The sequence below is a fragment of the Enhygromyxa salina genome, assembly GCF_002994635.1.
Classification (GTDB): Bacteria; Myxococcota_A; Polyangia; order Nannocystales; family Nannocystaceae; genus Plesiocystis; species Plesiocystis salina_B.
The window spans coordinates 57672-115342 of the sequence record NZ_PVNL01000100.1 but is presented as its reverse complement, the minus strand read 5'-3'; the positions used below and the strand labels follow the sequence as shown (position 1 = coordinate 115342).

Below are 57671 nucleotides of genomic sequence, written 5' to 3'. Positions count from 1 at the left end.
CAGCCGAGCCGGCCGAGCTCGCGCCGCTGCCCGCGGGCACGATCCGGTTTGGTGCGGGCAGCAAGGGCGGCGGCTTCTCGCAGACCGGCGACGCGCTCGCCGACGCGCTCGCGCAGGTCGACGTCAGCACGCGGATCCACGTCGAGAACACCGGGGGCTCATGCGACAACGTCCGCAAGCTCGCGCGCGGTGAGGTCGACGCGGCGCTGGTCCAGTACGACGTCGCCGCCGAGGCGTTCGCCGCCTCGGCGGTCGGGGATCATGCGCTCGAAGACGGGGCCCAGAGCGGGTGGATGTGCGAGCTCTCGTCCGCCGAGCTCGCGGGCGTCGAGCTGCAGCTGGTCGCGGCGATCGACGACTCGGCGGTCCACGTGATCGTCCGTCGACCGGTCCGCCTCGACGACTTCAGCTCCGTCGGCGATCGCCCGATCTTCGTCGGGCAGCTGGGCTCGGGCAGCATGGAGACCTCGAAGGTGATCCTTGGCGCCGCCGGGCTCACGCTCGACGACGTCAACTCGCTGCCGATCAAGAACAAGGCCGCGATGGCGGCGATGCAAAACGGCGAGCTCCTGATGATGCTACGCACGACCGAGATCGGCGACGACGCGATCGCGGGCTTGCTGGCCTCGGGCATGGCCGGGCTCAACGCGCTGCCCAGCTCGGTGATCGAGCGCCTGATCGACGGCTTCCCCTACTATCGAATCTGCCAGATCGACGCCCATAGCTATCCGGGGCTCGAGTTTGGGGTGCCCAGCGTGTGCGTGAGCACGGTCGTGCTCACGGCCCGCCGCGACGGCGTCGACGCGCTGAGCGACGCCCAGGTCCAGGACCTGATCGCCGGGCTGCGCTGGATCGAGCACAACCCGGTCGAGGGCCTGCCGCCGGTGGCGGTGCGCTGGCGCGACTTCGCCGAGCGCGAGCCGGTCCCCTTGCACCCTGGCGCGGGCCTGACCGAGCGCCGCGACTTTGCGATCTACTGGGCCAAGGTGTTCGCCGCGCTCGCGCTGGCCGCCGGGCTGCTGGTGTTGCTGCGCCGATTCCTGCGTCGCAAGGGCCTGCTGGGCAACCCGCTCAGCGGCAACCTCGAGGGCCAGCTGTCCAACCCGCTCGTGCCCTTCGCCGGGTTCTTGCTGATCGTCGTGGCCGCGACGATCGTGGTCTGGAACCTCGAGCACGACAGCAACGCCCGAGTTCGCACCCTCAACGACTCGTTCTGGGAGATGAACATGTTCGCGACGGGCAACTTCGACAGCGAGTCGCTCAAGACCTCGACCGCGCGGGTGATCGGCGCGGCCGCGACGATCGCTGGCTTGGGCTTGCTGGCGTGGTTCACCGCGGCGCTGACCAGCATCTTGTCGCGCGACCAGATGCGCCTGTTTCGGCGGCTGCGCAATCACATCGTGATCCTGAATTTCCGCGAAGAGATGCTGCAGCTGGTCCGAGTCCTGCGCAGCCCCGGCCCGCTGCGCCAGCGCTCGATCCACGTGGTCGTGTCCGACACGCTGCCGCCCCGAGTCCGCCAGCAGCTCACCAAGGTCCGCGGCCTGACGATCTACCAACAAAACCCCGAGGTCCCGGAAGACCTCGTCGATCTGCGCCTGCCCCGGGCCGCGCGGGTGATCGTGCTGCAGGGTGGCTATCACCCGCTGCGGATCGCTCGCGCCGTTCACCACGCGTGCGTGCGCCTGGATCCCGGCGCCCGGCTCGAGGCCAGCAAGCACGCGGCGCTGGGCGTCTCACCCTCGGTCCACTCGCCCGCGCTCGCTGGCGACGACGCCCGCGGGGCCCGGGCGACGGTGCCCGTGACCCTGGTCGAGGCGACCAACGGCGACGCCGCCGACGGCCTGTTCGATCCCTTCTCGCGCTGGCTGGTCCCGGTCCCGGCCCGCCAGCTCGCCGACGCGTGGCTGGCCACCGCGTGCGTGGATCCAACCTTTGGCGAGCTGTTCAACGACATCGTCAGCTTCCGCGACGACAACTCCGAGCTGTACACCGTGGAGCTGTCGGAGAGCTTTCACGGCAAGACCTGGCGAGAGCTTCGCAAGCTGTTGTTCACCGCTCAGGGCCGGGCCGGGATCGTGCCGATCGGGCTGTACCGTGGGCACCAGGGCCGGCTCGCGTACGAGGCGTCGGACGTGCAAGACAGCAGCCCGCAGGCCGCGATCGCCCGGCGCCTGCGGGTCAACCCGCCGCTCCACACCGTGCTCAGCGCGGGGGATCGGGTGCTGGCGTTCGCCGAGGACGAGGCGGACCTGCGCAAGGTCTTGAACCGACGATCCAAGTAGCGCGGACGCTCGATCAGTCAGCTGGTCCACAGCTCGAGCGCGGCGGTCCGCACGTCGAGGTCAGGGTCTTCGCGCAGCCGGGCCAGACGAGCGGTGAAGGGGGCGCTCCAGCCCGAGCGCGGGCCGAGCTCGCGCAGCAGCGGCAGCGCGAGGATCCGGGCGTTGGCCTCGCTGGTGATCAGCTGATCGATCAGCGCGGTCACCTCGTCGTCGGTCCACGCGCGGGCGCTGGTCCGCGCGGCCTCGCCGACGGGGCCGTCGAGCAGCAGCGCAGCCCGAGCCGTCGGGGCCGCCGCGACCAGCTCGAGCAGCGTCGAGCCGAGCGCGCCGTTGGCCGCGGCCGCGAGCTTCAGCCGAGCCCCGAGCAACCACCAACGCGGGCGCGCGAGCAGGGGAGCCGCGAGCCGCTCGAGCAGCTGCAGGCTGGTCGGATGGCGGTCGATGATCAGGGCGTCCAGCAGGCCGCGCAGGCGCTGGTGAGCGGCCTGGTCGAGCTCGCCCGCAGGCGCGACGTCCAGCTCTGCAGCCGCGATCAGCCGGTCGAGCAGCGCGGCGCAGGTCGAGTGGGTCTCGGGTGAGCGGGCGCCCTGGGCGACGACCTGCGCGGCCTGACGCCATGGATCCGTTGGACCGGCCGAGTCGAGGGGATCGATCCGGCCGACCACTCGCGCGCCCAGCTCGGTCGCGCGCGCTGGCGCGACGCTGGACCAGCCGCCGTACAGCGCCGTGAACAAGCCCGCGCGGGCGATCGGGCTGGCATGATCGGCGACCGCCCCCATCACCTCGAGGTAGCGCGGGCGATAGACCGCGGGCACGCTGGCCAGCGCGACCTCGACCACGGCGCGCGCGATGTCTGGCTCTGGATCCCGGGCCGCGTCGTTCAGGATCGCCCACGCGTCGGCCTGACTGGGCACGGCGCGGGCGGCATGCAGGGCGGCGATCCGCACGTCCCGGTGCAGCGGCTGGGCCCAGCTGGCTCGAAGCAGCGCGAGCGCGGGCCCGGTCGCGAGCTGGCCCAGCAGCCGCAGGGCCTCCTTGTGAACGGTGACCTTCAGCCGCGGCCGCGCCAGCAGCTGGCCGATCGCGTCGACGAAGCGATCGCGCGGAACCAGCCGGGCCAGGCGTGGCATCGCGTACATGGCGACCCGGGCCCGGTCGCCGTCGAGGTGCTCGAGCAGGATCGGCAGCGCGGGCGCGGCGTCGTCGAGCCAGACCAGGGCCCCGAGCGCGGCCTCCTGCAGGTTGACATCGGTCGACGCGAGCGCGGCCTGAAGATCGTCGACGCGGGTCAGCGGCACGCGTGCGCGCATGGCCACCAGCGCCGCGCGGGTCTGGGAAAATTGTTTGGGCGAGGCCTCGGCCGCGTCGATCAGATCCAGATACTGACGTTGCAGCGCCGTCGTCCACCTGCCGAACAGGCGCTCGTCCGAGATCATGGGGACGACGACGACCTTGCCGTCGTGGAAGCGCCCGCGCGGCGCCGGGCTAGCCAGGCGATCCACCAGCAGGGCCTGGCGTCGGCGCAGGCAGTGCTCGAGCACGGCGTGCAGGTACAGCGCCGAGCGATCGCGCTTGACCAGCTCGCGGACCCGGACGTCGCGGGTCTCGGGATCCTCGATCCAGCGCTGCGCCGCGTGGCCAGCGTTGCGCTTGTGCCCGTGCCAGATCAGCTCGCCGAGCGCGGCGCCGAGTTCGGGGACTCGCCAGGCCCGCTTGCCCAGCGCCGTCCACAGCCGAACCAGGTGGGTCTCCTGCTCGCGCTTGGCGGCGGCTTCGATCCACGGCATCAGCACCGCGACGATCGCCCGCTCGGCGCCGCGCGGGAGGTTGTGGTCGAGGCGCGGCAGATCCAGCGTGCCGCCGTGCCCGGCCAGCCGCTCGAGGATGCTCACGCCCAGCGAGAACAGCGGCGACCCGGGCTCGGTCGCGTGGGCGCACAGCAGCCGCTGGGCCACGCGCGCGGCCTTTTGGCGGGTCGCCCACGAGGTGTCGCGGGCCTCGAAGATCGGCGCGAGCACGGCGTCGAGCGCCGCCGGGTCGTCGAACCGGGTCGCCGGGATCTCGGCCAGACCGGACAGCACCGCCAGCCGGACCGGGTCTTGCTCGTTTCGGGTCCGCTGCAGCCACGCGAGCGTCTGCGGCATGCCCTCGCGCGAGCCGGCGCTGCTGTGGATCAGCGCGAGATGGGCCTCGGCCCGCTCGCTCGCCTGCGCCGAGCGGCCCTCGAGCTCGAGCAGCGGCCGCGCGAGCTCGATCCAGCGCAGGCCGAGCAGGGTTCGGCGCCAGCTCCCGTCGGTCTGCGCGCGACGAAGCTCGAGCATGCGCGCGGCCTCACGATCGCGCAGCGACAGCGGCAGCAGGGCGAGCAGCGTGGTCGGCCACTCGATCCGCGCGAGCTCCAGCGGCGCGACGGCCAGCTCGAACAGCCGACCGCGGCGGACATGCGGCATCCCGGACACCAGCTCGCCCAGCCGCGCCGGAGCCGTGGCCGCGAGTCCCTGACACAGCGGCACCAAGGTCGCGTCATCGAGCCGAACGGCGCGCTTGGTCAGCCCGCGGGGCAGCCCGTTCGCGCAGGTCCAGGCGATCCGCGAGCTCAGCCACGCGACCACGCGCTCGGGCGACCAACAGACCAGCCACGGCAGCGCGGCGTGCAGCGCTGGCGGCAGCGAGTCGGCGTCGGCGAAGCGGTCGACCCAATCGGCCAGCGTCGCTGGTTGCGCGCGCGCGAGCTCGCGCCACACCCCGGCGTCGAACTCTCGCCAGATCAGATCCGGGCGGGCGACGTCGGTCGTGAACCGCTCCTCGATCCGCGCGGCCAACAGCGCCGGGTGATAGCGGGCGACCCGACACCACACACCGTCGGGCCAGGGGTGGTCGAGGCGCGCGGCCACGGCTTCGGTCGAGCACACGCACAGCAGCCGCGTGGCCTCGATGAAGCGCTCGCGCGCGATCAGGCCGTCGACCAAGACCTCGGCGAGCTCGGCTCGACCATGCCGCGCCACCTGCATGTACACCCGGCCGAGCGTCAGCGTGTCGAGGGTGTCGAGCAGCGTCACCGGGATCGTCTGGGCCAGCCGACCGATGAGCTTGGCCGCGCACCCTCGCAGCGATCGCGCAGGATCCTCGAGCGCGCGCCAGATCAGCTGCATGTCGTCGCACTGCTCGGCGACCACCAGCGCGAGCATGCGTTGATGACCATCGCCCGACCACAGCTCGCGGGCCAGCGCCTGCGCCTGCTCGGTCGGCAGCTCCCGCGCGTGAGCGACCAAGGTTGCGACGCGCTCGCTGTGATCGAGACGCGCGAGCTGGCGAAGGAGCACCTCGGTGCGCATGCGCGCCAGTGTAGCTGGGCGTCACGCCGCTCGGGCGGCGCCGAGTTGGGTTCGAGCAAACAATTTTCCGCGCGCCCGTCAGACTCGGGGCCGCGCGCCGCAAGGGGAGGTCGAGCCCGAAAGGCACAGCACCCGCATGTTCAAGCCCATCTCCCTGTTCACCGTCTCCCTGCTCTGCATCTCGACTCTCGCCGGCTGCGGCCTCGACGAGCTCGACGACACCACCACCAGCCAAGGCTTCCGCTCGGTCGTCGTCTCCGACAGCTGGGACATCCACGAGGACGTGGCTTTCCCCGAGGTCAACTCCTGCTTCGACTACTGGAACGACCGCTGCGTCGATCTCACGCCGAGCCAGTGCACGGTCGCCAAGAACCGCTACACCTGCACCGAGAGTGACGAGGGCCTGAAGATCTCGGACACCTACGGCGCGCGGGTCGAGGCGCTCGAGTGGGTCGGGTACAGCGTCGGCGACGAGCAACCGGTGACCACCACCAAGTCACCGTCGGAGCTGTGCGAGCAGCTCCACGGGGTCAAGATGCAGCGGTGCCTCGGCCTCGGGTTCGCGGCCTCGCTCGCGGCCGAGCGGGCCCCCGATCTGATCGAAGCGTTCCCCAACGGTGGGTTCGCCACGCTCGCGGTCCGCGAGGACAAGCTCGTGCTCGAGCCGCTCGTCGACGCCGAGGACGACACGGTCTACGCGACCGCCGAGGCGCTCGGATGGCGGGCGCCGCTGATCGACGGCGAGTTCACGCTCGGCGAGGCGCCCGAGGTCACGCTGGTCCCCAACACCGTGATCACGATTCGACCCAACGGCACGGTCGGCGTCTCGACCGACCGCGTGACCCTGCTTCAACGCCCCAAGCCGCTGCCGCAGCCCCCGTCGAGCTTCCTGTTTGGCTACTCGATGAGCGCGCCCGGGGCCAACTATTACCAGCAGAACGTCGAAGTGGTCGGCGGCTGGTCCCGCTACGCCGCGCTGTGGAAGTCGTTCATCGACGCCAACGTCGGCTCGGTCCACGTCGCCCATTGCTACGGCGGCAACAACCTGCGCCCGCTGCTCGGGGCCGAGCAGAGCCTCGAGTCCCACGAGGCCAACTTCTTCACGGACATCTGGGGCGATCCCTACGACCCCAACGGCACCTGGATGAGCGCCGACATCAACGACCCGCTGACCGGGCTCGCCTTCGCCGCGATCGTGATGCACTACTGGCAGAGCCCGGTGTTTTTCACGGGTGATTGGGCCCCGCCGCTGTCGATCGCGCCCAGCGGCTCGTGGTACTCGGACATCGCCCTCGAGTCGATTCGGTTCCGCAGCAACACCCACTCCAGCCTCCACGCCGCCTGCGGGATCAGCTCTACGGTCTCGGCGTCGACGGCCCTGAGCCAGATTCAAGGCTGCTCGTTCGCCGGCCTGTCCGTCGAGGACGCCGTCGTCACGGCGTGGCTCGGCGACTACTCGCCCTCGAACGCGCCCGTGCTCCTGCACCACCAGAGCATCAACGCTGGCGATCTGCTGGGTGCCTACGCGCGGGGCTTCTCGTACAGCCACGGGAACTCGAGCGGCCGGGTCGGCGAGCTGGTGTTCGACCCGCCGCCCGAGGCCGACCCCGAGGAGGTCGCGGCGGTCTACGCCCTCGCCGAGTTCATCGCGGCGGAGATCGAGGCCCAGGCGCCGATCGAGTAGCGAGGCGTCTCCGCACCCGCCCACGCGCAGAGGAGCCGAGCATATTGCTCGGCTCCTCTGTCTTCGTACTCGAGGCGACCCCGCTCAGGGGACGTCGTTGGGATCGGCGGGATCACTGCACGCGATCAGCTCGTCCCCGTCGCGGTGGCCGTCGGCGTCGCGGTCGACCCCCAGCCGGAACCCAGACCCGGGCGCGACGCACGAGAAGGTCACGGGCGAGGCCTTGGCGAGGGCAGCCACGTGGAAGCTGCTCAGCTCCGGCAGGTTCTCGAAGCTGGTCGTGTACCCCCAGCCCGTGTAGTAGAGCCCGAGCTCGACCAAGCCGAGCTGGACCTTGGCGATCAGCTCGCACTCGCCCGCGTCGGCGCGCTGACGCAGCAACGCGATCCGCGGGTACACCTCGGCGCCGTTTTGCTTGGACAGCGTGACCTGCTGGCCGACGATCGGCCTGAAGTTGGAGTCCATCGCGAAGATGAACTCCGCGACCTGGCGCATGGTGTCGGCGTCCTGAAACCCCTCGGGGGTCTGGGTGAAGAAGTTGAAGAAGCGCATCGGCGTGTCGATCGAGCCGTCGTGGATGAACCCGAACGACCGAATCTGATCGCCCTGGTGTGACCCGTCGTAGAACGGCACGTCGGGGTTGTTGAACACCGGGTTCTCGTCAGCGAAGCCGAAGGTCCCGACCTTGGTGTAGAGGTTGCGCAGCTGCGGTATCTTGAACGTCTGCGAGAACTCAGCGAGCGCCAGGCGACCGTCGGAGCCAAAGAAGCCGGGGTGGTCGACGTCGTACTCGGCGTTCCCGAGCCGATCGATCTGATGACAGGTCGCGCAGGTGAAGGTGCTGCCGTCGCCCGGGTTGGCGAGCGAGATGTTGGTCGTGAAGAAGTCCTCGCCCGCTTGTTGATCCGCGTTGAGGGTGTTGTCGAGGGCGCGGATCGGGTTGGGCGGGTACATCACCTGCAACGCGAAGTCCGTGAACGCCTGCATCTGCGCGTGGCTCAGCTCCTCGTCGCGGCCCAGCAGGCCCGGGAACGCGACGTTGAACGCGTTGAAGGCCTCGACCTCGCTGAACGCCCCGCCGTCTGGCTGCGCGGTCGGGCTCAGGCCCTCGCCGTTGCGATCGCCGCGCCAGTGCAGAGGCCCGTGGTTGTCGAGCCCGCGCAGGCTCTGGGTCGTCATCGGCCCCTTCATGGGGTGATAGTCGACGTCGCCCACGCCAAAGTTGGTGATCGCGTTGCTGGCCGCCGGGGTGACGTCACCGTCGGGGTCACCGAGATCCCACGCGAGCTCGTCTTTGTCGCCGAACACGTGACACGACGCGCAGGACTGGTCGCCGTGGCTCGAGGTCAGCGCGGCGTCGTACAGGAACCGGCGCCCGGCCACCAGTGACGCCGGCTCGGGGTTGTGCATCGTCAGGTGGTCGATCTCTTCGTGGGTGTCCGTGTCGATGATCGAGATGCCGTTGTCGAACCGCGTCAGCACGTACAGGCGGTCGTTGGCCTCGTCGAGGACCACGCCGGTTGGCCCGCCGCCGCTGACCGGGATCTGGTCGCCGGCGTCCGGGTAGAATTCGTCGTCCTCGAGCTCGGCCGTGTAGTGGAGCGTGACCTTGTCGTTGCCGAGCACGGCCGTGTAGAGCAGCTCCCCGTCGCTGGTGATCGCCATGCCCAGCGGCTGCGACACGCTGAGGCTGGTCTCGTCGTTGGGGATCGGGTCGCAGCAGCGCTCGTAGTCGATGTGCTTGTTCAGCAGTCGGGGGTGGACGCCATCTTGGTCGAGCACGGTGATCCGGTTGTCGACGGTGTGGCCGCGCACGGTCGTGTTGGCGAACAGCCCCGGGCCCTCGAACCGGACGTGGTTGAGCGCCTCGGTGTTGGTGACGTAGACCTTCCCGCTGACCGGGTTGACGATCATGTTGAACAGCGTGGTCCCGACGCCCGCGAAGAAGCCGTCTTCGCCAGGCACGAGCTCGGGGGTCGGCGCGTTGGCGTCGATCACGAACACGTCCTTGTCTGGCAGGTTGAACTTGATCTGGTCGTCCCACTCGCGCCCGAGCTCGTCGACCCAGTGCGCGCCGTCGAACTTGACGATCAGGCTCACGGCGGGCTCGGGGACGCCGCCGTGGTTGACGTTGGGGAGCGGGATTCCGCCGTCGGCCTCACCGGTGGGCGGGATCGCTAGCAGGTTCACGACCGCGGTCTGATTGCCCGAGTTGAACGCCGCCGCGTAGACCCGCGAGCCGCTCGCGTCGACCGCGAGGGCCCTGGGCACATCACTAAAGAGGTTGATGATCGACAGCGGCGTCCCGCCCAGATCGTCGCCGAGGTCGTTCGCGTCGAACACCCACACATCGGCTCGACCGACGCTGGGCGTGGTCAGCTCGGGGGCGAATGGGGCATTTTGCCCTCGATGCGCGGCGGTAATGAACGCGCGAGAACCACCCGGACCCGCGAACACCACGTCGCGGGGTTCGTCGCCGACGAGCAGGGTCTGGGTCACCTGCGAGGCGAGTCCATTGACTCGGACGACGCTCACACTGTCGGACAGGTGGTTGACGACCCAGACCTCACGGTTGCTCCGGGCCGCGACCGCGACTGGCTCGAGCCCAACCGGGACCGACGCCTCGTGAACCAGCCCTTGCCCGTACTCGAGGACCCGATAGATCTCGAGCCGATTGTCAGGGGTGTTGACGACGAACAGCCGCTTGCCATTGGGCGAGAGCGCCATTGGGCGGACCTGCCCGCTCTCGAAGGCTGGGTACGGCTCCGCGGCTTGGGCCGTGGCAGTCAGCCCACAAACTAGTAAGGCGGCAGTCAGGATGGGAGACCAAATCTTGCGCAGTGCCATCAATGGCTAATCGTAACTCTCGTCGTTCGAAATGCCAGCGGGTAATTGGTCTTTCGGACAAAAAAACTGCACTTCGTCGAATGCGGTCAATTCGCGTCCACTGATTCTCAATTGTGCATATTCGGGCCTGTGGCGGCTCAGTGGGTGCTGGGAGGGGTTCTGCTGGGGTTGTAGCCCGCACGACGTGCGTAAAAATTACAGTCAGCCATCAATTGAGCGCAAGCGTCCAGGCAGGTGTCGGTTAGGGTGTGTGTATCGGTCTGAACGCGCAATTGGTGCTCTGGCGCGTGTATATGTGGATTGATTACAGGCAGGCTGTACGGCGACTGTGGCATTTTGCCGTTCGCAACACCTGCGTGACGCTGCATTCCAATAGCGGCCAGCCGGCCGGCTTAGCATTGCTTGCATTCTCGCTGTTCCCGGGCTGACGTGGGTGCCACAGCCCACCGTACTGAATCCGGCCGGCCAGCCGGATTCAGTACTGTGGGTAATTGCCGAGCGCGAGCTCGCCTACCACTGAGTCTGACCGGCCGCCGGGCCGACGCCAACCACCACACGTCACCAGCTTGTCGTCGGCTCAGCCCAGCACGGAGCGAAGCAGCTCGCTGGTCTCGGGCTGGCTCGCCAGCTCCGACAGCTTGTCGTCGGCCCAGCCACCAACGGGCGCGTCGCGAGCCGCGTAGGTCAGCCCAATGAACATCCGCAGCGCGTCCTCGGTCGTCGGCGGGATCGCGTGCCAGGTGCACTCATCCACGGCCACCAGGCTGCCCGCGGGGAGCCGCAGCTCGACCTGTCCCGGCCAGCTGCGGGCGTCGGGATCGTGGGGCGGCGCGATCGGATCGCCGACCTTGCGCGGGTAGATCAGCATCGGTCCGTTGTGCTCGCCGAGATCCTGCAGGTAGGTCAGCGTCATCACGCGCTGGGTCGTGCTGACGCTGGGCCACACGCCCGTGCGCCGGTACACCCCATCGTCGACGCCGCCGACGTGGGTGTGCCAGGCGAAGAACGGCCGCGACGTATCGGACACCACGCAGCCCGCGATCTCGAGCGTCATGTCCTGACCAAGCGCCCCGCGCAGCGCCGCGACCACCTCTGGCTTGACGATGTCGTTGGCCCAGCGCGGCCGCACGTGCAGCAGCCGGCGGACGGCCATGCCCGCGGCGCACAGGTACACGTCGTCGGCCAGGGCCTCGTTGCCAGCGGCGTGACAGCGAGGCCGACCGTGCTCGGCGTGGATGCCATCGATGTCGGCACGGATCGCCGCGACCCACTCGGGATCGTAGGCGCGCTCGAACACGGTGTAGCCGCGCTCGATCAGCGCTGTCGTGTGATCTGCGGGGTCCATCCGTGCTGCTCGGCCACACTATCAGCGCGCAGGTGCGCCCGAAAGCTCGTTGCTCGCGCGTGCGCAGCAACTTGTTTAGAATTGGTGATCCGTGCTCGACGCGTCGCTCAGCCCTCGGCACCTGTTTGAGTTGCTGAGTCCGCATCTGAAGCTGGACGACCTCGTGGTCGCGGACTATCGGCTGTCGGACTGCTATCGCCTCGACGAGGGATCCCCGCTGTGTGTCGAGCTACGCACCAGCAGCGGCGATCGCATCGCGGTTGATATCGCGCCGGTCCCCGCGGCCGGGGAGCCCGCTCACGAGCTGCCCCAGAAGGTTGCTGGGCTGGGTCTGAGCTACCGCAGGCCCACGTCGAGCGAGCTGGGGTTCGCGGCCTGTGCAGCCCTGGCCGCGCCGCTGGGCGCGAGTCTCGGCGACGCGCCGCGGCGCTGGACGCTGGAGGCGCCGTCGATCGGCGAGCTCGCCCCGTCGATCCTCGCCGAGGTCAGCAGCGAGCCGGCGACCCTCGACACCGAGCCCGATCGCGCCCTGCTGCTGCGCGACTTCGATCACTACGAGCGGCTCTACGGCGTGCGCCCGCAGGTCCGGCGGGTCCACGTCAGCGCCGAGCCGGCCGCGGGCGTCTCGGTCCACTATCCCGCCGCCCGGAATGGGCGCGTGCCCAACTCCGCGGCGGTGTACGTCGCGTCAACCCGGATCTCGCATCGCCGTCGCATGCGTCGCTACTTCGCCGCGCTCGGAGCCAGCTTTGACGTCGAGGGGGTCCCGCGCACGGTCCCGACCGCGAGCACCTACGCCCGCGCGCTGGCCGGGCGCGAGGGCGTGGCGACGATCCGACCGCGGATGATCGCGGGGGTCGGCGCCTCGATGCGGCCGATCCACTGGGGTGTGCTCGTGCGTCGGGGCCTGCTGCCGATCACCGTCGCGCCGACCTGGGCCGTCGAGCTGCATCGGCGCACGCGAGATATCCAGCTGCTCGCCAATATCCCGTGTGACGTCGGCATGACCGTGCACGACATGGGTCTGCACGCGCTGGCGCTCCACGCTGTCCCGGCGCGAGCGTGGGACGAGCTGGTCGAGCTCGCGTTCGAGCGGGTGCGCGCGCGTCCGCTGAGCTTGCTCGCGGGCCCGTGGGGCGTGCTCGCCCGGCTCGCTGCGTTCTTCGAGGGCCCCGTGACCACGCGCTGCTGGAACGCGTGGCGCGACGCCGATGAGCCCGAGCAGTTCGAGCGCACGTTTGAACCCCAGCTCGAGGCGCTGCGCGAGCAACTTCGGGACCTGTGAGCTCGAGGTGGTAGAGTCCGCGCGATCATGTCCAAGCCGGCCAAGCCCCTCTGCGCGCTGTCTCTCGTCACTTCACTCATGCTGCTGGCCTGCGGCACGCAGTCACCTGCGCCTGCGCCCGCGGCTCAGGCCGAGGTCCAGGCCAACGCCGACGCGAGCACGGACACCGACACGGGCGCGGCCGAGCAGCAGGGGGCGCCCAAGATCGCGTCGGACGAGGCGACCTACGACTTCGGCGCGATCAAGCCGGTCGACTCGATCGAGCACGTGTTCAAGATCAAGAATGAGGGCACCGCCGATCTCCACATCGAGCGCGTCCAAAAGACGTGAGGCTGTACGGCAGCCGCCTTGTCGGCGGATGCGATTCCCCCGGGTGGGGAAGGGGAGATCAAAGTCACCTTGCGGCCGAGGGGCAGCCACGCGCAGATCATCAAGCGGATCGTCGTGCACACCGACGATCCCGTGCAGCCCGCGTTCACGCTGACCATGATGGGCGAGCTGCTCGTCGACGTCGAGGCCGCGCCAGCGTCGGTCAACCTGCGCGAGATCAGGGTTGGCAGCCGCGGCACCGGCACCTTCGATCTGAAGCTGAGCGAGACCACCGACGCGAAGATCGTCTCGGTCACGCTCGAGGACACCAAGAACTTCGCGCTGCGGCGCACCGCTGGCGAGCTCGAGGGCGACTCGAGCTACGAGGTCGAGTTCCGCGGCGCCAGGCAGGTCGGCACGGTCTCGACCACGATCGAGGTGGTCACGACCGGCGAGATCACGCCCAAGCTCTCGATCCGCGTCAGCGCCACCGCGGTCTTGAACCTGCGCTACCAGAAGAACATCCGATTCACGCGGCGCGCGGGCCAGCTGCAAAGTCGCGTGCTGCGGATCTCGTCGCGCGAGGGTGAGGCGCCGAAGATCAAGAAGGTGCAGGATCCCGACGGGCTGCTCGAGATCGAGGTCCTCGATCCGCAGGGCGCGATGGCCAGCATTCGGGCTGCCGTCAACGAGGCCAAGTACGCCGCGCTCGACGACGAGGCCAAGCTCGGCGTGCACGAGCTGATCGTGCTGACCAGCGACGAGGACGAGCCGCGCCTCGAGCTCGAGTATCAGATCACGCCCGAGTCGAGCGTGCCTCGGGCTGGCCCAGCGGCTGGCCCAGTGACTGGCCCAGTGGCTGGCACCGTGCCTGAGACCGCCGCGGTCGGCAGCGACCCTCACCCCCAGTGAGCGGCTGGCTCACTTCATGGGGCCGTTGAGCACGCGCAGGCTCTTGACCCCGACCTTGGGGCCCTTGCTCTTGGGTCGGGGCCGAAACGCCTCGGGCCCGACCAGCCCCTTGCGCTGATCGAGGCGCATCCCGCCGGGATCGCGGGCGATCACGGTGTTGACCGCGTCCTTGACCAGCGCGGTGAGGGCCTCGCGGATCGGCCCGTCGCCCAGATCGCCCTGCAAGTTGCGATAGTGCAGATCAAACGAGGCGCTGTGGGCCAGCGCGTGGCCGTTGGACCGGGCGCTGAGCAGGATGTCCACGCGGGTCTCGGGCCCGAGCTCGAATCGGTACACGCACGCGCGGCGCTGCAAAATGACCTCGCGCAGGCGGGCGTCGTGGCGCTCGGCGACGCCGTCGATCAGCGCCGTCCACAGCGGTTGATCCGTCGCGCTCGCGTCACCCTCACCGGGGCGATCGGAGCCGACCCACAGCCCATACTCGGGCTCGTCCCACTCGGTCGTGCGCGGGTAGGGGACCAGCAGCTGCTCCTCCCAGCCGTACTTGGTGATGTAGGGGTGGTGCAGGCCCAGGCACGACTCTGCATATTCGCACTGGGCCTCGTGGACGCACGCGAACTTGGGATAGATCTCGTAGAACTCTTCGACGATCACCACGTCGGGCTGGGTGTTGTCCTGGCTGGCCGCGTCGTCGCCGAGCAGGCAGCGGGGCACATACTTGACCGCGGTCTCGATGCCATGGGTGCGCGCCCGGGCCAGCGCCTCGCGCAGCGCGGGCGCGAGGTCGTCCATGCACGCCAGCAGCTCGCGCTCGTCGGAGTAGTCCTCCATCGGCAGGTAGTTCCACCACTCCATCCGCGTGGGCGCGAACGGCCGCACGGTCTCGACGATGTCGGCGAGGTGCGCCTGGTTGAGGGTCGTGAGCACCGTGTTGGTCATCAGGCACACGCCGAGCTCGACCAGGTTCTGCATGCCCGCGATCGCCTCGTCAAAGCTGCCGTCACGCTGCGAGATGTAGTCTTGGGTGGCCGCGTCGTGGCCGTGCAGCGAGACGAAGAACTCGTCGATCCCCGCGTCGACGAGCCGCTTGGCGAACGCCTTGTCGGCCAGCAGCCGGCCGTTGGTCTGCAGGCGAATGTGCTCGAAGCTGCCCGACTCACGCGCGTAGTTGACGTAGTCGAACAGCTTGCGCTCCATCGTGACCTCGCCGCCCGTGAAGGTCACCCGGCGGTAGCGGCCGGTCGTGCGGTTGTCGTCGACCGCCTCCGTGTACAGCTCCCACGGCACGCCCTTGAAGTAGTTCATGCCCTCTTGCACGATGCAGAACCGGCACGCGCTGTGGCAGTGAAAGTCGACGGTGACCGTGAGGTCCTCGAAGCGGGTCGGCTCGAATCGTCCTTTGTAGCTCTCCATCTCAGAAGCTCCCGTAGTAGCCGGTCTTGGGGTACGTGACGCGACCCTCGACCTCGCGGTATTCGATCGCTACATCGAACAATAGGTGCTCGAGCGCCGCCTGATTCGCGGTCAGGAACTCGAGCATCGGCGCCGGGTAGTCAAACCGCTTGTAGGTGAACGCGAGCTGCTCGACGTTCACGCCCGAGAAGCACAGGCTGTCGCAGGTCGGGCGCTTGGCCACGTGCAGGCGGCGGCACGCGAACAGCTCGGGGATCATCACGCGGCCGAGCAGGCGCGGCTGGGCCGTGAAGTTCACGAACTCGCTGGTCTTGATCGCGGGCAGCACCTCGTTGATGTGGCGCTTGGGCTCGCGCAGCAGCTCGCTGCTGACCAGCTCGCGGGTGGTGCTGGTGACGCGGTAGACCGAGGTGGTGGGCGAGCCCGGCTCGCGCTCGTGTAGCTCGATCGCCTCGATGCGACCGGTCGCCATGGTCGACGGGTCGAAGCGCAGACCAAGCACCGCGTAGGGCCCGAGCGCGTCGAGCCCGGGCGCCAGCTCGAGCCACGGCCGCAGGGCTGCGCGGAGCGGGTCGAGCACGCCGAGCGGCGCGCCAGGTTGGTCGTTGAGCAGGCGCAGCTCCCACGCTAGCTCGCTGGTCTGGAGATCCACGAACACGCCCCAGATCGAACGATCGACGCCCAACCGACGCTGGATCGCGTGCAGCGGATCGTCCCAGGCGTCGAGCTGCCCGGCGTGCAGGAGCGAGTGCCACAGCAGGTTCTCGCCGCGGACCTTGTCGGCGAGCGGACGGACCGGGCGGTAGGCCTCGAAGCCGACGTTGAGGTGTCGGTCGCGGTTGCTGGCCGGCACCAGCTCGCTGGGGGCCGGGGCCGCGGGGTGATCTTGGGGCGACAACGCGGTCAAGGGTACGCCAGCGGCTCGCGCGTGAGTAGCGGGGGGCTTCGGCGCCGTCGGTTTGGGGCGTGGGTGTGAAGATCTGTGACGGCAGGCCGATCGCGCCGGTCGCGAGGCGGGTGGCGTCCGTAATTACCCGGTGCATGCCTCTGAGGCCCGACTCTGCATGCCGAAATCCCGCCAAACCCGAGTCACCGCGGGTTCAGAGACAGCGCCCCGTCATCATTCGCGGCGATCGTCGCGAGCACCGGCCCCACAAATTCCGCGATCGCCAGCTCCGCAGCCGGCCCCTCGACGTCGGTATACGCGAGGTTGAACGAGCGGCTCTGCGTGAACGTGCGCGCGTCGTCATCGCGGGCGGTCAACACCAACACAAACCGGGTCTGATCAGGCATCTGCATGGGGTAGCGCGCCTCGGTCCGGGTCAGCGACACACCCGCGACCAACGACGCGTGCTCACCGAGGAGCTCGAGCCAGGCCGCGTGTCCGCGCGGGGTCGCGTTTGCGCCCGCGCCCAGCTCGACGCTGCGGTCACGCTCGCGCCACGGCTGCGTTCGGGGGCTGGGCTGCAGCCGCTCGAGCTCCCAGCCGTGGGTATTCACGTACGCGTGGTGCAGCCCGAGACAGGCCTCGGCGTGCCCGCACTTGGCCTCGTGCAAGCAGTTGAATCGCGGCAGCGGTCGCCCAGGCCGAATACCCTCGAACGCGTCGGCCGAGCCGTTGTCGAGCGCGTCGCTCATCTCCGCGAGCAGGCACGCAGGTACGTGCCGAACGACGACCTGCACACCCGCCGCGCGACACTGCGCGATCGCCCGCTTCACCGCAGGGATCAGCGCCTCGAGGCTCACGATCAACGCCCGCGCCTCGGGACTGTCACGATCGGCGAGGTAGCTCCACAGCGCGATCCGCTGGGCCCCCTCCGCGATCGCCAGCGCGACGATCCGCGGCAGCGCCTCGAGGTTCGTGGTCGTGACCACGACGTCGACGAGCACGCGCACGTCGTGCTTGGCCAGCCGACTCAGGCAGGTCGTGACGTCAGCGAAGTCGCCCGCGCGCCCGGTCAACGCGTCGTGCAGCGCGGGCGTGTCGCCGTGGAGCCCGACGCTGAATTCGTTGACGCCAGCCATGACCACGGCCCGGACTTGGGCGGCCTCGGTGAGCCGGCGGGCGCTCGTGTCCAGGCGGATCCTGGTGAACCCGCCCGCCTGCGCGGCCATCACGAACTCGAAGCCGTGCTGCTCGAGCGCCGGGCCGTCACCACAGAAGATCACCCGCGCGTGGGTGGGCGCCTGCGCGTGGTGCTGCGCGAACGCGGCGAAGCGCGACAGCTCGACGGCCGCCGGCCGGCCGTCTGCACGCGGGCGGCCAGGCAGCGGCGCCTCGGAGTCGATCGTGACCAGCAGATCGTCGGACATGAGCGAGCTAGAGCGTAGAGTAGTACCCGGTCTTGGCGTAGACCAAGCCCCCGTCGGGGCCGGTGTGATAGTCAATGCCGACGTCGAACAGCAAGTGCTCGAAGCGCTCGCGCTGCTGCTCGACGAACGCTCGGACCTCGGGCGGGTACGCGAACCGCTCGAAGAACCACAGCAGCTGATCGACCGTGATCCCCGAGTAGTAGATCGCGTCGGCGAAGCGCTTCTTGGCCACACAGATCTTCTGGCACTCGAACAGCTCGGGGATCACGATCTCGGCCAGCCGCGTGCGCGTGAAATCGACGTACATGCTGCGCTGCACCTGATGCAGGATCGCGTCGATCTCGAGCTTCGGCCGGTGAAAACGGTAGGTGTTGCGCAGCTCACAGGCGCCCTCGCGCACGGCGTAGGAGTGGCCGCCCTGGCCCTCGTGGAACTGCAGGTACACGTTGAGCTCGTCGACCTGGGCGCGGGCGAGTGACCCGGCGTCGAGGTCGAAGCTGTACATGAAGTAGCGGATCTCGTCGGGCACCCGCACGCGGATGTCGAGCTCACCGACAAGCGCGTCGCGCAGGCCGGCCGCGGTGATCTGGGTGTCCTCGCGCTGGGGGTCGTAAAAATACAGCTCCCACGACAGCCTGGCGTCGAACCACTTGACGCCAAACACCGTCATGTCGCGGCCGGCGGCCCGCTGGATCGCGTGAAAGATCGCGTCGTCACGCGCGGGCAGGCCCGCGACCTCGAGGCTGTTCCACAGCAGGCTCTCGCCGCGCAGCTTGTCGGCGGGATCGCAGCGCGGCTCGTAGATCTCCAGGCAGTAGTCGAAGAAACGATCGCCGGGCGTGCTCGGGATCAGCAGCGTTCGTGGGTGGTTCATGGCGGGCGGCCTGCGCGGCGGGCACGGAACCTCGCGCGCACGATAACACGCGCCCGACTGCCCGGGCGTGATCGAGCAAGGTAGGCTTGCGGGCCGTGGCCACGCCCAGCCCCATGCTTCGAGCCTTGCTGTCCGCCGGTCAGGATCCCCCTGACGAGCTGCTGTGCTTCGACGAGCTGGCCCGCGCGGGCGCTGCGGCGCCGAGCTTCGAGGAGTACTCGGCGCGGATCGGCGCGCAGGCGTCGGTGTGGCGGCAGACCTGCTATTTCGACGTGGCCAGCGATCCCAGCCTGGTCGCGGTCGCCAACGAGCGCCTGCAGCGGATCGCCGAGGCCCTGGCCGTGCCACTCCCCCCGCGCATGGTGGGTGTGCTGGGCGACGGCGGCGTGTCGGGGCCGGAGGTCCTGCAGATCGTGCTGGGCATCGACGCGGCCCCCGAGCGACCACGCCTGAAGTACTACCTGATCTTTCGTGACGACTCGGCGCGCTGCGTCGAGCAGCTGCGGGTGGCCCTGAATGCGCCTCCGCTGCCGAGCTCACTGCGGCCTGGCGCCGTGTATATCCTGGGTCTCGACTTCACGCGCGAGCGGCTGTCCGACTTCAAGATCTACGTGCGCCTGGACCCCACGCGGGTCCGCGCGGCGATCCGCAACCTCGCGCAGTTCGAGCCGCTGTGGCGCGGCAGCCGGTACCTCGTGTTTCAGCGCTGCTTGCTCAGCGCCGGGCGGCAGGTCTACTTTCACGCGTCGTCGCCGTTGGTGCTCGATACCTGGCTGCGCGGATGGGCCGCGCGTGCGCCCGCCGTGCGGGGATTTTGCGGGCAGGTCGAGCTCATGAACAAATCACTGAGCGAGCAGGGGATCGCGCCATTGCGTCCGTGGATCGCCTCGCTGCCCCACGCCAATGGTGCGCTGCAGCACACCCCCTCCAATGTCTACTATCACTTCACCGATCACGAATAGGGGGACTCAGGCGCTCGCCTCCCGGAGCCGTCGGAATGCGTCGACGCCCTCGCGCTCGAGCGCGACGCTGAGCGGTAGACCCTCGCGCCGGGCCAGGTCCAGAGCCCAATTCAGCCCGCCCTCGAGCGTGCTGTGGACCGTGTGCGGAGCCGAGAGCCGCGCGACCCAGAACACCGCTGTCAGGGCCCCGCGCACCACGATCGAGGGCATGATGAACGCCGCGCCGACCAGGCAGCCATCGAGCAAGTCGCCCGATGCATTGATCCAGTCGGCGTAGATGCGCCGCTGCACCGCGGTGATCTTGGTGCTGATCGAGCAGTCGACCACCGAGATGCAGCGACCGCCATTACGCTGCATTCGCGCCCACATCGCGGTCTGGCCGGCGAGGTACTCGCGCAGGTTTTCATCGGTCGTCGCCTCGACCTGGGTGCTGAGGTGAATTGGTTCAAAGCGTGTGATGATCTCGTACAATGCCATCGGGGGACCTCGGGATGTCACGGCTGTCGGCCAGCGGGGAGGAGTCTCGCCCGCGCCCTGCCTGGGATCTTTGTGCACCCATCGCACGACTTGCTTCAACCTGCGTTACAAGCTCGCCCGACCATACCGGCCAGCGCGGCCGGATCGCCGCGAGCCTGATCTCGTCAACCAGTGAATACAGTGTTGGAGAGGGTGCGGTCTGAGCACCCGGCCTCGCCGAGTTGGTCAACGGTCTCTGAAGCTGCGGGTGCCCACGCCGATCACGTGGTTGGGTGCGCCCCGACCACCCGCGAGCGCCGCGGACCAATCTACGCTGGCGCTGCGCTGGCGGGGCGCAATGGGGCATGTGGGCGGGGCCGTTGTCCCCGAGTGGGGCGCTGTCTATTCTGCCGGCATGAGCACGGGCCGTCTTCACTCGTTATATGCTGCGTTGGCGATTGTGGTGGTGCCAGCAATCGGCTGCGCCGATCCGAGCAAGGTCGCGGACGACGACACCAGCACGACCGGCGACGGCGACACCGGGGATGGCGACGGAGATCCGGGCGACGGAGACGGCGATCCGGGCGACGGAGACGGCGATCCGGGCGACGGAGACGGTGATCCCGGAGACGGAGACGGAGACGGCGATGGCGACGGCGATCCCCCGCCCGCGGTCTGTGACCCCCCGCTGGCGCTCTACGACACCTCACAGCCGACCGCGGTGATCGGCACGGGCAGCCCGGCGAGCTGCACGGCGGCCGCCCTGACCGCGGCGGCTGAGGCCGGCGGCACGATCACCTTCGACTGCGGGCCCGATCCCGTCACGATCACCCTGGACCAGACGATCGTGCTCCCGATCGACGTCGACACGATCATCGACGGTGAGGGCCGCGTCACGCTGGACGCTGGCGGCCAGGTTCGCCACTTTTCGTTCAACCACCCCGACTGGATGAACAACCCGACGAAGATCGTGCTGCAGCGCATGACCTTCATCAACGGGGCGGCGCAGGCCGGTGAGTATTTTCCCCAAGATCCACAGAACCCCGATTGCGCGTACGGCTACAAAGAGGGCTCGGGCGGGGTCATCTACGTGCGCAACGGCGTGCTCCACGTGATCGACTCCCACTTTCAAGACAACGCCGCCGCGCTCGAGGGCCCCGATATCGCGGGCGGGGCGATCTATGTGCTCGGGGTGCCCGAGGTGATCATCTCGGGCAGCAGCTTCATCGACAACCGGGCGGCCAACGGCGGCGCAATTGGTATGCTGTTCGCCAATCCCCAGATCTACAATTCAGTGTTCGAGGGCAACACCGCGCTGGGCGTCGGGCAGAACTATGTCGAGCCGGGCTGCCCGAACTTCAACCACGACGAGCAAGGCGGGGCAGGGGGCAACAGCGGCGCGATCGTGTTCGATGGCCTCAACGACGAGGACGAGGTCTACACGATCTGCGGATCCGTGTTTCGCAACAACAAGGCCAACGAGCTGGGCGGCGCGCTGTTTCGGACCCCGAACGCGGGCCAGCGCCAGATGTTGATTGACCAGTGCGTGTTCGACGGCAACACCGGGCGGCTCGGGGGCGTCTCGTTCATCAAGGACAACGCGGTGACCGTGCGCGGTTCGACCTTCATGAACAATCGCAGCGGCGTCAACGTGGCCGGTGACGAGCTCGGCGGACCGCTCGGTGGGCTGTGGATCAACAACGGCACCATCGACCTCGAGAACAGCACCTTCTACATGAATTCGCCGTCGGGCCTCGACGTCGACAACGGCGGCACGGTGACCAACGCGACCTTCGTGGGCAGTCGCGTTGGGGGCAGCTTCAGCGTGAACAACAGCCTGTTCGTCGATACGAGCTGCGGCGACCCCATGACGGGCGCGAACAACCTACAGTGGCCGGACCAGGGCGCGTGTGTGACTGGAATCAGCTTTGCGGATCCACAACTGGATGCCATCGGGGATCACGGCGGCGCCACGCCCACGCTGCTGCCCGCGGCCGGGGGCGCGGTCGAAGGGGTCGGCGTGGACTGCCCGGCCATGGATCAGCGGGGCGAGCCGCGGGATCCCTCGAGCTGCGCCGCCGGAGCCGTCGAGCCCTAACGGTTGTTGTGACCCCCACATGGAGTTCGACACTTCGGCGACTGCAGCCGCTTCGCTCCTCGGGGTCGCTCGTACTCGACCGCATGTGTGGGCCCCTACCAGGGGGCTTGTCGTGCTCCACATGCAATTTGCAGCTCGCGGAGCGTCACTGCTCGAAGCAGTAGATCGGGAGCGCCTGTTCGCACCCGGCACCGCACATTGGCACCAGCGTCCAGCTCTCGTTCATGGCCTTGATGTAGCCGACGCGGCCTTCACCAGTCGACACGGTCCAGCCGCTGCAATTGGCCGCCAGGGTCTGACCGTTGGTCGAGACGCCGGTCCACACGACCGCGGTGTCGCCGTTGCACCCCAGCGGCGCGTCAGCTGGCTCTCCAAATTCGTTGACGTAGATCGGAAAGTCCAGCGTACCGTCGAGCAGATCTGCCCAGCTGTTCGCTACGATTGTACGGCCGTCTGGGAGCACGAAGTAGCCGTGCTGCGTGAAGGTCGACGCGGGGTTGTTGGGGCCGACGCCGATCCACGCCTTGAATTGGCCTTCGAGCTTGGCGTCGCCGGCCCGCTCGTTGCACTTCGCGTCGGCGCCGTCGAGCCCGCCGAGCGCACCCGTGTAGAACTGCGAGGTCACGAACACGACCCGCGCCACGCCCTGCGCGTCGACGCACTTGCTGCCCTGACACATGTGCTCGGCTGGACAGACGTCGCCACAGCCGCCGCAATTGAGCGGATCGTTGGCCGTGGACACGCAGGTGCCCTCACAGTCGATCGACGGGGGCGTACACATGTCGCCGTCGCCGTCACCCGGACGCGTGGTGCTGGGGTCGCCGTCACCATCGCCGTCGGTCTCCGGATCGTTGTTGGTGTCGGCGTCGTTGTTGGTGTCGATGTCCGTGTCGGTATCGGCGTCGGCGTCGAGCCGACCCTCAGTCTCGGCGTCGTCGAACGCGGGGTTGGGCAGCGTGCACGCTGCCGCGAGCGCAGCCACCAGCAGGCACGTGACGCGCGCGCGAATTCCCTCGAACATCGGCCGAGCATAGCCCGATGTTTCGCGGTGCACAGTGGGGATCGAAGCGTGCCGAAGCCCATCCGCGCGCGGACGAGCACCTCGTGCTCACGCCGCGCTGCGAAGCCCACCGAGCATCCACTCGAGCGCGCTGCGCAGTCGCTCGCGCGCGTCGGCGCCCTCGATGGACTGCCCGTGAGACATGATCACCCGAGAGAACTCGAGCTCGAGCATGCGCGCACAGCAGCTGGCGGCGACGGCCCGATCTTTGGTGACGCGCCGCCACAGCTTGCTCTGGGTCGTGCGCTGCCAGGCGCCGACCATGCGCAGGACCAGCTTGGTCAGCGCGCCGGTTGCCTCGTGCATGTTGAACACCAGGTCACACAGGATCAAAGTCGCGCTCTCGCGGTGCAAGAACACGAACTCGCTGAGCGCGGGGGCGCCCGCGATCTCGAGCACCTCGATCTCGCCCGCCCAGACCTCGTGACCGTCGACGAGATCCACGTCGATGCGCAGATCAGCGCGCTTGCGGCGAAGCCCGACCGGAGCGTAGACCGTGGCGTCGGGCCAGCGCGCGCTGGCCGGGCCCATGTGCAGGTGGTGAAAGCTGTTGGGCGCGACGAGGTGCCGGACCGGACCGAGCGCGTCGATCTGGGCCGCGAGCGCGTCGTCGATCGCAACGGGCGAGTGGATCCACAGACCGCCAGGCTCACCCGACTCGCCCGACAGGCGCACGATCGTCATGCGCGCGGGGAACTGGACGCCAGCGCCGAGGCGCTGGACCGAGTCGACACACCACAGATCGCCGTCGAGTTGGTTGAGCATGGGATGATAGTCAAGCAAGCCTGACTAAATTGTCAAGGAGACTTGACTAAAATTTGGCAGGCGCCAAGATCGCCGCTGCGTGGCCAGGACCGGCAAGAAACGGGGCAACACCCCCGACCAAGATCCAGCGTTCGTCGAGCGGCTCGAGCAGGCCAAGGCCGCCAGCGTCGCCCAGCTGCTGTTCAAGTGCGCGCGTCTGCTCAACGAGCAGGCGGTCGCGCGGCTCGAGCAGCCGCCGGGCGTGCCGCGGATCCGGCCGGCGCACACGAGCGTGTTTCCACACCTGGATCTCGCGGGCACACGTCTGACGGAGCTGGCCCGGCGGCTGGGGATCAGCAAGCAGGCGGTCGGCCAGCTGGTCGACGAGCTCGAGCAGATGCAGGTCCTCGAGCGGGTGCCCGACCCGAGCGACGGGCGGGCCAAGTTGATCCGGTTTGCCAAGGCGCCCGGTCGCTCGCTGCTCGACGGACTGGCCCACCTACGCCGGTTCGAACAAGAGCTCGGCGTCGCAATTGGAGCCCCGCGAATGGCCGCGCTGCACGACGCGCTTGGTGCCTTGCTGGTCGCGCTCGAAGATCGCAGCACACCGTCGGCGTAGGCTGGGGCGCGACCTGACCTCGTCGACGATCAGCGGGCGCGAGCGCGCGACCATCGCGGCCGATCACGCGTTGATGCGCGAGCACGACGGTGCCCCATGAGGTCAATGCTCACGGGGATCGCGTATATGGGCGGCAAGCTCGATCCGGGATTGCGGCTGATCGCCGACAAGGCGCGGCCCTGATCAGGTTAATCACGCGCGGCGGCGATTCGTGATCATCGCCACGGGCGCGGGCTTCCACGCTGTTGTGGGGGCCCGCGGCCGAGAGTAGGGTGCGCGCCACGAGTCCCGCATGCGCTTTGACCATGTCTCGATCTGCAGCGTCGCCCACGTTGACGCGCCGGACCGGGTGACCTCGGCGGAGCTCGAGCGTCGCCTCGCGGGCACCATGAAGCGGCTGCACGTGCCGACCGGGCTGCTCGAGAGCCTCACCGGGATCACGGCCCGACGCATGTGGCCCGAGGGCACGCAGCCATCCGACGCGGCCACGCTCGCGGCCTCCCGCGCGCTCGCGGCCGCCGATCTCGATCCGCAGCGGGTGGGCGCGCTGATCAACACCTCCGTGTGCCGCGACTACGTCGAGCCGTCGACCGCGTGCCTGGTCCACGCCAAGCTCGGGCTCGCGCCGACCTGCATCAACTTCGACGTCGGCAACGCGTGCCTGGGGTTCCTCAACGGCATGGAGATCATCGGCAACATGATCGAGCGCGGCCAGCTCGACTATGGGCTGGTGGTCGACGGTGAGAGCAGCCGCTATGTGGTCGATCAGACCATCGCGCGGCTGTCCAGCGACACCGCTGATCAGGCCGCGTTCTGGGCCAACTTCGCGACCTTGACGCTTGGCTCGGCCGGGGTCGCCATGGTCTTGACCCGCTCCGATCTCGCGCCCAACGGGCATCGCTTCCTGGGCGGGGTGACGGTCGCGGCGACCGAGCACAGCGATCTGTGTCGCGGCCAGGTCGATCGCATGGAGACCAACTCGGGCGATCTACTCAACACCGGGCTGGAGCTGGCGCAGCGGACCTGGGCCGCGGCGCAGCGCGAGCTGGGTTGGAGCCCCGGCTCGCTCGACGAGTATGTGATCCACCAGGTCAGCAAGGTCCACACCGACAAGTTCCGCGCGGCCTTCGAGATCGACCCGCAGCGACTGCTCGCAACCTACCCGGAGTACGGCAACGTCGGCCCCGCCGGGGTCCCGCTGGTGCTGTCCAAGGCGGCCGAGCTCGGGCGCCTGCGCGCGGGCGATCGCGTCGCGCTGATGGGCATCGGCTCCGGGCTCAACTGCGCCATGGCCGAGGTGGTGTGGTGAGCGTGCGGGTCTCGGCCCGGCTGTACCCGTTCGCCGAGCACTGGCTCGAGCTCGCGCCCGGCGTGCGCATGCACTACGTCGACGAGGGTCCGCGCGACGGGCCCGTGGTCTTGATGCTGCACGGCAACCCGACCTGGTCGTTCTACTGGCGCCGGTTGATCAAGGCGCTGTCGCCGACCCACCGGGTGATCGCGCCCGACCACATCGGCTGCGGCAAGTCGGACAAGCCCGACGACTCGCGCTACCCGTATCGACTCGCGCGTCGGATCGAGGACATCGAGCGCCTGGTCGACGAGCTCGGGCTGGTCTCGCCATCCGATAGTGGGGCGGACAGCGGGTCCGGCAGTGGGCTGACCCTGATGGTCCACGACTGGGGCGGGATGATCGGCATGGGCTGGGCGCATCGCCACCCCGCGTCGGTCTCACGCCTGGTCCTGCTCAACACCGCCGCGTTCGGCCTGCCGTCGACCAAGCGGATGCCGGCCTCGCTGTGGCTGGCCCGCAACACCGGGCTCGGCACGGTGTTGGTCCGGGGCTTCAACGCGTTCTCGCGCGGGGCCACGCGGCTGTGCGTGACCCGGCGGCCGCTGTCCGCCGAGGTCCGCGAGGGCCTGTGTGCCCCCTACGATAGCTGGGACAACCGCCGCGCGGTGCTGCGCTTCGTGCAAGACATCCCGCTGCGGCCCGCCGATCCAGGCTTCGAGATCATCACCGAGGTCGGCGAGGCGCTCGGGCAATTCGATGATCGGCCCGCGCTGATCTGCTGGGGCGCGCGCGACTTCGTGTTCGACGATCACTTCTTGCGAGAGTGGCAGCGCAAGCTGCCGAGCGCGGAGGTGCATCGGTTCGCGGACGCCGGCCACTATGTGCTCGAGGACGCGGGCGAGGAGATCGAGGCGCTGGTCACCAAGTTCCTGGGAGTCACCACGTGAGCGCGAGCGCGGCGGCGACCGTCGCCGACATGCTCCCGCGCATGGCGGCGTCGCAGCCGGACGCGACCGCCATCTACTTTCCGACCAAGCGCCGCGACGCCAACGGGCTGCTCGAGTACGTCCAGGTCTCGTACCGCGAGCTCGACGAGCGCAGCGATCGGATCGCCGCCGGGCTCCACGCCGTCGGCATCGCCCGGGGTGATCGGGCCGCGCTCATGGTCAAGCCCAGTCCCGAGCTGTTCGCCCTGACCTTCGCGATGTTCAAGGCCGGGGTCGTGCCCGTGATGATCGATCCGGGCCTGGGCCTGCGCGGGCTCGCGTCGTGCCTGGCCAACGCCAAGCCCAGCGCGTTCATTGGGATCCCGCTCGCGCACGCCGCTAGGATCGCGCTGGGCTGGGGCCGCGAGACCGTGAATCGATGGGTGTGGGTCGGCGGCTGGTTTGGCGGCCTGGGCTCGGGCGGGCACACGCTCGCGCAGGTCGAGTCGCTGGGGGCCGCGCGCCTGCGAGCCGGGCACCCGCTCGGCTCGACCGGGCCCGACGAGATCGCCGCGGTGCTGTTCACGAGCGGCAGCACCGGGCCACCCAAGGGCGTCGTCTATCGGCACCGCACCTTCGTGGCCCAGGTCGAGTCGATCCGCGCAATGTTTGGAATTGAGCCGGGCGAGATCGATCTGCCCACGTTTCCGCTGTTCGCGTTGTTTGATCCGGCGCTCGGCATGACGACCGTGCTGCCGGACATGGACTCATCGAAGCCGGCAAAGGTCGATCCGCAGGCGATCATCGAGCCGATCCAGCGGTTCGGCGTGACGACCATGTTCGGCTCACCCGCGCTGCTCAACACGGTCGGTCGTCACGGCGAGCGCGAGCGCGTGCGGCTGCCCAGCCTGCGCCGGGTGATCGCCGCGGGTGCGCCGCTGCCCGCCCAGACGATCGGTCGCTGGCACGGCATGCTGGGGCCTGACGCCGATCTGTTTCCGCCCTATGGCGCGACCGAGTCGCTGCCGGTCGCGTGCATGCCCTGTCGCGAGATCCTCGCCGACACCTGGGCCTGGACCGAGCAGGGCGCGGGCGTGTGCGTGGGGTCGCCCGTGCCGTCGATCGAGGTCCGGATCATCGAGATCACCGACGACCCGATCCCAAGCTGGCGCGACGAGCTGGTCCTGCCCGACGGCGAGGTCGGCGAGATCGCCGTGCGCGGGCCGATGGTGACCGACGCCTACTTCAATGACGTCGCCAACACCGACAGGGCCAAGATCCTCGACGGCGAGCAGATCTGGCACCGCATGGGCGACGTCGGCTGGCGCGACGAGCACGGTCGGATCTGGTTTTGCGGTCGCAAGAGCCACCGCGTGGTCATTAGCGACGGCCCGACCATGTTCACGGTCTCGAGCGAGAAGGTGTTCGACGCCCACCCCGACGTCTATCGCAGCGCGCTGGTCGGTCCGCGGCAGGGGCCGAGCCTGTGCGTCGAGCTCGAGCCTGGGTGCGCGCGCGCGTGGTCGTCGATCGTGTCGGAGCTGCGCGAGCTGGCCGAGCGGACCCCCGAGACCGAGGGGGCCCGCGGGCTCGGGGGTGCATCGCTCGCGGGCATTCAGCATTACTTGCGCTACGACCAGCGCGGCGGGTTCCCGGTCGACATTCGCCACAACGCGAAGATCGGGCGCGAGCGGCTGCGCGCCTGGGCCGAGGAGCAGCTCGCGTGAGGGGGTTGGCGTGACGGTGCTCGTGACTGGCGGAGGCGGCTTCCTCGGCAAGTCGATCATTCGCGCGCTCCTGGATCGCAACATTGCGACCCGCAGCCTGTGCCGGGGCGACTATGCGTGGCTGCGCGAGTGGGGCGTCGACGCCCGCCAGGGAGACGTCGCCAACGCGCAGGCGGTGCTCGACGCGGTCGAGGGCTGTGACGCTGTGTTTCACGTGGCCGCGCGCGTCGACATCTGGGGCCCCTACGCGCAGTTCTACGCGACCAACACCCAGGGCACGCTCAACGTGATCGACGCCTGCCGGGCCCACGGCGTCGGCAAGTTGATCTACACGAGCACCCCCAGCGTGGTCCATGGCGGCGACGCGGTCTCGGGCGTCGACGAGTCGGCCGCGTACCCCGATCACTTCGAAGCCCACTATCCCGCGACCAAGGCCCTGGCCGAGCAAGCCGTACTCGCGGCCAATTCACCCGAGCTGTCGACGGTGGCGATCCGACCGCACCTGGTCTGGGGCCCCGGCGACACGTCGATGATGCCGCGGGTGATCGCCAAGGCCCGGGCCGGGCGGGTCCGCATGATCGGCGCGCCGCAGAAGATCGACACGGTGTACATCGACAACGCCGTCGACGCGCACCTCGCTGCCTATGAGCGACTTGGGCCGAGCGCCGCGATCGCCGGGCGGGCCTACTTCGTGACCCAGGGCGAGCCCCTCGAGGGCCCGGCGTTCATCAACGATCTGCTGGGCGCGGCTGGCCTGCCGCCCGTGACCAAGACCGTGTCGGTGGGCGTGGCCCGAGCGATCGCCGCGGTCGTCGAGGGCGTGTGGAGCCTGCTTCGACTCGAGGCCGAGCCGCCGCTGACCCGGTTCGTGGTCAGTCAGCTTTCGACGGCGCACTGGTACGACATTTCCGCCGCGCGGCGGGACCTGGGCTACGCGCCCAAGGTCTCGTACGCCGAGGGCATGGAGCGACTGCGAGCATGGGTGCAAAACTATCCTCTCTAGACATGGCCGACGTCGACGTGACGCAGCTCGACGCGGACGGCTCTCACGACTTCGAGGCCCACGGCGCAGCCGCGAAGGGCTTCGACCTCGACGCGTTCGCGCGCGATCTCGATGAGCTGCAAGAGCAGCTGCGCGGGACCGCAGGCGAGGCCGATCGTCGGCACCTGCGCAAGATCGAGATCTGGGGCCGGCTGGCCAGCTTCCTCGGCTACGCGACCGCCTGGCTGGCCCCCAACCCGGTGTCGATCTTCGCGCTCTCGTTTGGTCGGTTTGTGCGCTGGACCGGCGTCGCGCACCCGGTCTGCCATCGTGGCTATGATCGCGTCGAGGGGATCCGGCCCAGCCGGCGGGGCTCGGTGTTCGCTCGCGGTTGGCGGCGCGCGCTCGACTGGCTCGACTGGATCGATCCAGACGCGTGGCACGAGGAGCACAACCTCCAGCACCACTATCGGCTCAACGAAGAGGCCGACCCCGATCTGGTCGAGCGCAACCTGGCGTGGGTCCGCGACTCCGGCATGCCCCGGTGGCTGCGCGTGGCCTTGATCCCGCTGATGGCGGTCAGCTGGAAGTTTGTCTACTACGCGCCAAGCACCCTCGACGCGCTCGCGCGGGCCGAGGCCAGGCGGGCCGGGAACACGGGCGGGCCCTCGGTCGAGGACGAGCTGCGCGAGCGCTGGTCGGCCGGCGGCGTGATGAGCTTCAAGCCGCGCTCGAGCGCGCGGCTGTGGCTGCGCGGGTGGGGGCCGTATCTGCTGACCTACTTCTTTGTGGTGCCCGCGCTATTCACCCCGCTCGGAGCGTGGGCGGTGGCCAGCGTGGTGATCAACTCCGTGCTCGCCGAGCTGCTGACCAACGCGCACGCGTTCGTGACGATCGTGCCGAATCACGCGGGGGAGGATCTGTATCGATTCGAGGGTCGAACCCGCAGCCGCGGGGACTTCTATTTACGGCAGGTGCTGGGGACCGCGAACTTTCGCACGGGCGGGGATGTTCGGGACCTCATGCACGGGTGGTTGAACTATCAGATTGAGCATCACCTGTGGCCGGACATGACGATGTTGCAATATCGGCGCGCGCAGCCGTTGGTCCAGGAGATCTGCGAGCGGCATGGCGTGCCCTACGTGCAGGAGTCGGTCTGGCGGCGATGCTGGCGGGCGGTCGAGATCATGGTCGGCGATGGATCCATGCGGCGGTTTGGTCGCTCGCCGTGAAGTTGATGATTGAGTGATCAGGCGCGTACGAGCCGAATCAACGGGAGCTCGGGGCGACAGCAAAACCGCGCGGGGACCAAGCTCGTGCCTGTGCCCTTGCTGACATACAGCGGGCCCATCTGCGTCTCGTACCAGCCGGCGACGAACCGGCCGCTGCCGGGTGGCAGGATCGGCGCGAACGATCCGGCGCGGATCTGGCCGCCATGGGTGTGGCCGGCGAGGCATAGATCGAAGGGGCCCGCCGCTGGTGGGGCAAGCTCGTCGACGAACGCGGGGCTGTGGGTCAAGAGCAGCGCGATCGAGTCGGGGGTGGGACGGGCAGACAGCGGGCCCGGGGCGCCGCCCGTGTAGTCGTCACTCGCGTAGATTGCGAGGCCGCGATCGTAGGGGTGCCACTCGTCGACCAGCAGCTGCGCGCCCGAGCGTGCGTAGCTGCGAGCCAATTTGCCGCGCGGCAGCTGGCCCCAGTGCTCCCAGTTTCCGAGCGTCGCGATCACGCGCGCGCCGAGCTTGGTGAGCTCGGCGCACAGCTCGGCGAGCACGCCGAGCTTGGTGCTGTCGTCGATCAGATCCCCGGTCAGTACGACCAGCTGCGGCGACGCGCGGCGCAGCTCGGTCAGGATCTGGGTCTCGAGCCGGCCGAGCCCGGTCAGGTGAGCGTCGGTGATCTGGGCGATCACGAAGCCCTCGAGCGCGGCCGGGAGCGACGGGATCGGCACGTCGTGGCGCGTGACCTGCAGCCAGCGCGGCTCGACGCCCAGCGCGTCGACGCTGACGATCGCCGCTACAATTCCGGTGGCGCCAAGCAGCTTGCGTCGGCTCAGGTGGCGCTCTCGCTTCATCGATCAGCTGCTGTTGTATCAGCTGCGCCGATCGAGCTGACGAGCTTTGAACTCATTCAACGATAGCGAGCCGCGCGGGCGCGGGCGCTGGCGCTGACGTCGAGCTGCTCGAGCAGCGAGTGGGGCAGCTCGGCCGCGTCCAGATCAGCCGCCGTGAGCTCGACCAGGCGCTTGTTGGCCGCGCGCTGGCTGGCTACGAGCGCGCCGATCTTTCGATAGGCCACGCGAAACGGGACGCCCTGGCTGACCAGGTGCTCGGTCAGATCCGTGGCGATCGCGTCGCCACGCTCGAGCGCGGTGACGCAGCGCTCCGCGAGCAAGTCCAGGTGATCGAGACCCAGCGCGACCATCTTCAGGCAGCCGAGCGTGCCGTCGACGCTGGCAAACAGCGCCTGCTTGTCTTGCTGAAGATCGCGGTGATAGCCGGTGCCCAGCCCTTGAAAGGTGCTCATCAGGGCGACCAGCTCGCCCTGGCGCAGCGCCGCCTGAGCGCGGACGAGCTCGAACAGATCGGGGTTGCGCTTGTGCGGCATCATCGACGACCCACACGCGACCGCGCCGCCGAGGGTCACCAGGCCGTCGGAGCTGAGCTCGACCACGTCGGCGCAGAACCGGCCGAGGTGCTGGCCGATCCGGGCGCAGGCGAACGCGAGGGTCAGGGCGTGGTCGCGCGAGCCGACCGCGTCGATCGGGTTGGTCGGCGGACTGGTGAACCCGAGCTCGCGCGCGGCCACCCACGGATCAATGGGCAGCGTGTTGCCACCGATCGCGCCGGCTCCAAGCGGCGACTCGGCGATCTCGGCCTCGACGACGCCGAGCAGGTGGCGGTCGCGGGCCAGCGGCGCGCGCAGAGCCGCACCGACCCACAGCCGGGCGAGCACCGGGATCGCGACCTGGCGGTGGGTATAGGCCGGCATCGGGGTCTCGCCGTGGCGCTCGATCCAGGCGTCGAGCCGCGCGTCGAGCCGGTCGAGCGCCTCGAGCAGCTGACCGAGCGCCTCGCGGGTCCACAGCTTGAGATCGGTGGCGACCTGATCGTTGCGGCTGCGCCCGGTGTGGAGCTTGTCGGCCAGCTCGCCCACGGTCGCGCGCAGCCACACCTCGACGGCCATGTGCACGTCCTCTTCGAGCGGGAGCTCGACGTCCCCGCGGGCGACCTTGCCGGGCAAGCTCGACAGCGCAGCTTGCAGCTCGTCGCCCTCTTCGCGGGTGAGCAGGCCGCCCGCGACCAGTCCTTCGACGTGGGCGACGCTGCCAGCGACGTCGACGCCGAGCAGGCGGCGGTCGATCGGCAGCGAGGTCTGCCACGCCAGGAACTCGGGGTCGAGGGTGCCGCCGGTCGCTTCGGTTCGCGCGATGGAGCTCATGCCGGGCGTTATATGCGTCATGCGGGCGCTGTGCACGGCGGGCCCAGGCGCGCAAATCCGACCGGCGCGCGCCCACCTCCGCGCGCTATCGTGATGGCATGCAAGATCCTGGCGTCTGGACGCTCCTCAGTCGATTGGGCCTCGCGGTGGTGTTTGGTGCCGCGCTCGGGTGGGACCGGGAGGTGCGCAACAAGCCTGCGGGTTTGCGGACGCACATGCTCGTGGCCCTGGGCGCGGCGGGCTTCACCGTGCTCGGGCTCGGGCTGTTTCGCACGATGGCGGAGGTCGATGGGGCCGGGAGCGTCGACGTGATGCGGGTCCTGCAAGGGATCATCGGTGGCGTCGGGTTTCTCGGAGCCGGGGCGATCATCCAAGCGCGCGGCGAGGTGATGGGCATGACGACCGCGGCGGGGATCTGGGTGACGGCGGCGATCGGGATCGCGTGTGGGCTGGGTGAGCTGGTGGTTGCCGGGCTTTTGACCGGCGCCGCGATGGTCGTGCTCACCCTCGCGGTGGGGCTGGATCGACTGATCGAGCGCCGGATCAGGAAGCAGGAGGCCGAGGACGGGTGACGCCGGGCGCTGCACGGATCGACGGTGGGCGGTGACAGATCGCATCGGCGCTGGCACCCTGTGGGTCCCGTGTTGCTCACGATCGCTACCACTCACCAGCTGGCGACCGACCTCGGCTACTTGCTCGGGAAGAGGGTGACAGGACCTTCGGGACCGGGACAACACAGCACAGATGGGGCATAGGTGCCCCTCAATGGGGTTGCGCGACCTCCGCCGGGTTGCTGGCGCGTGACGTGAGCAGGACCTTCGGGCAGGACTTTTTTCCCGGGAAGGACTTTTTTTCCCCAACCTCTGCAAAGCCAGCCCACGCGGGCCGACAGCCCGTGTGTGACACCTCCGCGATTCATCCACGAGGAGCAGACCGCCTTCATCACGTGTCGGGCCGTGGGCCGGAGCTTCCGGTTTGTGCCAACCAAGGAGGTCACCGAGATTATCCTCTTCGCGCTCGCCTACACGTGCTCGAAGTTCGACGTTTCGTTGCACGAGGTCGTGTACATGAGCAATCACTTTCACATGCTGTTGACGGCACACACGAAGTGTTTGCCCAAGTTCATGGAGGAGCTCAACTCACTGACCTCGCGCGCACTCAATGCCCATCGCGGGATTAGCGGGACCAATTTTGAAAAAGGCTACGGTCTGGTCGAGCCACAGGATGAGGCGAAGTTGCTCGAGCACGTGGTCTACACGCTCACCAATCCGTGCGACAGCGATCTGGTCACCAAGGCGCGCCAGTGGAAAGGGGTGACGACGGCGCGCATGCGATACGGCCAGGAGCTCGTCGTGCCAAAGCCGAAATACGGGCTGTGGGAGCCGAAGAATCCAGCGAAATCGGCCAAGAAGCGAAAACGACCCGATGCACGGACACGCTCGAAACGGGACCGCAGCACGCTTCCCGCAACCGCGACGCTTCGCCTCGTGCGGCCACCCTTGCGGCCCGAATTGACTGACGACGAGCTACGCGATCTCGTGCTCGAGCAAGTCGCTACACGGGAGCGCGAACTCGAGGACGTCCGGGAGAGGCAAGGAACGAAGGTTCTCGGGATGCGCAAGGTCAAGGCGCAGCATTGGGCAGCGATGCCTGGACCAGAGGACCTGTTTGGGGTGCGCCCGACAGTGTCTGCGAAAGACCGGCGCAAGCGAATCGCAGCGTTGGGTGAAAAAAAGCGGTTCGAGGAGGCGTACGCGTTGGCGTGGGAGCGGTGGCGCGGAGGGGAGAAGGACGTGGAGTTCCCTGCTGGTACATGGTTGATGTGTCATCGCTACCGGGCACGTTGCGCTGCTCCTCTATAGGGTGGATCCGAGCGGGAGTGAGCGGTGGGCACGATGACCCGCCCATCGGTGCTGGTTGGGCTTGGTGATCGGGCTCGAGTCGGCCGATATTGTTGGGTTTGGGGCATCGTCAAGCGTGGGTAGGCAACCCAATTCGGCTGTGGGAAGCGTTTCTGCGTGCCGCCAATGCCCAACTCGGCCCCCTGCTCTCCGGCGGTCGAACAAGACCTTCGGGCAGGGTACCCGGGCACAACTCGGCCCCCTGCTCTCCGGCGGTCGAACAAGACCTTCGGGCAGGGTACCCGCTCTCCGGCGGTCGAACAAGACCTTCGGGCAGGGTACCCACGTCCGGCGCGGGCAGGGTACCCGGGCACGGCGGTCGAACAAGACCTTCGGGCAGGGTACCCCCGGCGTCACGCCACGGCGGCTGGCCGTCAAAGCTCAGCCAGCTCAGCCAGCGCCAGCGCCAGCTCCCCAACCCGCCCCACCGACCGCGGCATCACCACCACCGTATCATCCCCAGCAATCGTCCCCAGCACATCCGGATGCCGCAACCCATCCAGCTCCAACCCAACCGCCTGCGCCCGCCCAACCCGCGTCCTCACCACCACAATCACCTCATTATGCTCCACGCTCAACACCATCCCGGCAGGAAAGCTAGTACGCCCAGCCGACTCCAGCCGATACACAAAGCTCCCATCCTCCCGAACCCGCCGCTGCGCCCCAAGCAGCTTCAGATCCCGAGACATCGTACTTTGCGTCGTCACCACCCCCCGCTCCGCCAGCGCCTCGACCAGCTGCGTCTGCGTGCTCCCGCCCCGCCCAGACAGCAGCAGCTGCCGCAACATCTTCCGCCGCCCCTTCGTCTCACTCATGGCGATCCAACCCGACCCTCACCGAACCTGCCGAGTAATCAGCGTCCCCACGCCCTGCTCGGTGAACAGCTCAGCCACCAGCGCATGCGGCAGCCGCCCGTCAATCAAGTGCAGCGCCCCCAACCCCTGTCGCGCCGCGTGCCGAGCAAACGCCAGGTTCTCATCCGCGTCCGTCGTAAACCGACCCCGGTCCAGCCCAACCAGCGCCTGATCCGGACTGAGCTCACTCACCAACCCCCCAGCGTCCCGCAGCCCCTGGTCATCGGCCAGGCTCAGCAGCTTCGCAACCCCAAGCCGGACCCCAAGCGCGACCAGCTCCCCCGGGTCCGGCCGGCTCTGGATCAGCACACACGCCTGGCCCCGATCCAGCCGCGCAGCGATCCGAGCCGGGTCATTCGGCACCTCGGCCAACCGATACGCCCCATCGGCAAAATCACCGCGCAGCCCAGCCAGCACCTCCACGTCAGGCACGACAACCAGCACCCGCAGCTCAGCGTTCAGCATCAGCTCCAGATCCCGGGCCACGCTCGCAAGCAGCATCGGCTTGCGGGCCGCCGAGCCAGACAAGTGCACCATCACCCGAAGCCCAGTAAAGCGCCGCACATAAGACAGCCCATCAACCAGCAGCTGGTGCTTGAGGATCGGCGTATACGAAGCCAGGGTCACGTTCCGCCCGACCTGCCCATCAGCGTTGACCACCACCTGCAGCGCCTCGTCGGCGTTGATCCGCACGTAGTCATAGGAAAAGTCGCACCCCAGCGCAGTGAAGCTGGCGGGCCCCTGGCCAACACGAATGTCCCAGCGCACGGTCGGCTCTCGCAGCCGCCGCGCGAGCTCGCCAAACTCCACTTGCTCGAGCGCGGCGCCCTCGCGCACGAGCGGGACCCGCTGGGCATCGATCTCGATGTGACTGACGTCCAGATCGACAAACCCAGCCTCGAGCGCGGCCTGACCCGCGGCGGCCCCGAGCCGCCCCCAGCCGGCCTCACCAGCGAACACGCTGCACTTGAACAGCGAGCTGCGGCAGCACCCACGCGCGATCGCCTTGGCGATCACAGGATCGGGTGCGCCGCTGACATGAACCTCGAGCAGCCGCGTCGCGCCCTCACCGTCACGGGCGATCTGCTCGGCGAGCGAGCGGAGCACAGCCTGCAGCGCGGCGGCGAACGCCCTGCGAGCGCCGCCGTCCTCCTCACCACGGCCGATCTCCACGCCCGCCTCGCCGCTCGCTAGCACCAGCACGGTGTCGTTGGTCGAGGTGTCGCCGTCCACGGTGATCGCGTTGAAGGTCGGCTCGATCGCCGCGCGCAGCAGCTCGTGCAGCAACCCAGGCTCGAGCGCGGCGTCGGTGCACACGAACCCCAGCGTGGTCGCCATGTTGGGGTGGATCATCCCGGACCCCTTGGCCACGCCGAACAGCCGGACCGTGCGCGCCTCGCCGCCGCGATCCTTCAACACCAGCGATCCATGGGCGACCTTGGTCACGGTGTCCGTGGTCAAGATCGCGGCGGCGAATCCTCGTGGATCCTCGCTGAGCCCGGCGCACACGGCCGGCATCGCGTCCACGAACTTCTGCGGATCCAGCGGAACCCCGATCACGCCGGTCGAGCAGGTCAAGATCGCGGAGGCGGGCGCCTCGAGCGGGCCGGCGGCGGCCTGGGCCATGGCGACGTTGACGGCGACCCCAGCGGCGCCGGTCATCGCGTTGGCGTTGCCGCTGTTGACGAGCACTCCCCGAACGCCGCTGGCAGGCACGAGCGTGGCGCAGCGATCGACACACGCGGCGCGGACCAGGTTGCGCGTGAACACCCCGGCCGCGCTGGCCCCGGCCACGCTGGTGCAGCGGATCAAGCCGAGGTCCTTGCGCGAGCGCTTGATCCCGGCGTGGACGCCAGCAAACTGGAACCCGGCCGGCAGCGCGAGCTGGCCGTCGAGAGAGGTCGAGACGCTGAACGCGGTGGTGTCAGTGGTGTCGCTCATGATCAATCCCTGGCTGCGGTTGAACCCAAACTAGAAAACGCCGGGGCCACCCCGGTAGGCGAGCCGGCGAGCGGCGGCGGAAGACCGAGCCCAGGCGCCAGCTCAAGCCACAAATTCAGGTTGCACAGGGCCTGGCTGGCGGCGCCGCGCATCAAGTTGTCGATGCTCGAGAACACCGGCACCAGACCGCTGCGCTCGACCGGCCCGACCGCCAACAACGCCTGGTGGGTGCCGACGACGTGGCCCAGGCCCAGGCCCTGATCGGGCTGGGCGAGCACGCTGACCCACGGGTGCGACGCGTAGCGCTCGACGAGCGCGTCCCGAAGTCGCTCTGGCCCGACCCGGGGCGCCACGAAGCTGGTCACGATCATGCCCCGCACGATCGGCAGCAGCTGGGTGACGAAGCTGACCGCCGCGCCGCCGCCGAGGTGGTGCTCGATCTCAGGGACGTGCCGGTGCTCGCCCACCTTATAAGGAAAGCTGTTGCCAGCGAGGTTGCAGAAGTGGAGGTGGTCGGCGAGGCCCTTGCCAGCCCCCGACGCGCCGCTGGTCCCGAGCACCGCGATCGGCGTCGGGCTGATCAGCTCGCGCTCGATCAGCGGCCGCAGGCTCAGCAGCGTGGCCGTGGGATAGCAGCCCGGGTTGGCGACGATCCGGGTGCCCGCGGGCGGTGCACCAAACAGCTCCGGCAGGCCGTAGTGGGCGGTCGGATCGCGCCGTCGGGCGTCGGAGAGATCGAGGATCTTGGCGACGCCGAGCTCCGTGAGCGCGTCGGTCCACTGCGTCGCTGGCTCGCCAGGGAGCGCGAGCGCGACGACCTCGCACGCGCGCAGCTGCTCGCGCCCGCGATCGTCGAGATCGCCGGGGTTGCGAGTCTCCGGGATCACGGCATGCATGCATGGATGCTGCATGATGAGCGCATGGAGGACTTGCCCCGCGTAGCCGGAGGCGCCGATGATACCCACCTGGAACTGCTGGTCTGCCACGGCTGCTGGCGTCTATCGCAGAACCCGGACCGGCCGCAAGGGCCGAGGACCGCATGCTGCATACTCGCATACCATGCGTGATCACATGCATCGGGACCCGACTGGGGAGGAGCGTGAGTTGGGCCGGTATCGGAGCCAATTTTCAGGCTTGACTCGCGGATGCGCTCGGGTAGAGTCCGCAGCCCAGACGCGGGAGTAGCTCAGTTGGTAGAGCGCAACCTTGCCAAGGTTGAAGTCGCGAGTTCGAATCTCGTCTCCCGCTCAAAGCCCGGTTTCCCAACCGGGCTTTTCTTTTTGGTTCAGGTTGGTTCAGGCTGGTCCAGATTGGTTCAGGCTCGCCAAGCCAGACTGGGATCACGAGGGCTGATTTTTGCGTCTGTCCCAACACCCGCGTTGGTGGAGGTGATCCCGGCGCTGTTGGCGTCGTGTGACAGGTGAGCGAAGCGCCTGATCTTGGCGGAGCGCTGACGCTTGCGCACCCGCGCGAGCGCGGATAGCCTCACCTGCGAACGTGCGCATTGGTTTCCACAAGCGGTCGATGCTGGCCATCGCGCTGCGAGTGCTCGGGGCCGCCCTGATCCTCGTCGCGCTGGTGTTCCCGCGCGCCGAGGCCCGCGCGGGCCAGGCCAGCGCGTCGCCAACCGCAGGTGCGCCGCAGCTCAACCTCGGCGAAGACGGTGGTGAGTGCGGCGAAGATCCGCAAGTCGAGACAATCGATTGTGGCGACAAGCTCGCGCAGATGGACCGGCGCTTGGACGAGCCCCTGGTGATCACGCTGCTGCGCGCGGTCGCGCGACCCACCTCGAACGAGTCGACCGACTCGAGCTCGTTGACCGACTCGAGCATGTTCAACATGAGCGAGCGGGCCTGCACGGAGCTGCTGATCGACATCTGGTCGCAGGAGTCGTGCGCGGCCCAGAGCCGCGAGTGCGGCAAGATCAACACGGGCGCGCCGCCTGGTCCCGCGCCCAAGCTGGCGTCGAGCTCGTCGAGCGCGCAGTCGTTCTTGGCCGGGCTCGCGCTCGGTGGCGCGGCCGCTCGTCGGCTCGGGCGCCACGTCAGCGTGGCGGGACCAAGCTCCCGCGATCTCGAACCACCGGTTCCGCCTCCTAGGCTCCCGTCGCACTGATCACTCGTCAATTCGACGCCCCGCGTGCCAAGCGTGCAAACCGGCCAGGGGGCGCCGAACTGGCGAGAGGTAGGTCGAGCGTGTCTCGACCTCGAGTCAGCGCGAGCGCCCGGTCGACCCGACCGGACCACCCAGAGCCAACGACAGCGGATCCATTCATGACCATCTCACTCGAGCCTGCTTCGGCGGGGCTGCCACGCTTGGCGTGCGCGGGGTTGCTGTTTGCGTTGCTGGGGCCGCTGGTCGCGTGCCCGGCCAAGCCCGACCAACACCAAGCGGCGGTCGACATCGATCTGCGCCGGTTCGTGGTCCAGACCGGCGAGAACGACTACGCGCTCGGCGGCGACCAGCCGCTGGTCACGATCATCTTGTGGACTGACTACGCCTGCGCGCCGTGTGGGCGCTCGTGGCAGGTCATGAAGCACCTCGTCGAGGACTACGGCGACGATCTGCGGGTGGTCTATCGCGCGGGCACCGTGCCCGGGTTTCAGCATGGCGAGCGGGCGGCCGAGGCCGCGTTCGCGGCGGGTGGCCAGGGCAAGTTCTGGGACATGCACTGGCGCCTGTTCGAGTACCCGGACGACTTCTCGCGTCCGATCCTGCGCAAGCACGCCGAGGCGATCGGCCTCGATGTGCCGCAGTTCATGGACGATCTGGACACCGGCCGCTACTCGTCGCCGCGGGTCCGAGATCGACGACAGGCCGCGGCCTTGGGCCTGAGCCCGCTGCCCGCCGCGTTTGCGAACGGCCTGTTCGTGCTCGGCTTCAAAGACGAAGCCGGCTGGCACGCGCTCATCGACCGCGAGATCGCCAGCGCCCGCAAGATGATGCAAGACGGCATCAAGCGCGCTGACGTCTACGAGGAATTCATGCGCACCGCCAAGCGCGGTCGGGTCGACGACAACGACGAGGCCAAGCGCTTGCAAGCCCAGCGGGGGGCCGCGGCCGAGGCCGCCGATCCAGCCCGGCTCGACGGCCCCGACTCGAAGGCTCGGTATGCGGTCCCGACCGGGGCCGTGGCTGGGTTCGGGCCTGCGGACGCGCCGGTGGTGGTCGTCGAATTCGTCGACTACCAGTGCCCGTACTGCCGCAAGGCTCACGATGAGGTGCTGCCCGCGCTGCGCGAGCGGTACCCCAACGACGTGCGCGTGGAGATCCGCCACCTGCCCCTCGAGATCCACCCGGCCGCCGCCGCTGCGGCACGGGCCGCGATCACGGCGGGGGAGCAGGGCAAGTTCGGCGAATTTCATGCGCGACTGTTCGCCGACGACATCGGCGGACTGGGGTTTTCGACCTTCGTTCAAGAGGCTGAGAAGCTCGGCCTCGACGTCGAACGGTTCAAGCGCGACTTCCAGACCCGCGAGGTCGGCGACAAGCTCGCCAGCGACGTGCTGCTCGCACGTCGGCTCGGGATCCAGGGGACGCCAGGCTTCTTCGTCAACGGCCGCTACATCGACGGTGCCCGCAGCGCGGCCACCTACACGGACATGGTCGACGAAGAGCTCGCGCGCGCGAAGCAGCTCGAGGCTGAGGGTACGCCCCGGTCCGAGCTCTACGCGGCGCTCATGCAGGGGGCGCTCACGCCCGATCAATTTCCCAACGCTCACCTCGCGGTCGCACCACACGATGCGGCCCCGAGCCCCGAGCAAGACCCAACTCCACGACAAGATCCCGCGCCAGCCAACGACGCTGGCCAACCCTGATCGACTGATCATCAGACAAGGACAATCATCATGAAGCGTTTTGCACTTCAAACCCTCATCGCCGCCGGGCTGCTGTTCGGACTTGGCGCGACCGCTACTACTGGCTGCGTGGCCCCGCCACCCAAGGCTGGCGCCGCGCAAGCTGGCACCGGCACCTTCGTGACCATGGACGAGGTCGACGCCTCGATGAACGACAAGGTCACCGGAGAGCGCTACCAGATCACCTACGAAAAAGATGATCTGTGGCACGGGGCGCCGGACGGCGCGCTGGTGACGATCGTCGAGTACTCGGACTTCCAGTGTCCGTACTGCTCGCGCCTGGCTAACTCGCTCAAGCAGATCTCCGAAGAGTACCCCGACGACGTCCGCGTGGTGTTCAAGCAGTTCCCGCTGCCGATGCACGACCGGGCCAAGCCCGCGTCCGAGGCAGTGCTCGCCGCTCACGCCCAGGGCAAGGGCTGGGAACTCCACGATCTGATCTTCGAGAACGCTCGCCAGCTCAGCGACGAGGATCTGATCCGCTACGCCGAGCAGGTCGGCGTGCCGGACATGGCCAAGTTCAAGGCCGATCTCACCGGTCACACCTTCGCCGCGAAGGTCGACGCCGAGATGGAGCAGGGCCGGAAGTTTGGCGTTGGCTCGACCCCGAGCTTCTTCATCAACGGTCGGCCCGAGCGCGGGACCAAGAGCCCCGAGCAGCTCAAGGAGATGATCGAGGCCGAGAAGGTGATGGCCCAGGCGCTGCTCGACGCCGGCTCCAAGAAGAGTGAGATCTACGCGCGGATCATGAAGGCCGCCAAGGCCGAGCGGGCGGCGCCCGAGCGTCCGGCCGCCGCGGCCAAGGGCAAGCAGCAGCAGCAGGCCCGGCCCGGCAAGCCCGATCCCTCGAAGAACTACGCGGTGCCCGTCGATGACCGCCCGCAAAAGGGTGAGGCTGGCGCGCTGGTGACGATCGTCGAGTACTCGGACTTCGAGTGCCCGTACTGCCGCAAGGTCCTGCCCACGCTCAAGCAGATCGAAGAGAAGTACGGGGCGGACGTGCGGGTCGTGTTCCGTCAGCAGCCGCTGCCGATGCACAAGGAGGCCGTGCCATCCGCGAGCGCGGCGCTGGCTGCCCATCAGCAGGGCAAGTTCTGGGAGATGCACGACGCGCTGTTCGCCAAGGCGGAGACGCGTGGGCTCAACGACGCGGCCTACGTCGAGATCGCCAAGCAGCTCGGCCTGGACGTCGACAAGTTCAACGCCGATCGCAAGAGCCCGGCGATCGCCGAGCTGATCGCCGGCGACCAGAAGGTTGCGATGCAGTTCGGCGCGGGCGGGACCCCGGCGTTCTTCGTCAACGGCCGTCCGCTCTCGGGCGCGCAGCCGTTCGAGGCGTTCGACGCCGTGGTCAGCGAGGAGCTGGCCAAGGCCAAGGCGTACATGGAGGCCAACGAGGTCGAGCCCGAGAATCTCTACGAGGAGATGTCGAAGGGCTGGGAGACCGAGGTCAAGCCGCCGCCGGTCGCCGATCACACCCGCCGGGACATCGACGTCTCGACGCTCGCCGGCAAGGGCAACCTCGAGAACCCGAAGCTGACCCTGGTCGAGTGCTCGGACTTCGACTGCCCATACTGCACGCGTGGGGCCGAGCTGGTCGACGCCGTGTTCGCGGACCCGAGGTACAAGGACGTCACCGCGTTCTACTTCGCCAACTTCCCGCTGCCGATGCACAAGACCGCCGAGGCGGCGCACCGGGCCGCGATCGCGGCTGGCAACCAGGGCAAGTTCTTCGAGATGCATGACCTGCTGTTCGCGGATCGGACCAAGCGGACCGAGGCCGACTTCAAGGCGATGGCTGCCCAGCTGAGCCTCGACGTCGACAAGTTCATGACCGACTGGAACTCGGAGGCGACCAAGCAGAAGATCGTCGACGACAAGGCGCTGTGCTCGAAGCATGGCGTGTCGGGGACCCCGAACTTCTTCATCAACGGCCGCTCGATGCGGGGCGCCGTGCCGCTGCAGATGGCGGCGACGGCGTTCGATGAGGAGCTCGCGGGTGGCTTCGAGGCCCTGGCGAAGGCGGATCCGGCCGCCAAGCCTGGGGACAAGGCCGCCGAGGGTGACGACAAGAAGCCCGCCGCCAAAAACGAGAAGGCCGAGAAGCCCGCGAAGGCCGAGAAGCCCGCGAAGGCCGAGAAGGCCGAGAAGGAGGGCTAGCCCTCCCCGGACCCACCGGTCCAGCGACTCGCTGGTCCGGTGCGGTCCTGGCGAGCATGGCTCACGACACGAAGCCGTGAGCCGGGCTCGCCAGGGCTGGTTTCAGCGCTACCAAACAGTAAGCTTCCGCGACCCTGGGCCAGGCCCCGGGTGCCAACTCGGAGTCACAGATGTCCGAAGACGACAAGCAAGAGCACGAGCCCGACACCGCGCCCGACACCGACGATCAGACGATCGAGGAGTCGTCGCTCCATGATCGGAACGATCGGAACGATCGGAACGATCGGAACGATCGGAATGATCGGAGTGACCAGAAGGACGCGTCCGAGCCGCCCAAGCCCGACGCCAAGCCCGACGCGGGAGCCAAGGTCAGCGGCGCCGGTGACAAGCGCAGCAAGCTGCTCGGCAACCTCGTGTTCGTGCTCGGGTTCCTCGCGACCTTGGTGCTCGGCTACTTCGTCGGGCAGTGGGTGCGGGTCAAATTCGGCGACAAGCCGGTGCCCGAGACGGGCGATCGCTACCACGTCGAGCTGCGCGGCGACGAGCCGCAGCAGGGTCCCGACGACGCGCTGGTGACGATCATCGAGTTCGCGGACTACCAGTGCCCGTACTGCGCCCAGTCGGTCGAGCCGCTGGCCGACGCGATGTCCAGCTACGAGGGGGACGTGCGCCTGATCTTCAAGCACTACCCGCTGCCGGGCCACCGGGCCGCGGCGCCGGCCGCCTACACGTCGTGGGCCGCTCATCAGCAGGGTGACTTCTGGGTGTTCCACGATCGCCTGTTCGAGGCCAAGGCTTCGATCGAGAAGGTGCCCGACTGGGTCAAGGAGCGGGGGCTCGACGCCAGCAAGTTTGGCCGCGACATGGAGTCCCCCGAGGCCAAGGCCGCGGTCGACTCCGACATGCTCGCGGGCTCGAAGGTCGGCGTCACGGGGACCCCGGCGTTCTTCGTCAACGGTCACCTCTACCGCGGCAAGCGCAGCGCGATCGACTGGCGGAAGATCATCGAGGCCGAGCTCGAGTACGCCAAAGAGGTCGTCGACGACGGCGTCCCGCGATCCGAGCTCTACGCCCACCTCATGAAGGACGCGCTCGATCACCAGCCCGGCGCGCCCACGCGGCCGCCCCAGGCCAAGCGCGAGCGGCGGGCCGGCGAGCCCGACGACACCTCGGTCTACAAGATCCCCGTCGAGGGCCGGCCGATGAAGGGCCCCCACACCGCGCTGGTCACCGTCGTCGAGCTCGCGGACTACCACTGCCCGTACTGCTCGAAGGTCAAGACCGACCTCGATCGTCTGCTCGAGGCCCACCCGGACGAGGTCCGCCTGGTCTACATCCAGCGCCCGCTCACCTCTCTGCACCCCAAGGCCCGCGACGCCAGCAAGGCCGCGCTGGCCGCCGCGCAGCAGGGCAAGTTCTGGGAGATGCACGACAAGCTGTTCTTGCGCCAGCTGACGTCGATGCAGCAGTTCGAGAAGGTCGCCGAGGAGCTCGGCCTCGACGTCGAGCAGTTCAAGGCCGACTTCGACGGTGAGGTGGTCAACAACCAGCTGACCGAGGATGAGCAGCTAGCTGACAAGTTCGGCGTCAACGGCACGCCGGCGTTCTTCATCAACGGCCGCTATGTCTCGGGCGCGCTCGGCTACCAGGCCTTCGAGGCGCTGTTTCAAGAGCACCTGGCCGAGGCCAAGCAGATGGTCAGCAGCGGCACCGCGCCCAGCGAGGTGTACGGCAAGCTGATGGCCGACGCGAAGACGACCGTGGACTGAGGAGCGCGATGCAAGACCCTCCCAGCGTGCTGATCCCCGCCCCGGACCCGATCCGGTCCAAGCCGGCACCGGGGCGGCTCGACCCGCTCGCGGTCGCGGCGATGATCACCTTCGTCCTGGTCGGGGGTCTGCTGGTGTTCGGGTTCGCCCAGGCCCTGGTCCCGGCGGTCGAGGCCCAGCAGGGGGCCGCCTGTCGCCCGCTCACGCCCACGCCCAAGTCAGGCGCGATCCCGGACCTCGAGCTCGAGGAGCTCGACGGCACGCCGGTCTCGCTCGACGAGTTTCGCGGCAAGTTCCTGGTCGTGAATTTCTGGGCGACCTGGTGCGAGCCCTGCACCCGCGAGTGGCCGGACCTGCACGTGCTCGGCTCGCGGATGGCCGAGCGTGACGACGTCGCCGTGATCGCGATCAGCGTCGACCAGGAGCCCGAGTTGATCGCTCCGTACCTCGAGCGCATGGGCCTGACCGAGACCCCCGTGCGAGTGCTGCGGGCCAAGGCCGCCGACGCGCAGCAGCTGTGGGGCAGCGAGAAGATCCCCGACACCTACTTTGTCAGCCCGACCGGCGAGTTCGAGGCGGTGTTCGTCAACGTCCGCGAGTGGGGCAAGGCCAAGGCCGTGCGCTGCGTCGAAGCCAGCGCCGGCTAGCAGGCCGGGGTTCAGCCCGCGCTGGCGCGGCTCACAGGCAGGCGCACTCGTCGAGGTTGGGGCCGACCTCGAGGTCGACCATGAGGGTGTAGTCCCCGTAGTCGCCGAGCCCCAGGCTGCGCCCGTCCGCGACGATCGTGAACCAGTCGGACTTGAGCGCGGTGTACTCGACGGTCGCCGGATCGGGGGTGTCGCTGCAGACCTTGGCGTTGCCGACACAGTCCGCTTCGTCGTGGACCTTCAGGATCGCTACCCAGTTGTTGGGGTTTTGCGTGACCGTGATCGTGTCGCCCATGACCAGCCAGATCCTGAAGAAGTGATCGTGGCCCTGATCGAGGTTGGCCGGGATGTCGACCGGCCCGCAGGCGCCGCTCTCGTCGTTGGTCGCCGACTGGGTGCTGCCGCCAAAGAAGAACCCGGCCTTGGCCGCGGTCCGGCCGATCACGTAGGCGCCATCGCAGGTGTTGGGGGTGCTGTCGATCTTGCCGTCGCACTTCAACATGCACGGATCTTCGGGCTCGCCGTCGCCATCTCCGGAGTCGCCGTCGCCGTCGCCGTCGCCCGGGGTCGTGTCGGCGTCGCCATCACCCGGGTCGCCGTCCCCCGGCTCGGTGTCGGCGTCCCCATCTCCCGAGTTGTCCTCGTCGCCGTCGCCGTCGCCGTCGCCGTCGCTGTTGCTGGCGGTGAAGCTGGCGCTGAAGCTGGCAGGGGACTCCTCGCCCTCGCCGCCGGCACAGCCGAGCGACAGCCCGGCGCACACAGTGAACAGAACAGACAGCTGGATCGAAGGTTGGGTCATGATAGGTCTCGCCAAGGTCAAGGACACACGCGCGGTGTGACCCCCACAGTCTCGGCTTCAGCCCTCCGCAGGGCAAGCTGCGTGTCGCGCCCAGGCGAGGAGCCCCGCCCGAGCTGAAAACAGCTCGCTGCCAACGGCGAACCGGTCCACGCATGGCGCCTGCAAGCGGGCGAGGAGTCTCGCCCGAGCTGAAAACAGCTCAGATGGCGGCGCACCAGGTCAGCACCTGGTTGAACAGGCCGAGCTCGCCGGGCAGCCCGAGGTCGAGGTTGGCTGGAAATCCGACGTGGCCGCCGCGGCGGGCCCAGCGAACATCGACACCGGCGCCCGCGCGCGTGAGATACGGACGCAGCGTCTCGGCGGGGACCATCGGGTCACCGGTGGCGGCGACGACCAGCAGCGGAACGCTGGCCTCACGCAGCCGCGGGCCCGCGGTCTGCGATCGCCAGTAGTGCTCGACGCTGTCGAACCCGAACCGAGGGACCACCGTGGCCATGTCCCACTGGCGGATCGAGCGAAACCGCGGGCTGTGGCCGTGGACCTTCACGTGGATCTTGCTCAGCCCGTCGAGCACGTGGCGTCGGTAGATCCACGCGCGGGGGTGGTCGATCAGCTCGACGGTGCGCGCGAGATCGAGGGGCGCACAGATCGCGACGACGGCGGCGACGCGCGGATCGGGTCGAGCTCGCAGCGCGAGCTGAATGCTGACGTGGCCGCCGAGCGAGAATCCGAGCACGAACACCCGCGCGTGATCGGCCAGCGAGGGGTCGCCGAGCACGCGCTCGAGATCCGAGGCGAGCCCCGCGTGATAAAAGTCGGCGCTGCTGCGGCCGGCGCCGCGCATCGAGATCCGCAAGCTGGCGTGGCCGCGCGCGCGGACTGCCGCGGCAGCCTCGCGCATGTAGGGCCGCTCAGCGTCACCCCCGAGCCCGTGGACGAGCAGGTAGAGGTCGCCCGAGCGCGGCCCCCCGCGCAGCCCCGCGAGCGTCACCGGACCGCCCGGACCCTCGCCACCTTCGGGATCGTCGATCAGCAGGGACCATGCTTGATCGTCGAGCTTGGGTGCGCGGACGCGCCCGCGCACGTCCGAGGTAATCGTCCACCAGTGTCCGTGCGGTGTCGCGGGCAAGTCGGCGCGATGATGTTCGGCGCCCCCGCGAGCCGCAAGTCATGAGCCCACGGCGTGCATTGCAGGTGTGATCGAGCGTGCCGAGTCTCGCAAATGTTTCTGGCTCGGCTCGCGTTGACCTGTCCAACGGTGCCGAGTAGGTTCGGCCCGCGTGGCGAGGCTCAATGATGGGCAAAATGCCCATACCGAGGATCGTGAACGGCCCCTCGCGGCTGATCCTGCTCCCGTCGCCGCGCCAAAACTTGGTTTAAATGAGGGTTCGAGTGGTCCCAACGTCGAGCCCGACAACAGCCTCAAGTACGTGTTCAGTGCGATCGCGCTGATCAGCGTGGTCGTCGGCGTGCTCGGCTACTGGCGCTACGCGAACTCGGAGCGGTGGGTCGCGCAGGGAATCTCGAACATGGACGCGGTCGGTGCCACGCTCGACGCCGAGGGCTGCGTCGACGAGGTCGTCGGCTGGTATGGCGCCTGCGATCAGCACGACGCCAACGCGGCCGTCTGTCTGCAGGGTGTCGGGATCTTGATGCAGCACTGCTTGAGCGCGCGCGAGCGCGACGAGACGTGTGAGCAGTATCTCGACCCCACGTCGGACAAGCACGCGGCCAGCGACGACATGCTCGAGCGAGCGCGAAACCCGGCCACCGCGGGTGGGAGCGGGCGCTGGGTCTACGCTCGCTGCGAAGAGCGGGGCATGGTTTGCCGGAACAAGCGCGAGTGCGCATGTGCCGAGGCCTATCGAGCCATTGACTCTTTCTGCCGGACAGGGCAATCGGCGGTCCAGCTGTGACCAATCCAGCGGATCCGAAGACCAGCCCCGTGCGGGACTACCTGGCGCTGACCAAGCCCGGGATTGTCCGCATGTGTCTGATCATGACGGCCGGTGGGCTGTGGCTCGCGCCAGCTTCCACGCCGGGCGCGAGCGGCTGGATCGGTTGGAGCGGTTGGAGCGGTTGGATCATGTGGGCGGCCGCGCTGATCGGCTCGGGCCTGGCTGTCGCGTCGGCCAACGCCTTCAACATGATCGCCGAGCGCGAGGGCGATCGCAGCATGGCCCGCACGCGCAACCGTCCGCTCGCGGCGGGCCGGCTGAGCGTCCGCGGTGCCACCTGGTTTGCGAGCGGGCTCGGCGTCGCGTCGATGCTGGTTTTGGGCCTGGGCACCAACCTGCTGACGGCCGGGCTCGCTGCGTTCGCGCTGCTCAGCTACTGGCTGGTCTACACCCCGCTCAAGCGCAAGACGCCGCTGGCCTTGGTGATCGGCGCGGTCCCGGGCGCGGTCCCGCCAGTCCTGGGGTGGACCGCGGTGACGGGCTCGCTGGATCTGCCCGGCGCCGTGTTGTTTGGGATCTTGCTGGTCTGGCAGATGCCGCACTTTCTGGCGATCTCGATCTTCCGCAAGCAAGACTACGCCGACGCGGGGATCCGCGTGGTGCCGGTCGTGCGCGGCGAGACCGTCGCCAAGGTCCAGGCGATCTTGTGGGCGGCCCTGCTGATCCCCGTGAGCCTGGCGCTGACGCCCCTCGGGGTCACCAGCGAGGTCTACATGGTGATCGCCGGCGCCGCTGGCCTGGTCTACCTGGGCTTTGCGATCAAGGGTCTGACCACGCACGAGCACTCCGCCGAGCTGCGCTGGGCTCGGCAGCTGTTTGGGTTCTCGCTGATCTACCTGCCGGTCGTGACGCTGGCGCTGGTCGTCGATCTGTTGTGGTTCTCGGCGTCCTCGGGGGGCCTCTAGTGACCGCGCCCGCCGAGTCCGCCGCTGGGCCCCAGCCGTGGGATCAGCCCGCGCCGTGGATCCTGTTCCTGCGTCGGCACATCTGGCTGATCGGGATCTTGTTCTTCCTGACCATGATCACGGTGATGCGCCCGCTGCTGGTTCGGCGGCCGCCGCCCCCAGAGGTGGTCGGCGAGGTCCCGGCGTTCACGCTGGTCGACTCGAGCGGCGACACCTTCGACCGCGGCGAGCTGCTCGCGGCCGACAAGACCTGGGTGGTCGGGTTCGTGTTCACGCGCTGCCCCAGCACCTGCCCGGCGATCAGCCGCGCGATGCTCTCGTTCCAGGACCAGGTCAGCCGCGCGCGGCTCGACGATCGGGTCGAGCTGCTCACGGTCAGCGTAGACCCCGCGTACGACACGCCGGAGGTGATGGCCGCCTACGCCGAGTCGATCGGGGCCAACCTCGACAATTGGCGGTTCATCACCGGCGACGAGCAGGCGATCGAGGACTTCGTGGTCGGCGGCTTCAAGCTCGCCGTGGGCGACGCCGAGCAGGTGGCCGGCCGCGACCCCGGCGTGATCGACATCGCCCACTCGACCAAGCTCGCGCTGGTCGATCGCTACGGCAATATCCGCGGCTACTACTCGACCGACGAGGACGGCCTCAACGAGCTCTTTCACCGGACCCTGCGGGTGATTCGGATCGAGGAGGGCGAGTGATGACGGCCGGGGTGACGAGCGGTCTGGCGCTGGGCTTGGTGTTGCTCAGCGGCTGCAACTCTGGCGCGCCCGCGTTCACCGAGCCGATGACCCTGGGCGGCAGCGAGGTCTCCCCGGAGGCGCTCAACCAGGGACGCGATCTCTATCGAGTGCATTGTGTGTCTTGCCACGGTGACGCCGGGGCAGGGGACGGACCGGCGGCGCGCAACCTCAAATTCCCACCGGCAGACTTTCGCGCTGGTCAGTTTTCGTTCGTCGCCGAGGGCGAGCTGCCCACCCACGAGCAGCTGACCGAGCGGATCCAGGTCGGCGCGCCGGAGCGGGGCATGCCCAGCTGGAAGGGCATGCGCCCCGAGGACCTGTCGGCCCTCGCCAACTACATCAAGACCTTTTCGCCCCGTTGGTCCACGCCTTCGGGCAAGGCCGCGTCATGAGCATGGCATTCGATCATGCAAATTACGCGGTTCACCCGCATCAGCCGAGCCAGCTAAACCGGATGGCTCAGCTGGATCAGCGGGTTCCCATGCACCGCGCAATGCGTACCTACCGCACTGCGATCATGGTCGACTGGTTTGCGGATTGGCCGCAAATGGTTACCTGCACCCGGTATTCGGGAGGTTGCCACCAGGACGACCGACTGATAGTTTCCGCGCCCGGAGAGCTTCGTTTGGGCGCGAATCACAGCGTTTTGGCGATTCCTCAGCCGAATTCGGGTGGTCGGGGGACTTCCTCGTACCGCAGCCCGATCACCCGCGGTGTCTCGAGCGAGCTCTGCCTCGCGCCCGCCTGTGAAAGGTGAACTCTCGTGCCGGCCATCTTCCCTCGCTGGACAAACAAAATCCCCCTCGCCATCGGTGTCGTCGCGCCATTGGTTGGGGCCTTCCTCATCTTCGCCGTCTGGTACTGGTGGTCTCCGCTGTACACGGACATGGGCTACCGGCCCAAGCAGCCCGTCGAGTACAGCCATGCGCTGCACGCTGGCGACATGGGCATCGATTGTCGGTACTGCCACAACACGGTCGAGGTCTCGCCCCACGCCGCGGTCCCGCCCACGCAGACCTGCATGAACTGCCACTCGCAGGTGCAGACCGAGAGCCCCCGGTTGGCGCTGGTCCGCAGCAGCTACGAGACCGGCGAGTCGATCCCGTGGGTCCGGGTGCACTTGCTGCCTGACTACGCGTTCTTCGATCACCGGCCCCACGTGGCCGCGGGCGTCGGCTGTGCCACCTGTCACGGTCGCGTCGACAACATGGTCGTGGTCGAGCAGGCCGAGCCCATGTCCATGGGTTGGTGCCTCGACTGTCACCGCAACCCGGAACCCAACCTTCGGCCGCTCGACCAAGTCACCAACATGAATTGGGACGGGTCGCCAGAGCAAGCCGCCTACGACGCCACCAAGGACCTCGAGCGCAAGCGCATGCCTTCGCCGCCGGTCCACTGCTCGGGGTGCCACCGATGACTAGCCAGCCTAGCACCAAGAAGCCCAACCAGGCGCTCAAGAACTACTGGAGCAGCGTCGCGCAACGCAAGACCAAGCTCAACGTGCTCGGCAGCCATGCGGCCGGCGCAGAGTTTCGGCCCGGCGCCGACGAGCTCGTGGTCGAAGGCGGCGCCTCGCGGCGCAAGTTCATGGGTCTGCTCGGCGCCTCCACGGCGCTCGCGGGGCTGACCTCGACCGGCTGCGTTCGCAAGCCGGCCCAGAACATCATGCCCTTCGCGAAGCGCCCGGAGGATCTGATCCCCGGCGTGCCCACGTACTACGCGACCGCCGTTCAGGTCGGCGCCACCGTCATGGGCTTGCTGGTCGAGTCCCAAGATGGGCGGCCGACCAAGATCGAGGGCAACCCGCAGCACTCGGGCTCGCAGGGCGCCACCGACGTGTGGGCCCAGGGCACGATCCTCAACCTCTATGATCCCGAGCGCTCGGTCACGCCGCGCTCGAAGACCGTCAGCGCCCACGCGTTCGCGGCCCCGGGTCAGGGGGTCCAGGCCAAAGAGCAGGTCGCGCACGGCATGTGCGAGCGCCTGCGCGAGCTGACCTTGGCCGACAGCAAGTCGGTCGACGCCGGCAACGCGGCCAAGGCCAAGTGCGAGGCCCTGATCGAGAGCGGCGGCGCCTGGAACGTCTACATCGACGAGCAGGGCCGCGAGGTCACCGAGCTCAGCGTTCAGTGGGACGCCCAAGTCCCGACCAACTGGGGTGACGCCTGGGCCGCGCTCAGCGAGGAATTCGCCAAGCTCCACGCCAGCGGCGGCGAAGGGGTCGCGCTGGTCGTGCCGGGCAGCTTGTCGCCCAGCTTCCGCGCCCTGCAGCAGCGCTTCGTCCAGACCTACCCCAAGGCCAAGGTCGTGCTCGACGACCCGACCTATCCGATCAACTCGATCCGCGCCGCCGAGATGGTCGCGGGCGAGGGGGCCCGCGCGTTCCACAGCCTCCAAGAGGCCACGGTCATCGTCGCGGCGGACTCGGACTTCCTCGGCGTCGAGCAAGATCACGTCCGCCTGGCCCGCGAGTATGTGCAGCGGCGCAAGCTCGCCGGCCCCGAGGACACCTCGGGCATGAACCGGCTCTACGTGATCGAGCCGCACCTGACCAGCACGGGCGCCCAGGCCGATGAGCGCCTGCGGCTGCCGGCCGGCGACGTCATCGACTTCCTCGCGGCGCTGCTCGTCGAGCTGGTCGAGACCCACGGCGTGACGCTGCCGCCCGGCTCCGAGCAGTTCGCCTCGGTGATCGGCGCCCGCGGTCAGTTCGACGCCCGGACCCAGCGCTTCGTCTCGGTCCTGGCCGAAGATCTGTTCGCGCGGATCCAGCCCGGCGCCCCCGACCAGGTTGGTCAGTCCAAGACCGAGCGGGTCTGCGTGCTCGTCGGTGAGCGTCAGCCGCCGCTGGCCCACGGCCTCGCGTTCTTGCTCAACGCGACCTTGCTGTCGGCGAGCGCCAACCCACCTGGGCCGCTGCGCTTCAACCACCGGCTCGACACGGTCCCCTACGTCGACCTCGCGGAGCTGGCCGCCGGGCTCGAGGCCAAGACCATTCACACGGTCCTGTGCCTCGGCACCAACCCGGTCTACGACGCGCCGGGGCAGCTCGGCATGGCCGACAAGCTGGCCACCGCCAAGCTGCTGATCCACGCCGGCACCTACCACGACGAGACCGCCCAGGTCGCCCACTGGCACCTGCCGCTCTCGCACTTCCTGGAGGCCTGGGGTGACCTCGAGGCGATCGACGGCACCGTTTCGATCCAGCAGCCGCTGATCGCTCCGCTCCACGACACCCGCAGCGCGCTCGAGATCCTCGCGATGTTCGTGCCGCACCAGGACGCGGCCAGCGGCGAGTGGGCGCTGAGCACGGTCGAGAAGCCGGGCGACCAGCTGGTCCGCGACTACTGGGACGGCGAGATCGCCAGCGCCAGCGCGCGCACGCCCAACCCCGCGACCTTGTCGGATCGGGTCTGGCGTCGCTGGCTGCACGAGGGCCTGGTCTCCGGGATCCCGCGCAGCCCGACCTCGGTCCGGCCCAACAAGTGGCAGCCGTTCGCGGACCTCATGGTCAGCCGCCGCGTCGAAGAGGGCCCCTACGAGATCAACTTCCACCTCGACGCCAAGGTGCTCGCTGGCGAGTACAGCAACAACGGGTGGATGCAGGAGCTGCCGCACCCGATCAGCAAGCTGACCTGGGACAACGGCGCCTACATCTCGGCCCGCACGGCCACCGAGCTCGGGGTCGAGAACGGCGACAACCTGGCGATCAAGGTCGGCGACACCAGCATCTCGATGCCCGCGTGGATCGCCCCCGGCCAGCACGATCGCACCGTCTCGGTCGCGCTCGGCTACGGCCGGCGGGGGATCGGGTCCGTCGCCGACGGGGCCGGGTTCGACGTCAACCCGCTGCGCCGCGACCAGGCCCGGTGGTTCCACCGCGGCGAGGTCAGCCGCGGCTCGGGCAACTACCTGCTGGTCTCGACCCAGGACTACGGCCTGCTCGATCCCGACGGGGCCGCGGGCACGCCGATCCTGAACTACGAGCCCCGCCCGATCTACCGCGAGGCGACCGTCACCGGGTTCAGGAAGGACCCCGAGTTCTCCAAGAAGGGCGACCTCATGCCCAAGGAGCGGCTCAAGGAGCCGTGGGCTCGCTACGACCCCGAGGTCAACCCGACCTTGTCGGTGCCGATCCTCCACGGCCCCCACCAGTGGGCCATGAGCATCGACCTCAACAGCTGCATCTCGTGCAACGCGTGCGTGATCGCCTGCCAGGCCGAGAACAACATCCCGGTCGTCGGCAAGAAAGAGGTCTCCAACGGCCGCGAGATGCACTGGATCCGCATCGATCGCTACTACACCGGCCCGGAGGACAACCCCGAGGCCGTGGTGATGCCGATGCTGTGCCAGCACTGCGAGACCGCCCCGTGCGAGAACGTATGCCCGGTCGCGGCCACGGCTCACAGCCCCGAGGGCCTCAACGACATGGCCTACAACCGCTGTATCGGCACGCGCTACTGCGCCAACAACTGCCCATACAAGGTCCGGCGCTTCAACTTCCTGCACTACAACGAGGTCATCCCGTTGACCGAGCAGATGCAGAAGAACCCCGACGTCACCGTCCGGTTCCGCGGCGTCATCGAGAAGTGCAGCTACTGCGTGCAGCGCATCAACGCGGCCAAGATCGAGGCCCACGTCGACGGCCGCGACAAGGTCCGCGACGGTGAGATCGTGACCGCGTGCGAGCAGGTGTGCCCGGCCGAAGCGATCGTGTTTGGCGACATCTCGGACCCGACCACCCGGGTCTCGGCGCTCAAGTACTCCACTCGCAACGAGGACTACCGGGAGCGCGAGCAGAGCCCGCGCGACTACGCGGTCCTGCAAGACCTCCTCACCAAGCCGCGGACCACCTACCTGGCCCGCGTGCGCAACCCCAACCCCAAGCTCGCGTGAACCCGGCGTAGCAGGCGTATCATGGCTTCCAAAGAACGCGATCCTCTCGACCCCGTCCGCGGGCGCAAGCTGCTCGTCGAAGGCGGGCCGAGCTTCCACGACCTCACCGAGCAAGTCTGCACGCCCGTCGAGCAGCCTGGCCTCGCATGGTGGTTGGCGTTTTTGCCGGCCCTCGGCGGCCTGTCCATCTTCGGCGTGTCGCTGTTTTGGCTGCTGTGGCGGGGCGTCGGCATCTGGGGCCTCAACAACCCGGTCGACTGGGGCTGGGCGATCGTCGACTTCGTCTTCTGGGTCGGCATCGGTCACGCCGGTACGCTGATCTCGGCGATCCTGTTCCTGTTCCGGCAGCAGTGGCGCACGGCGGTCAACCGATCGGCCGAGGCCATGACCATCTTCGCGGTCATCTGCGCCCTGACCTTCCCCACCTTCCACACCGGGCGGCCGTGGGTCATCTACTGGGCGCTGCCGCTGCCCAACCAGATGCAGATGTGGCCCAACTTCCGCAGCCCGCTGCTGTGGGACGTGTTCGCGGTTTCTACCTATTTCACCGTTTCGCTGCTGTTCTGGTACGTCGGCCTGATCCCGGATCTGGCGACCATGCGCGACCGCGCGACCACCAAGATCCGCCGGTTCGCGTACGGGCTGTTCTCGCTCGGCTGGCGCGGCTCGACCCGCCACTGGCAGCACTACGAGAAGGCCTACCTGCTGCTCGCCGGCCTCGCGACCCCGCTGGTGCTCTCGGTCCACACGATCGTCAGCTTCGACTTCGCGGTCTCGCAGCTGCCCGGCTGGCACACCACGATCTTCCCGCCCTACTTCGTCGCGGGCGCGATCTTCTCCGGGTTTGCGATGGTGTTGACCCTGCTCATCCCGATCCGCAAGTGGTACGGGCTCGAGCACATCATCACGATCAAGCACCTCGAGAACATGGCGAAGATCATCCTGCTGACCGGCAGCATGGTCGGCTACGCCTACGCGATGGAGTTCTTCATCGCGTGGTACTCGGGCAACCCCTACGAGTCCTTCGCGTTCGTCAACCGCGCGTTCGGGCCCTACGCCTGGGCCTACTGGATCATGATCAGCTGCAACGTGATCACGCCGCAGCTGGTGTGGTTCAAGAAGATCAGGCGCAGCCCGGTCGCGCTGTTCGTGCTGTCGATCTTCGTCAACATCGGCATGTGGTTCGAGCGCTTCGTGATCACGGTGACCTCGCTCAGCCGCGACTTCCTGCCGTCGAGCTGGGACTACTACTCCGCCACGATCTGGGACGTCGGCATGCTGGTCGGCTCGTTCGGGCTGTTCTTCACGCTGTTTTGCCTGTTCATCCGCTACCTGCCCATGATCGCGCTCGCCGAGATCAAGGCAGTCATGCCCGCCGCCAATCCACACCCCCCAGGTGACGACCACTAGGAGCTGACTGCCATGGCCGAGCCCAAACAGGTTTCCAAGCAGGCTTCCAAGCAGAAGAAATTCGGCGTGCTCGCCGAGTACGACAGCGCCGCGGCGATCTTCAAGGCCTGCGAGAAGGTCCGCGACGCCGGCTACAAGCGCTGGGACTCCTACACGCCGTTCCCGGTCCACAACCTCGACAAGGCCATGGGCATCAAGCCCTCGGTGCTGCCGTGGATCGTGTTCGCGTGTGGCATGACGGGCGCGGCCTCCGGCCTGCTCTTGCAGTGGTGGTCGTCGACGATCGCCTACCCGCTGGTCATCGCCGGCAAGCCGCTGTTCTCGTTTCAGGCCAACGTGCCGGTGACCTTCGAGCTCGGGATCCTGTTCTCGGCGTTCGGCGCCGTGTTCGGGATGCTGGGCCTGAACAAGCTGCCCCAGCTCTACCACCCGCTGTTCAACATCGCTCGGTTCGCCCGCGCGACGGACGATCGCTTCTTCATTGCGATCGAGGCCAGCGACCCCAAGTACGACCTCGAGAAGACGCGCAAGCTCCTCGAAGAGACCGCGGCGGTCGCGGTCGAGGAGGTGGACGACTAATGCGTAAGCCATCCAAACCCGCGCTACACAGCGCCGTCCTCGGCCTCGTCGGTGTCGTCGCGGCGGGCACCCTGACTGGCTGTTGGGGCAACCGCTCCGAGGATCCGCCGGTCCACATCGTCTGGAACATGGACTTCCAGGACAAGTGGGACCCGCAGGAGCGGACCGAGATGTTCGACGACGGGCGGGTCATGCGGTCCCCCGTCGAGGGCACGGTCGCGCGCGGCTACCTCAAGGACGACGACCTGCTGTGGCGCGGCCGCGACTTCGACGGCCGCCTCGCCGACCAGCTGCCCGAGAGCATCAAGCTCGACGCCGCGCTGCTCGAGCGCGGGCATGAG

Annotated in this window: 46 protein-coding genes and 1 tRNA gene (2 of these 47 cut by a window edge); 30 read left to right on the top strand and 17 right to left on the bottom strand. The window is 68.5% G+C overall.

Features of this window, described 5'->3' with window-relative positions; translation table 11 throughout:
- Nucleotides 1-2285 carry the 3' portion of a TAXI family TRAP transporter solute-binding subunit gene (locus tag ENSA7_RS24820; RefSeq protein WP_181234068.1) on the top strand. Its footprint begins 94 nt before the window's first position, so only the last 2285 of its 2379 coding nucleotides appear in the window; its start codon lies beyond the left edge, outside the window; its stop codon occupies nucleotides 2283-2285.
- A 17-nt stretch (nucleotides 2286-2302) separates the two neighbouring features.
- Here ENSA7_RS24820 and ENSA7_RS24815 read toward each other — a convergent pair whose 3' ends face one another.
- A complete protein-coding gene (locus ENSA7_RS24815; RefSeq protein ID WP_106091819.1) occupies nucleotides 2303-5620 on the bottom strand; it encodes a hypothetical protein in 3318 nt (1105 codons plus the stop codon).
- Nucleotides 5621-5756: 136 nt separating this feature from the next.
- Between ENSA7_RS24815 and ENSA7_RS24810 the strand changes: the two genes are divergently transcribed.
- Nucleotides 5757-7304 (top strand): hypothetical protein, encoded by a 1548-nt coding sequence (locus ENSA7_RS24810; protein ID WP_106091818.1) that lies wholly within the window; start codon nucleotides 5757-5759, stop codon nucleotides 7302-7304.
- An 84-nt stretch (nucleotides 7305-7388) separates the two neighbouring features.
- Here the strand turns inward: ENSA7_RS24810 and ENSA7_RS24805 are convergent, their stop codons facing one another.
- Nucleotides 7389-10031, bottom strand: a complete 2643-nt coding sequence (locus ENSA7_RS24805; protein ID WP_244923900.1) for a YncE family protein — start codon at nucleotides 10029-10031, stop codon at nucleotides 7389-7391.
- Between the two features lie 697 nt (nucleotides 10032-10728).
- The gene (locus ENSA7_RS24800; RefSeq protein ID WP_106091816.1) at nucleotides 10729-11496 is read right to left on the bottom strand and encodes a phytanoyl-CoA dioxygenase family protein; all 768 of its coding nucleotides are present in this window, start codon (nucleotides 11494-11496) and stop codon (nucleotides 10729-10731) included.
- Nucleotides 11497-11587: 91 nt separating this feature from the next.
- Here ENSA7_RS24800 and ENSA7_RS24795 point away from each other — a divergent pair, with 91 nt between their 5' ends.
- Genes ENSA7_RS24795 through ENSA7_RS24785 form a run of 3 tightly spaced genes read left to right on the top strand, consistent with a single transcriptional unit; the run spans nucleotide 11588 to nucleotide 14002 of the window.
- Nucleotides 11588-12781, top strand: a complete 1194-nt coding sequence (locus ENSA7_RS24795; RefSeq protein ID WP_106091815.1) for a hypothetical protein — start codon at nucleotides 11588-11590, stop codon at nucleotides 12779-12781.
- 27 nt (nucleotides 12782-12808) lie between these two features.
- Nucleotides 12809-13111, top strand: coding sequence for a DUF1573 domain-containing protein (locus tag ENSA7_RS24790; protein WP_106091814.1), 303 nt, complete (start codon nucleotides 12809-12811; stop codon nucleotides 13109-13111).
- An 18-nt stretch (nucleotides 13112-13129) separates the two neighbouring features.
- On the top strand, nucleotides 13130-14002 hold the full coding sequence (locus tag ENSA7_RS24785; RefSeq protein ID WP_146158096.1) for a DUF1573 domain-containing protein: 873 nt from the start codon (nucleotides 13130-13132) through the stop codon (nucleotides 14000-14002).
- A 9-nt stretch (nucleotides 14003-14011) separates the two neighbouring features.
- On the opposite strand, the gene ENSA7_RS24780 is transcribed toward ENSA7_RS24785, so the two are convergent.
- The 4 genes from ENSA7_RS24780 to ENSA7_RS24765 all read right to left on the bottom strand — a co-directional run bounded on the left by ENSA7_RS24780 (nucleotide 14012) and on the right by ENSA7_RS24765 (nucleotide 18602).
- Complete coding sequence (locus tag ENSA7_RS24780) at nucleotides 14012-15415, bottom strand: radical SAM protein (protein ID WP_106091812.1); 1404 nt, start codon at nucleotides 15413-15415, stop codon at nucleotides 14012-14014.
- 1 nt (nucleotide 15416) lies between these two features.
- The gene (locus ENSA7_RS24775; RefSeq protein WP_146158095.1) at nucleotides 15417-16313 is read right to left on the bottom strand and encodes a hypothetical protein; all 897 of its coding nucleotides are present in this window, start codon (nucleotides 16311-16313) and stop codon (nucleotides 15417-15419) included.
- 191 nt (nucleotides 16314-16504) lie between these two features.
- Nucleotides 16505-17728 carry a hypothetical protein gene (locus tag ENSA7_RS24770; protein WP_106091810.1) on the bottom strand — a complete coding sequence of 408 codons (1224 nt, stop codon included), beginning with the start codon at nucleotides 17726-17728 and terminating at the stop codon, nucleotides 16505-16507.
- Between the two features lie 7 nt (nucleotides 17729-17735).
- On the bottom strand, nucleotides 17736-18602 hold the full coding sequence (locus ENSA7_RS24765; protein ID WP_106091809.1) for a hypothetical protein: 867 nt from the start codon (nucleotides 18600-18602) through the stop codon (nucleotides 17736-17738).
- A 95-nt stretch (nucleotides 18603-18697) separates the two neighbouring features.
- On the opposite strand from ENSA7_RS24765, the gene ENSA7_RS24760 reads away from it, so the two are divergent.
- Entirely contained in the window at nucleotides 18698-19564 is an 867-nt protein-coding gene (locus tag ENSA7_RS24760; RefSeq protein WP_106091808.1) for a hypothetical protein, read from the top strand.
- Nucleotides 19565-19570: 6 nt separating this feature from the next.
- Here ENSA7_RS24760 and ENSA7_RS24755 read toward each other — a convergent pair whose 3' ends face one another.
- Nucleotides 19571-20041 carry a hypothetical protein gene (locus tag ENSA7_RS24755; protein ID WP_146158094.1) on the bottom strand — a complete coding sequence of 157 codons (471 nt, stop codon included), beginning with the start codon at nucleotides 20039-20041 and terminating at the stop codon, nucleotides 19571-19573.
- Between the two features lie 439 nt (nucleotides 20042-20480).
- Here ENSA7_RS24755 and ENSA7_RS44115 point away from each other — a divergent pair, with 439 nt between their 5' ends.
- Nucleotides 20481-22118 (top strand): choice-of-anchor Q domain-containing protein, encoded by a 1638-nt coding sequence (locus ENSA7_RS44115; protein WP_181234067.1) that lies wholly within the window; start codon nucleotides 20481-20483, stop codon nucleotides 22116-22118.
- 145 nt (nucleotides 22119-22263) lie between these two features.
- Here ENSA7_RS44115 and ENSA7_RS24745 read toward each other — a convergent pair whose 3' ends face one another.
- Entirely contained in the window at nucleotides 22264-23139 is an 876-nt protein-coding gene (locus ENSA7_RS24745; protein ID WP_106091806.1) for a hypothetical protein, read from the bottom strand.
- Between the two features lie 87 nt (nucleotides 23140-23226).
- Entirely contained in the window at nucleotides 23227-23943 is a 717-nt protein-coding gene (locus ENSA7_RS24740; RefSeq protein ID WP_106091805.1) for a DUF4336 domain-containing protein, read from the bottom strand.
- A 79-nt stretch (nucleotides 23944-24022) separates the two neighbouring features.
- On the opposite strand from ENSA7_RS24740, the gene ENSA7_RS24735 reads away from it, so the two are divergent.
- The 6 genes from ENSA7_RS24735 to ENSA7_RS24710 all read left to right on the top strand — a co-directional run bounded on the left by ENSA7_RS24735 (nucleotide 24023) and on the right by ENSA7_RS24710 (nucleotide 30702).
- Nucleotides 24023-24541: a MarR family winged helix-turn-helix transcriptional regulator gene (locus ENSA7_RS24735; RefSeq protein ID WP_106091804.1), complete on the top strand. Its 519-nt coding sequence runs from the start codon at nucleotides 24023-24025 to the stop codon at nucleotides 24539-24541.
- A gap of 292 nt (nucleotides 24542-24833) precedes the next feature.
- Nucleotides 24834-25850, top strand: a complete 1017-nt coding sequence (locus ENSA7_RS24730) for a 3-oxoacyl-ACP synthase III (protein ID WP_106091803.1) — start codon at nucleotides 24834-24836, stop codon at nucleotides 25848-25850.
- Nucleotides 25847-26782, top strand: a complete 936-nt coding sequence (locus ENSA7_RS24725) for an alpha/beta fold hydrolase (protein ID WP_106091852.1) — start codon at nucleotides 25847-25849, stop codon at nucleotides 26780-26782. Before ENSA7_RS24730 ends, ENSA7_RS24725 begins: the two co-directional genes overlap by 4 nt.
- Nucleotides 26779-28488, top strand: coding sequence for a fatty acid CoA ligase family protein (locus ENSA7_RS24720; RefSeq protein ID WP_244923899.1), 1710 nt, complete (start codon nucleotides 26779-26781; stop codon nucleotides 28486-28488). Before ENSA7_RS24725 ends, ENSA7_RS24720 begins: the two co-directional genes overlap by 4 nt.
- Nucleotides 28489-28498: 10 nt before the next feature.
- Nucleotides 28499-29491: an NAD-dependent epimerase/dehydratase family protein gene (locus ENSA7_RS24715; RefSeq protein WP_106091802.1), complete on the top strand. Its 993-nt coding sequence runs from the start codon at nucleotides 28499-28501 to the stop codon at nucleotides 29489-29491.
- Between the two features lie 2 nt (nucleotides 29492-29493).
- Nucleotides 29494-30702 carry a fatty acid desaturase family protein gene (locus ENSA7_RS24710; protein ID WP_106091801.1) on the top strand — a complete coding sequence of 403 codons (1209 nt, stop codon included), beginning with the start codon at nucleotides 29494-29496 and terminating at the stop codon, nucleotides 30700-30702.
- Between the two features lie 17 nt (nucleotides 30703-30719).
- Here the strand turns inward: ENSA7_RS24710 and ENSA7_RS24705 are convergent, their stop codons facing one another.
- Both ENSA7_RS24705 and argH read right to left on the bottom strand, forming a co-directional pair.
- A complete protein-coding gene (locus tag ENSA7_RS24705) occupies nucleotides 30720-31544 on the bottom strand; it encodes a metallophosphoesterase (protein WP_106091800.1) in 825 nt (274 codons plus the stop codon).
- A gap of 56 nt (nucleotides 31545-31600) precedes the next feature.
- Complete coding sequence (gene argH, locus ENSA7_RS24700) at nucleotides 31601-32911, bottom strand: argininosuccinate lyase (RefSeq protein WP_181234066.1); 1311 nt, start codon at nucleotides 32909-32911, stop codon at nucleotides 31601-31603.
- 98 nt (nucleotides 32912-33009) lie between these two features.
- Between argH and ENSA7_RS24695 the strand changes: the two genes are divergently transcribed.
- Nucleotides 33010-33483: an MgtC/SapB family protein gene (locus ENSA7_RS24695; RefSeq protein ID WP_106091798.1), complete on the top strand. Its 474-nt coding sequence runs from the start codon at nucleotides 33010-33012 to the stop codon at nucleotides 33481-33483.
- Between the two features lie 405 nt (nucleotides 33484-33888).
- Nucleotides 33889-34773 carry a transposase gene (locus tag ENSA7_RS24690; RefSeq protein WP_181234065.1) on the top strand — a complete coding sequence of 295 codons (885 nt, stop codon included), beginning with the start codon at nucleotides 33889-33891 and terminating at the stop codon, nucleotides 34771-34773.
- Between the two features lie 413 nt (nucleotides 34774-35186).
- Here the strand turns inward: ENSA7_RS24690 and ENSA7_RS24685 are convergent, their stop codons facing one another.
- Genes ENSA7_RS24685 through ENSA7_RS24675 form a run of 3 tightly spaced genes read right to left on the bottom strand, consistent with a single transcriptional unit; the run spans nucleotide 35187 to nucleotide 38593 of the window.
- Nucleotides 35187-35627 carry an arginine repressor gene (locus tag ENSA7_RS24685; RefSeq protein WP_106091796.1) on the bottom strand — a complete coding sequence of 147 codons (441 nt, stop codon included), beginning with the start codon at nucleotides 35625-35627 and terminating at the stop codon, nucleotides 35187-35189.
- An 18-nt stretch (nucleotides 35628-35645) separates the two neighbouring features.
- Entirely contained in the window at nucleotides 35646-37607 is a 1962-nt protein-coding gene (gene argJ / locus ENSA7_RS24680) for a bifunctional glutamate N-acetyltransferase/amino-acid acetyltransferase ArgJ (RefSeq protein WP_106091795.1), read from the bottom strand.
- A gap of 2 nt (nucleotides 37608-37609) precedes the next feature.
- Nucleotides 37610-38593: an Asd/ArgC dimerization domain-containing protein gene (locus ENSA7_RS24675; protein ID WP_106091794.1), complete on the bottom strand. Its 984-nt coding sequence runs from the start codon at nucleotides 38591-38593 to the stop codon at nucleotides 37610-37612.
- A 189-nt stretch (nucleotides 38594-38782) separates the two neighbouring features.
- Between ENSA7_RS24675 and ENSA7_RS24670 the strand changes: the two genes are divergently transcribed.
- The 6 genes from ENSA7_RS24670 (at nucleotide 38783) to ENSA7_RS24645 (ending at nucleotide 46040) form a co-directional block, all read left to right on the top strand.
- Nucleotides 38783-38855: transfer RNA gene (locus tag ENSA7_RS24670), tRNA-Gly, on the top strand.
- Nucleotides 38856-39131: 276 nt separating this feature from the next.
- On the top strand, nucleotides 39132-39722 hold the full coding sequence (locus tag ENSA7_RS24665) for a hypothetical protein (RefSeq protein ID WP_146158093.1): 591 nt from the start codon (nucleotides 39132-39134) through the stop codon (nucleotides 39720-39722).
- 158 nt (nucleotides 39723-39880) lie between these two features.
- On the top strand, nucleotides 39881-41425 hold the full coding sequence (locus ENSA7_RS24660) for a DsbA family protein (RefSeq protein WP_106091792.1): 1545 nt from the start codon (nucleotides 39881-39883) through the stop codon (nucleotides 41423-41425).
- A gap of 30 nt (nucleotides 41426-41455) precedes the next feature.
- The gene (locus ENSA7_RS24655; protein ID WP_106091791.1) at nucleotides 41456-43624 is read left to right on the top strand and encodes a DsbA family protein; all 2169 of its coding nucleotides are present in this window, start codon (nucleotides 41456-41458) and stop codon (nucleotides 43622-43624) included.
- A 170-nt stretch (nucleotides 43625-43794) separates the two neighbouring features.
- Nucleotides 43795-45393, top strand: a complete 1599-nt coding sequence (locus ENSA7_RS24650; RefSeq protein WP_106091790.1) for a DsbA family protein — start codon at nucleotides 43795-43797, stop codon at nucleotides 45391-45393.
- Nucleotides 45394-45401: 8 nt separating this feature from the next.
- Nucleotides 45402-46040 carry a TlpA family protein disulfide reductase gene (locus tag ENSA7_RS24645; protein WP_106091789.1) on the top strand — a complete coding sequence of 213 codons (639 nt, stop codon included), beginning with the start codon at nucleotides 45402-45404 and terminating at the stop codon, nucleotides 46038-46040.
- Between the two features lie 31 nt (nucleotides 46041-46071).
- Here ENSA7_RS24645 and ENSA7_RS44110 read toward each other — a convergent pair whose 3' ends face one another.
- Both ENSA7_RS44110 and ENSA7_RS24630 read right to left on the bottom strand, forming a co-directional pair.
- A complete protein-coding gene (locus ENSA7_RS44110; RefSeq protein ID WP_181234064.1) occupies nucleotides 46072-46839 on the bottom strand; it encodes a hypothetical protein in 768 nt (255 codons plus the stop codon).
- A gap of 199 nt (nucleotides 46840-47038) precedes the next feature.
- Nucleotides 47039-47968, bottom strand: a complete 930-nt coding sequence (locus ENSA7_RS24630) for an alpha/beta fold hydrolase (protein ID WP_146158091.1) — start codon at nucleotides 47966-47968, stop codon at nucleotides 47039-47041.
- A gap of 301 nt (nucleotides 47969-48269) precedes the next feature.
- Between ENSA7_RS24630 and ENSA7_RS24625 the strand changes: the two genes are divergently transcribed.
- The 9 genes from ENSA7_RS24625 to ENSA7_RS24585 all read left to right on the top strand — a co-directional run.
- On the top strand, nucleotides 48270-48755 hold the full coding sequence (locus ENSA7_RS24625) for a hypothetical protein (RefSeq protein ID WP_106091786.1): 486 nt from the start codon (nucleotides 48270-48272) through the stop codon (nucleotides 48753-48755).
- Nucleotides 48752-49702, top strand: a complete 951-nt coding sequence (cyoE, locus tag ENSA7_RS24620; RefSeq protein WP_106091785.1) for a heme o synthase — start codon at nucleotides 48752-48754, stop codon at nucleotides 49700-49702. The genes ENSA7_RS24625 and cyoE overlap by 4 nt, the downstream gene beginning before the upstream one ends.
- On the top strand, nucleotides 49702-50403 hold the full coding sequence (locus ENSA7_RS24615; protein ID WP_106091784.1) for an SCO family protein: 702 nt from the start codon (nucleotides 49702-49704) through the stop codon (nucleotides 50401-50403). The genes cyoE and ENSA7_RS24615 overlap by 1 nt, the downstream gene beginning before the upstream one ends.
- A complete protein-coding gene (locus tag ENSA7_RS24610; RefSeq protein ID WP_106091783.1) occupies nucleotides 50403-50837 on the top strand; it encodes a c-type cytochrome in 435 nt (144 codons plus the stop codon). Before ENSA7_RS24615 ends, ENSA7_RS24610 begins: the two co-directional genes overlap by 1 nt.
- 434 nt (nucleotides 50838-51271) lie before the next feature.
- Nucleotides 51272-51862 carry a cytochrome c3 family protein gene (locus ENSA7_RS24605; protein ID WP_244923898.1) on the top strand — a complete coding sequence of 197 codons (591 nt, stop codon included), beginning with the start codon at nucleotides 51272-51274 and terminating at the stop codon, nucleotides 51860-51862.
- Nucleotides 51859-55341, top strand: a complete 3483-nt coding sequence (locus ENSA7_RS24600; protein WP_106091781.1) for a 4Fe-4S dicluster domain-containing protein — start codon at nucleotides 51859-51861, stop codon at nucleotides 55339-55341. The genes ENSA7_RS24605 and ENSA7_RS24600 overlap by 4 nt, the downstream gene beginning before the upstream one ends.
- Before the next feature lie 21 nt (nucleotides 55342-55362).
- Entirely contained in the window at nucleotides 55363-56751 is a 1389-nt protein-coding gene (gene nrfD, locus ENSA7_RS24595; RefSeq protein ID WP_106091780.1) for an NrfD/PsrC family molybdoenzyme membrane anchor subunit, read from the top strand.
- A gap of 12 nt (nucleotides 56752-56763) precedes the next feature.
- On the top strand, nucleotides 56764-57330 hold the full coding sequence (locus ENSA7_RS24590; protein ID WP_106091779.1) for a DUF3341 domain-containing protein: 567 nt from the start codon (nucleotides 56764-56766) through the stop codon (nucleotides 57328-57330).
- Nucleotides 57330-57671: the 5' portion of a c-type cytochrome gene (locus tag ENSA7_RS24585; protein WP_106091778.1), read on the top strand. The gene runs 345 nt beyond the window's last position; only the first 342 of its 687 coding nucleotides appear in the window; it begins with the start codon at nucleotides 57330-57332; the stop codon falls past the right edge of the window. The genes ENSA7_RS24590 and ENSA7_RS24585 overlap by 1 nt, the downstream gene beginning before the upstream one ends.

Bases quoted from the DNA above. Each gene is read 5' to 3' on its own strand.
- ENSA7_RS24815 (WP_106091819.1), bottom strand. From the start codon at position 5,620: ATGCGCACCGAGGTGCTCCTTCGCCAGCTCGCGCGTCTCGATCACAGC.
- ENSA7_RS24810 (WP_106091818.1), top strand. From the start codon at position 5,757: ATGTTCAAGCCCATCTCCCTGTTCACCGTCTCCCTGCTCTGCATCTCG.
- ENSA7_RS24805 (WP_244923900.1), bottom strand. From the start codon at position 10,031: ATGGCGCTCTCGCCCAATGGCAAGCGGCTGTTCGTCGTCAACACCCCT.
- ENSA7_RS24800 (WP_106091816.1), bottom strand. From the start codon at position 11,496: ATGGACCCCGCAGATCACACGACAGCGCTGATCGAGCGCGGCTACACC.
- ENSA7_RS24790 (WP_106091814.1), top strand. From the start codon at position 12,809: ATGTCCAAGCCGGCCAAGCCCCTCTGCGCGCTGTCTCTCGTCACTTCA.
- ENSA7_RS24780 (WP_106091812.1), bottom strand. From the start codon at position 15,415: ATGGAGAGCTACAAAGGACGATTCGAGCCGACCCGCTTCGAGGACCTC.
- ENSA7_RS24770 (WP_106091810.1), bottom strand. From the start codon at position 17,728: ATGTCCGACGATCTGCTGGTCACGATCGACTCCGAGGCGCCGCTGCCT.
- ENSA7_RS24765 (WP_106091809.1), bottom strand. From the start codon at position 18,602: ATGAACCACCCACGAACGCTGCTGATCCCGAGCACGCCCGGCGATCGT.
- ENSA7_RS24755 (WP_146158094.1), bottom strand. From the start codon at position 20,041: ATGGCATTGTACGAGATCATCACACGCTTTGAACCAATTCACCTCAGC.
- ENSA7_RS24745 (WP_106091806.1), bottom strand. From the start codon at position 23,139: ATGTTCGAGGGAATTCGCGCGCGCGTCACGTGCCTGCTGGTGGCTGCG.
- ENSA7_RS24740 (WP_106091805.1), bottom strand. From the start codon at position 23,943: ATGCTCAACCAACTCGACGGCGATCTGTGGTGTGTCGACTCGGTCCAG.
- ENSA7_RS24730 (WP_106091803.1), top strand. From the start codon at position 24,834: ATGCGCTTTGACCATGTCTCGATCTGCAGCGTCGCCCACGTTGACGCG.
- ENSA7_RS24710 (WP_106091801.1), top strand. From the start codon at position 29,494: ATGGCCGACGTCGACGTGACGCAGCTCGACGCGGACGGCTCTCACGAC.
- ENSA7_RS24705 (WP_106091800.1), bottom strand. From the start codon at position 31,544: ATGAAGCGAGAGCGCCACCTGAGCCGACGCAAGCTGCTTGGCGCCACC.
- argH (WP_181234066.1), bottom strand. From the start codon at position 32,911: ATGAGCTCCATCGCGCGAACCGAAGCGACCGGCGGCACCCTCGACCCC.
- ENSA7_RS24695 (WP_106091798.1), top strand. From the start codon at position 33,010: ATGCAAGATCCTGGCGTCTGGACGCTCCTCAGTCGATTGGGCCTCGCG.
- ENSA7_RS24685 (WP_106091796.1), bottom strand. From the start codon at position 35,627: ATGAGTGAGACGAAGGGGCGGCGGAAGATGTTGCGGCAGCTGCTGCTG.
- argJ (WP_106091795.1), bottom strand. From the start codon at position 37,607: ATGAGCGACACCACTGACACCACCGCGTTCAGCGTCTCGACCTCTCTC.
- ENSA7_RS24665 (WP_146158093.1), top strand. From the start codon at position 39,132: ATGCTGGCCATCGCGCTGCGAGTGCTCGGGGCCGCCCTGATCCTCGTC.
- ENSA7_RS24660 (WP_106091792.1), top strand. From the start codon at position 39,881: ATGACCATCTCACTCGAGCCTGCTTCGGCGGGGCTGCCACGCTTGGCG.
- ENSA7_RS24655 (WP_106091791.1), top strand. From the start codon at position 41,456: ATGAAGCGTTTTGCACTTCAAACCCTCATCGCCGCCGGGCTGCTGTTC.
- ENSA7_RS24650 (WP_106091790.1), top strand. From the start codon at position 43,795: ATGTCCGAAGACGACAAGCAAGAGCACGAGCCCGACACCGCGCCCGAC.
- ENSA7_RS24645 (WP_106091789.1), top strand. From the start codon at position 45,402: ATGCAAGACCCTCCCAGCGTGCTGATCCCCGCCCCGGACCCGATCCGG.
- ENSA7_RS44110 (WP_181234064.1), bottom strand. From the start codon at position 46,839: ATGACCCAACCTTCGATCCAGCTGTCTGTTCTGTTCACTGTGTGCGCC.
- ENSA7_RS24610 (WP_106091783.1), top strand. From the start codon at position 50,403: ATGACGGCCGGGGTGACGAGCGGTCTGGCGCTGGGCTTGGTGTTGCTC.
- ENSA7_RS24600 (WP_106091781.1), top strand. From the start codon at position 51,859: ATGACTAGCCAGCCTAGCACCAAGAAGCCCAACCAGGCGCTCAAGAAC.
- nrfD (WP_106091780.1), top strand. From the start codon at position 55,363: ATGGCTTCCAAAGAACGCGATCCTCTCGACCCCGTCCGCGGGCGCAAG.
- ENSA7_RS24590 (WP_106091779.1), top strand. From the start codon at position 56,764: ATGGCCGAGCCCAAACAGGTTTCCAAGCAGGCTTCCAAGCAGAAGAAA.